Annotated in this window: 51 protein-coding genes, 1 other RNA gene and 1 other annotated feature; of the genes, 45 read left to right on the top strand and 7 right to left on the bottom strand. The window is 29.7% G+C overall.

The genetic code is table 4. The features are described from left to right. Positions 1-172: 172 nt before the first annotated feature. The 6 genes from ald to dnaA all read right to left on the bottom strand — a co-directional run bounded on the left by ald (position 173) and on the right by dnaA (position 7,207). Positions 173-1,282: an alanine dehydrogenase gene (gene ald / locus P695_RS0103170; protein WP_028126819.1), complete on the bottom strand. Its 1,110-nt coding sequence runs from the start codon at positions 1,280-1,282 to the stop codon at positions 173-175. A 173-nt stretch (positions 1,283-1,455) separates the two neighbouring features. Further along, positions 1,456-2,610, bottom strand: a complete 1,155-nt coding sequence (locus P695_RS05515) for a sulfite exporter TauE/SafE family protein (RefSeq protein WP_051437371.1) — start codon at positions 2,608-2,610, stop codon at positions 1,456-1,458. Between the two features lie 43 nt (positions 2,611-2,653). Next, complete coding sequence (locus P695_RS0103160; RefSeq protein ID WP_028126818.1) at positions 2,654-3,031, bottom strand: Rid family detoxifying hydrolase; 378 nt, start codon at positions 3,029-3,031, stop codon at positions 2,654-2,656. 10 nt (positions 3,032-3,041) lie between these two features. Then, positions 3,042-4,253 (bottom strand): threonine ammonia-lyase, encoded by a 1,212-nt coding sequence (ilvA, locus tag P695_RS0103155; RefSeq protein WP_028126817.1) that lies wholly within the window; start codon positions 4,251-4,253, stop codon positions 3,042-3,044. Positions 4,254-4,604: 351 nt separating this feature from the next. Continuing rightward, positions 4,605-5,732 carry a DNA polymerase III subunit beta gene (gene dnaN / locus P695_RS0103150; RefSeq protein ID WP_028126816.1) on the bottom strand — a complete coding sequence of 376 codons (1,128 nt, stop codon included), beginning with the start codon at positions 5,730-5,732 and terminating at the stop codon, positions 4,605-4,607. Between the two features lie 152 nt (positions 5,733-5,884). Next, positions 5,885-7,207 (bottom strand): chromosomal replication initiator protein DnaA, encoded by a 1,323-nt coding sequence (gene dnaA / locus P695_RS0103145; protein WP_028126815.1) that lies wholly within the window; start codon positions 7,205-7,207, stop codon positions 5,885-5,887. Positions 7,208-7,523: 316 nt separating this feature from the next. Between dnaA and rpmH the strand changes: the two genes are divergently transcribed. The 42 genes from rpmH to P695_RS0102945 all read left to right on the top strand — a co-directional run bounded on the left by rpmH (position 7,524) and on the right by P695_RS0102945 (position 49,638). Continuing rightward, positions 7,524-7,658: a 50S ribosomal protein L34 gene (gene rpmH, locus P695_RS0103140; protein WP_028126814.1), complete on the top strand. Its 135-nt coding sequence runs from the start codon at positions 7,524-7,526 to the stop codon at positions 7,656-7,658. Between the two features lie 10 nt (positions 7,659-7,668). After that, a complete protein-coding gene (gene rnpA / locus P695_RS0103135; protein WP_028126813.1) occupies positions 7,669-8,007 on the top strand; it encodes a ribonuclease P protein component in 339 nt (112 codons plus the stop codon). Positions 8,008-8,021: 14 nt separating this feature from the next. Then, positions 8,022-9,209, top strand: a complete 1,188-nt coding sequence (gene yidC / locus P695_RS0103130; RefSeq protein WP_028126812.1) for a membrane protein insertase YidC — start codon at positions 8,022-8,024, stop codon at positions 9,207-9,209. 158 nt (positions 9,210-9,367) lie between these two features. Continuing rightward, positions 9,368-9,464, top strand: an RNA gene (gene ffs, locus P695_RS06010) — signal recognition particle sRNA small type. Between the two features lie 9 nt (positions 9,465-9,473). Then, entirely contained in the window at positions 9,474-9,911 is a 438-nt protein-coding gene (locus P695_RS0103125; protein ID WP_028126811.1) for a nucleoside deaminase, read from the top strand. Positions 9,912-9,975: 64 nt separating this feature from the next. Then, the gene (gene dnaX / locus P695_RS0103120; protein ID WP_028126810.1) at positions 9,976-11,886 is read left to right on the top strand and encodes a DNA polymerase III subunit gamma/tau; all 1,911 of its coding nucleotides are present in this window, start codon (positions 9,976-9,978) and stop codon (positions 11,884-11,886) included. A gap of 1 nt (position 11,887) precedes the next feature. Further along, positions 11,888-12,481, top strand: coding sequence for a recombination mediator RecR (gene recR, locus P695_RS0103115; protein WP_028126809.1), 594 nt, complete (start codon positions 11,888-11,890; stop codon positions 12,479-12,481). Beyond that, positions 12,481-13,110, top strand: coding sequence for a dTMP kinase (tmk, locus tag P695_RS0103110; protein ID WP_028126808.1), 630 nt, complete (start codon positions 12,481-12,483; stop codon positions 13,108-13,110). The genes recR and tmk overlap by 1 nt, the downstream gene beginning before the upstream one ends. Next, positions 13,097-13,840 (top strand): DNA polymerase III subunit delta', encoded by a 744-nt coding sequence (locus P695_RS0103105; protein WP_028126807.1) that lies wholly within the window; start codon positions 13,097-13,099, stop codon positions 13,838-13,840. Before tmk ends, P695_RS0103105 begins: the two co-directional genes overlap by 14 nt. Further along, entirely contained in the window at positions 13,840-14,562 is a 723-nt protein-coding gene (locus P695_RS0103100; protein WP_028126806.1) for a tRNA1(Val) (adenine(37)-N6)-methyltransferase, read from the top strand. The genes P695_RS0103105 and P695_RS0103100 overlap by 1 nt, the downstream gene beginning before the upstream one ends. Next, entirely contained in the window at positions 14,534-15,766 is a 1,233-nt protein-coding gene (gene tilS, locus P695_RS0103095) for a tRNA lysidine(34) synthetase TilS (protein WP_240005802.1), read from the top strand. Before P695_RS0103100 ends, tilS begins: the two co-directional genes overlap by 29 nt. A 43-nt stretch (positions 15,767-15,809) precedes the next feature. After that, a complete protein-coding gene (ftsH, locus tag P695_RS05510; RefSeq protein ID WP_211227793.1) occupies positions 15,810-17,990 on the top strand; it encodes an ATP-dependent zinc metalloprotease FtsH in 2,181 nt (726 codons plus the stop codon). A gap of 48 nt (positions 17,991-18,038) precedes the next feature. Then, positions 18,039-18,896: an Hsp33 family molecular chaperone HslO gene (locus tag P695_RS0103085; RefSeq protein ID WP_028126804.1), complete on the top strand. Its 858-nt coding sequence runs from the start codon at positions 18,039-18,041 to the stop codon at positions 18,894-18,896. A gap of 413 nt (positions 18,897-19,309) precedes the next feature. Further along, on the top strand, positions 19,310-20,173 hold the full coding sequence (locus P695_RS0103080; protein WP_104207577.1) for an ABC transporter ATP-binding protein: 864 nt from the start codon (positions 19,310-19,312) through the stop codon (positions 20,171-20,173). A gap of 68 nt (positions 20,174-20,241) precedes the next feature. After that, positions 20,242-20,547 (top strand): DUF1904 family protein, encoded by a 306-nt coding sequence (locus P695_RS0103075; protein ID WP_028126802.1) that lies wholly within the window; start codon positions 20,242-20,244, stop codon positions 20,545-20,547. A 2-nt stretch (positions 20,548-20,549) separates the two neighbouring features. Beyond that, complete coding sequence (dusB, locus tag P695_RS0103070) at positions 20,550-21,536, top strand: tRNA dihydrouridine synthase DusB (protein WP_028126801.1); 987 nt, start codon at positions 20,550-20,552, stop codon at positions 21,534-21,536. Continuing rightward, positions 21,529-23,040, top strand: a complete 1,512-nt coding sequence (lysS, locus tag P695_RS0103065; protein ID WP_028126800.1) for a lysine--tRNA ligase — start codon at positions 21,529-21,531, stop codon at positions 23,038-23,040. Before dusB ends, lysS begins: the two co-directional genes overlap by 8 nt. A 166-nt stretch (positions 23,041-23,206) precedes the next feature. After that, the gene (gene rpsF, locus P695_RS06005; RefSeq protein ID WP_084331601.1) at positions 23,207-24,136 is read left to right on the top strand and encodes a 30S ribosomal protein S6; all 930 of its coding nucleotides are present in this window, start codon (positions 23,207-23,209) and stop codon (positions 24,134-24,136) included. A gap of 19 nt (positions 24,137-24,155) precedes the next feature. After that, complete coding sequence (locus P695_RS0103055) at positions 24,156-24,575, top strand: single-stranded DNA-binding protein (protein WP_028126799.1); 420 nt, start codon at positions 24,156-24,158, stop codon at positions 24,573-24,575. Between the two features lie 22 nt (positions 24,576-24,597). Then, positions 24,598-24,822: a 30S ribosomal protein S18 gene (gene rpsR, locus P695_RS0103050; RefSeq protein WP_028126798.1), complete on the top strand. Its 225-nt coding sequence runs from the start codon at positions 24,598-24,600 to the stop codon at positions 24,820-24,822. A gap of 61 nt (positions 24,823-24,883) precedes the next feature. Further along, positions 24,884-25,327, top strand: coding sequence for a 50S ribosomal protein L9 (rplI, locus tag P695_RS0103045; RefSeq protein WP_028126797.1), 444 nt, complete (start codon positions 24,884-24,886; stop codon positions 25,325-25,327). Between the two features lie 166 nt (positions 25,328-25,493). Then, the gene (locus tag P695_RS0103040) at positions 25,494-27,137 is read left to right on the top strand and encodes a hypothetical protein (RefSeq protein WP_028126796.1); all 1,644 of its coding nucleotides are present in this window, start codon (positions 25,494-25,496) and stop codon (positions 27,135-27,137) included. A 143-nt stretch (positions 27,138-27,280) separates the two neighbouring features. Continuing rightward, a complete protein-coding gene (gene dnaB / locus P695_RS0103035) occupies positions 27,281-28,636 on the top strand; it encodes a replicative DNA helicase (RefSeq protein ID WP_035026381.1) in 1,356 nt (451 codons plus the stop codon). Positions 28,637-28,694: 58 nt separating this feature from the next. Continuing rightward, positions 28,695-29,999 carry a hypothetical protein gene (locus P695_RS0103030; protein WP_035026378.1) on the top strand — a complete coding sequence of 435 codons (1,305 nt, stop codon included), beginning with the start codon at positions 28,695-28,697 and terminating at the stop codon, positions 29,997-29,999. A gap of 50 nt (positions 30,000-30,049) precedes the next feature. Further along, positions 30,050-30,709: a uracil-DNA glycosylase gene (locus tag P695_RS0103025; RefSeq protein WP_028126793.1), complete on the top strand. Its 660-nt coding sequence runs from the start codon at positions 30,050-30,052 to the stop codon at positions 30,707-30,709. Between the two features lie 13 nt (positions 30,710-30,722). Beyond that, on the top strand, positions 30,723-31,631 hold the full coding sequence (locus P695_RS0103020; RefSeq protein WP_028126792.1) for an ECF transporter S component: 909 nt from the start codon (positions 30,723-30,725) through the stop codon (positions 31,629-31,631). Positions 31,632-31,642: 11 nt separating this feature from the next. Beyond that, positions 31,643-32,968 carry a cysteine--tRNA ligase gene (cysS, locus tag P695_RS0103015; protein WP_028126791.1) on the top strand — a complete coding sequence of 442 codons (1,326 nt, stop codon included), beginning with the start codon at positions 31,643-31,645 and terminating at the stop codon, positions 32,966-32,968. Further along, entirely contained in the window at positions 32,968-33,702 is a 735-nt protein-coding gene (gene rlmB / locus P695_RS0103010; RefSeq protein ID WP_028126790.1) for a 23S rRNA (guanosine(2251)-2'-O)-methyltransferase RlmB, read from the top strand. Before cysS ends, rlmB begins: the two co-directional genes overlap by 1 nt. A 128-nt stretch (positions 33,703-33,830) precedes the next feature. Further along, a complete protein-coding gene (locus tag P695_RS0103005) occupies positions 33,831-34,409 on the top strand; it encodes a sigma-70 family RNA polymerase sigma factor (protein ID WP_028126789.1) in 579 nt (192 codons plus the stop codon). Between the two features lie 30 nt (positions 34,410-34,439). Continuing rightward, positions 34,440-34,598: a 50S ribosomal protein L33 gene (gene rpmG, locus P695_RS06000; RefSeq protein ID WP_084331599.1), complete on the top strand. Its 159-nt coding sequence runs from the start codon at positions 34,440-34,442 to the stop codon at positions 34,596-34,598. Positions 34,599-34,600: 2 nt separating this feature from the next. Beyond that, complete coding sequence (secE, locus tag P695_RS0103000; RefSeq protein ID WP_051437369.1) at positions 34,601-34,978, top strand: preprotein translocase subunit SecE; 378 nt, start codon at positions 34,601-34,603, stop codon at positions 34,976-34,978. Between the two features lie 9 nt (positions 34,979-34,987). Next, positions 34,988-35,581: a transcription termination/antitermination protein NusG gene (nusG, locus tag P695_RS0102995; protein ID WP_035026376.1), complete on the top strand. Its 594-nt coding sequence runs from the start codon at positions 34,988-34,990 to the stop codon at positions 35,579-35,581. 202 nt (positions 35,582-35,783) lie between these two features. Then, positions 35,784-36,212 (top strand): 50S ribosomal protein L11, encoded by a 429-nt coding sequence (gene rplK, locus P695_RS0102990; protein ID WP_028126786.1) that lies wholly within the window; start codon positions 35,784-35,786, stop codon positions 36,210-36,212. Further along, the gene (rplA, locus tag P695_RS05500) at positions 36,212-36,928 is read left to right on the top strand and encodes a 50S ribosomal protein L1 (protein WP_035026373.1); all 717 of its coding nucleotides are present in this window, start codon (positions 36,212-36,214) and stop codon (positions 36,926-36,928) included. Before rplK ends, rplA begins: the two co-directional genes overlap by 1 nt. A gap of 74 nt (positions 36,929-37,002) precedes the next feature. Continuing rightward, positions 37,003-37,530 carry a cob(I)yrinic acid a,c-diamide adenosyltransferase gene (locus P695_RS0102980; RefSeq protein WP_028126785.1) on the top strand — a complete coding sequence of 176 codons (528 nt, stop codon included), beginning with the start codon at positions 37,003-37,005 and terminating at the stop codon, positions 37,528-37,530. A 194-nt stretch (positions 37,531-37,724) separates the two neighbouring features. Beyond that, positions 37,725-37,858: a sequence feature (ribosomal protein L10 leader region), on the top strand. A gap of 8 nt (positions 37,859-37,866) precedes the next feature. Continuing rightward, the gene (gene rplJ, locus P695_RS0102975; protein WP_028126784.1) at positions 37,867-38,361 is read left to right on the top strand and encodes a 50S ribosomal protein L10; all 495 of its coding nucleotides are present in this window, start codon (positions 37,867-37,869) and stop codon (positions 38,359-38,361) included. A 25-nt stretch (positions 38,362-38,386) separates the two neighbouring features. Further along, complete coding sequence (rplL, locus tag P695_RS0102970; RefSeq protein WP_028126783.1) at positions 38,387-38,752, top strand: 50S ribosomal protein L7/L12; 366 nt, start codon at positions 38,387-38,389, stop codon at positions 38,750-38,752. 268 nt (positions 38,753-39,020) lie between these two features. Further along, positions 39,021-40,124 (top strand): hypothetical protein, encoded by a 1,104-nt coding sequence (locus P695_RS0102965; protein WP_146063648.1) that lies wholly within the window; start codon positions 39,021-39,023, stop codon positions 40,122-40,124. Positions 40,125-40,132: 8 nt separating this feature from the next. Continuing rightward, entirely contained in the window at positions 40,133-43,951 is a 3,819-nt protein-coding gene (gene rpoB / locus P695_RS0102960) for a DNA-directed RNA polymerase subunit beta (RefSeq protein ID WP_028126781.1), read from the top strand. Between the two features lie 14 nt (positions 43,952-43,965). Continuing rightward, positions 43,966-47,721, top strand: a complete 3,756-nt coding sequence (gene rpoC, locus P695_RS0102955) for a DNA-directed RNA polymerase subunit beta' (protein ID WP_028126780.1) — start codon at positions 43,966-43,968, stop codon at positions 47,719-47,721. 309 nt (positions 47,722-48,030) lie between these two features. After that, entirely contained in the window at positions 48,031-48,789 is a 759-nt protein-coding gene (locus tag P695_RS0102950) for a hypothetical protein (protein ID WP_028126779.1), read from the top strand. Between the two features lie 639 nt (positions 48,790-49,428). Next, positions 49,429-49,638, top strand: coding sequence for a hypothetical protein (locus tag P695_RS0102945; protein WP_028126778.1), 210 nt, complete (start codon positions 49,429-49,431; stop codon positions 49,636-49,638). Positions 49,639-50,028: 390 nt separating this feature from the next. Here P695_RS0102945 and P695_RS0102940 read toward each other — a convergent pair whose 3' ends face one another. Next, positions 50,029-50,325, bottom strand: a complete 297-nt coding sequence (locus P695_RS0102940) for a rhodanese-like domain-containing protein (RefSeq protein ID WP_028126777.1) — start codon at positions 50,323-50,325, stop codon at positions 50,029-50,031. 75 nt (positions 50,326-50,400) lie between these two features. On the opposite strand from P695_RS0102940, the gene P695_RS0102935 reads away from it, so the two are divergent. The 3 genes from P695_RS0102935 to P695_RS0102925 all read left to right on the top strand — a co-directional run bounded on the left by P695_RS0102935 (position 50,401) and on the right by P695_RS0102925 (position 55,547). Further along, on the top strand, positions 50,401-50,844 hold the full coding sequence (locus tag P695_RS0102935; RefSeq protein ID WP_028126776.1) for an RpiB/LacA/LacB family sugar-phosphate isomerase: 444 nt from the start codon (positions 50,401-50,403) through the stop codon (positions 50,842-50,844). After that, entirely contained in the window at positions 50,834-52,078 is a 1,245-nt protein-coding gene (locus P695_RS0102930) for a serine hydroxymethyltransferase (RefSeq protein WP_035026368.1), read from the top strand. Before P695_RS0102935 ends, P695_RS0102930 begins: the two co-directional genes overlap by 11 nt. A 1,207-nt stretch (positions 52,079-53,285) precedes the next feature. After that, entirely contained in the window at positions 53,286-55,547 is a 2,262-nt protein-coding gene (locus tag P695_RS0102925) for a hypothetical protein (protein ID WP_028126774.1), read from the top strand. The last annotated feature ends 30 nt before the right edge of the window (positions 55,548-55,577 follow it).

Below are 55,577 nucleotides of genomic sequence, written 5' to 3'. Positions count from 1 at the left end.
ATCTGCACTGGCTCACTTTTATATAATGTTTGAAGGGAGGGTCGTAATTGAATAATGAGTAAAAATGAATTTACACAAAAATCCGTAAAGACCCTCTATAAAATGTCGAATTTGTTTTTTGCGTTTGTTTTTACACATTAAATTAGTAACATACTTTTTATTTTCTTAAATTTTATAATTCATCAATATTTGTGTATGGTAATTTGTGAGCATCCGCCACTGCTGAAAATACAAGTTTTCCATCAATGGTTTGCAACCCTAATTTAAATCCTGGATCCTTTTTAATTAATTCTTTTAAATTACCATTGGCAATTTTAACAGCATAGTCAATTGTTGCATTTGTTAATGCATTTGTACTAGTTTTAGGAACTGCTCCCGGCATGTTTGCTACTGAGTAATGAATTACATCATGAACTTTAAAAATTGGGTTGTCATGTGTTGTTGCATGGTCAATAGTTTCAACACTACCACCTTGATCAATTGCCACATCAATAATAATACTGTTTTTTTTCATTTGTTTAACCATTTTTTCAGTAACCAATTTTGGCGCAAGAGCACCTGGTATTAAAACTGTTGAAACAACTAAGTCACTGTTAATTACAGCTTTTTCAATATTCGCTTCATTTGATTTTAATAAATTTACTTTATTTCCGAATAAATCAAATAAGTCTCTAATTTTGTTTTCATCATATTCAATAACTGTTACATTACAATCTAAATTGGCTGCCATATTTGCTGCTGCTTTACCAGCAACTCCACCACCAATGATAGTAACATTTGCTTTTTCTGTCCCTGGTGTTCCATTCATTAATAGACCAGTTCCGTTATTTGTTTTAAACATATATCACATTCCATTGATTATGGCAAGACGGCCAGCAACCTCACTCATTGGTCGTAATAATGGAATTGATCCATCTTTACCCCTAATTGTTTCATATGCAATTGCTATAACTTTTGATTTTAATAATTCTTCTGTTAATTTTTTATTTGAAGCTAAATGAAAGTATGTAAAGATAATTTGATTTGGATAAAAGTATTTATATTCAGATTCTAAAGGTTCTTTCACTTTTATAATCATTTCACTTTTTCAAACATCACTTGCATTAGGTAAAACTTTTGCTCCTGCTTTAATATATTCTGCGTCTTCATAACCACTACCTAATCCGCAATTAGATTCTACATAAACTTCATGTTTAAATTTAACTAATTCTCTTACTCCCGAAGGGGTAATCGCCACACGATTTTCTTGGCTTTTAATTTCTTTTGGTATTCCGATTTTCATTTTATTTACTCCTGACTTTGTATTTTCTTTAATATAGAAAATAAGTACATTTAATAGTTATTTTTGTTCTCTGTATCCTTTTTATAGCAATTTTAACGCGACATGACCACTAATGATTTTTATGTTAGAAGTGTTGTTCTTAAGTTAATATATGCTTCTTATTGTTCGTTTTTTTAATATGTTTGAACTTTTGCTTTTTTATTTTTTTTAATATTTAAGTAGTATTCAACAAGCATTGTAATAGATACGTAGAAAATTACAGCAGTCCCAATCCATTTAAGGACTTTACTAAACACCTCATAATTATCTTTACCTATAGCCGCTTGTAGTCCCACAAAAATAAGTGAGAATGCAAGAGCTGCCCCAAACACCGATGAAATTTGAATCATATTTGATGTTAGTTGCATATATTGTTTTTTTCTAATAAAGTTGATTGCAGCAGGAACCATACTTAATGCAGCTGCAGATGTAATAATTACAAAAATGTATTTCATATCCATTCCTAATAATGATAATCCTGCAATTGCTGGTGCAGATGATCCAACCCCAAATGATTGAACCCCTCCTAAAAATAAGAATAATATAACCCCAACAATAATTCTTCAAATATTATTTTCATCTATTAATGATGTTGGATCCCCAAGAGCCGAAATTTTAATTGCCCCTACATTATTTATAATCATAAAAATACCAACAACAAATAGCACTACACCCATAACGATTTTGACAATTTTTGGGTCCTTAATTTTAGTAACAAGCAGTGAACCAAAATATGTACCAATCAAAACTGCTACTAGTAAAATCCCTAGTGTAGCAAGATCAATTTTAACTGCCCCAACAAATAATGCGGCTTCAATTGTTGCACTTACTGCAAAAGCAACATTTAAAGTTCCTGGCAATTTTGTGTCATCTTTAATATTTTTTGTCCCTTTAAGTGTGGCTGTTGAAAGTGCAAATGAACTCACCCCAATTGTATCCCCAAATCCAGCAACAAACCCTGCGATAGCAGCATTTCTTTTGTTTATACCTTCATCATTATATTTATATTTTAGGGATATGATGAAATAGACAATACTGTATGCAATTGCTGCAATTAAAAGCAGAATCATTATTAAAAATGCAATAATCCCTTGTGTGGTGCCAAAAACATCTTCACCTTTTAGTGTAACTGTGTAATTAAGCACTAAAGCTATTGTTGTTGCAACTAATGAAGATACCAAAAATAGTAATCATTTTTTTAGGTTTTTTCTATAATCATTTTTTGTAACAAGTTGATCTGCTGGCGTTACAGGTTTTTCTTTTTTTTGTAAATTTTTTAAAGATTTCATTTTATATCTTTTTCCTTTCTAAATTTTTTTATTGTTTAAAATTTTAATCAGAAAAAGCAATCACTTCTATTTCAATTAGACCATTTTTTGGTAAATTTGAAACCTCAACAGTGCTGCGAGCTGGTTTGTGTTCTTGAAAATAATTTCCGTAAAGATTATTAACAATTTCAAAATCTTTGATATTTTTTAAAAAGATTGTTGTTTTTACAATATCATTCTTTTTATAACCAGCTTCAGTTAAAATTGCATCAATATTTTTTAAAATATTTTCTGTTTGCTTTTCAATTTCATTGGGCATTTGCATACTTTCATGATCAAGTCCAATTTGACCAGAAATATATATAAAACCGTTTTTTAAAATAACTGCATGTGAATATGGCCCAACAGCGTTGGGAGCTTTATTTGCATTAAATAATTTCATTTTTTCTCCTTTAATTAACAATTTCAAATCCGTGAGTAGTTAAATTTTTTTCTAAATTTTCTAATTCAACAGGTTGGTTGATATCTAAAACAACCTTGATTATTTCACGGTTTATTCTTAATGAATTTTCTAGTTGTGATTCTGATATTTTAAAAATTTGAATTCCATTTTTATAGATTATATTTGTAATTTCTGATAAAGAATCTTTACTTATTGGTGCTTCAATTTTTAAAACTGTTCTTCTTTTTGTTTGGAATAAAACACGGTTTGTAATATTTAAAAATGATGTGACATCAATATTTCCACCTGTCAAAACACAAACTATTTTTTTGTTTTGTACGTTTAATTTATTAAATAAGACTGCTGCAGCAGTTGTTGCTCCTGCACCTTCTGCTACAATTTTACAATTTTCAAATAAGAACAAAATAGTTTCTGCAATTTCTTCTTCTGAAACCAAAATAACATCATCACAATATTTGTTTAAAATTTCAAATGTTATATCTCCTGTTTGTTTTACAGCGATACCATCAGCAATTGATGGTTTAGCACTAACTAAGAATGGTTTACCTGTTTTTCTTGATTCAAAATATGATGGAACATTCTCGCTTTCAACCCCAATTAATTTACATTTTGGATTTACTTGTTTAATATAAGCTGAAATACCAGCCATTATTCCACCACCACCAATTGGAACTAACACATAGTCGGCATCTTTTACATCTTCTAAAATTTCAATTCCAATCGATCCTTGTCCTTTAACAATATCTATATCATTAAAGGCATGAACTAAAACTAAATCTTTTTCTTTAGCAATTTCTTGCGCTTTTTTTTGAGCATCGTCAAAAAACACACCATCTAATACTAAATCAACACCATATTTTTTTGTGGCATTAATTTTAGCAATCGGTGCAGTTTTTGGCATAACTATTGTTGTTGGGATATTTAACATTTTTCCAGCATAACCAACTCCTTGCGAGTGGTTTCCCATACTTGCTGCAATTATTCCTCTTTTTTTCTCTTCTTCAGTTAAAGATAAAATTTTTGATAAAGCTCCTCTAATTTTAAAAGATCCTGCTTTTTGCAAATTTTCTAACTTTACAAAAACATCATTATTTGACAATTCACTTAATTTAATTGCATAAATAAGTGGTGTTCTATTAATATATGGTTTGATTATTTCATATCTATCTAGAAAGTCCTTCGATGTTACGACATTTTTCATTTTATACCTTTCATGAATCGTTTTAAAAATAAAATTATAATTGTTTTTCAAGTATATAAGAGATTAGAGTATGTTAAGGTCACCGCCTTGAAAAAGGAGGTGTCCTTAAGTTAACATATTCTAAGTTTATTAATAAAACAACTTCATTATTGAATTTATTTACTTTTAATAGAGATTTTTCTAATAATTTGTTTTTTTTCGGAAAAATCTCTAACTATATTATATAAGAAAAACCAGCGATAAAAATGATGTAATTTAAGAAAAGTACGGAAAAATCGATATTTTTTTTATTTTTTTACAAAAAAAAGAGATTTTTCAACAAATTTTGATAATTTGTGCTCTTTAGGTTTCTTAATTTGTAATGTAAGTTGGAAGAACAACTTGTTTTAATTCTTCTGATCCTTTTTTATTGATCACAACTGGTTTGACATTATTAATAAAATTTAATTCAATCATTTCATCATCAAAACTTCTAATTGCTTCAATTAAAAATTTTGTATTAAAATTGATGTTTAATTCTTCAAATTTTTCACAAGTAAAATTATTAAATTCTTCTTCAAAAGTCCCAACTTCAGTAATTAATGATTTAAAAAGAATTTTGTTTTGTTGGATTTGCATATTAATAACTGGTGATAAATTATCATCTGTTGGAATGTCAGCTCGGTTAAGTGTTTTAAGAATTGTTTTTGAATTAACTGTGATTGTTGTTGTAAATTCTTGTGGGAAAACTCCTTCTACATTTGGAAATTGCCCATCAATTAAATTACTTTGGAAAATTGTGTTATCTAAAATAAAAGTAACTTGTGCTTCATTGATTAATATTTTAAATTTTTTAGTATGTTCAATAATTTTAGAAAGATCAACAATTGAAACATGAGGAATTGTTAAGTTAATATTTTCAATTCTATTTGTTTCAAGAGGGATTTTCTTTTGACTAATACGAAACATGTCTGTTGTTGAGATTAAAAGGTGGTTGTCTTTTGTTTTAAAATTCATCCCTGTTAAGGTGATTTTTTTATTTCATTCATTAATTGAAATAATTGTTTGACTAATTGCTTTCTTAATTTCTTTTGAATCAAGATCAAGTTCAATTCCTTTTTCCCTAAACCCAATTAAAGGATAATCATCAGCATCTAAAATCCCTAAATTAAACTCTGTTTTTGTTGTTTTGATTTTGATTTCGTTGTTTTCAACAACTGAAATAGTTATTAAATCATCATCTAATCTTTTTAAAATTTCTAGGATGTGCTTAGCTTTAATTAAAATTCTTCCTGTTTGTTTGACTTCTAAATCAGCATTTTCATTGTTTAAAATCGTTTTTAAAGACAAAATTCCATTTGTTGAAATTAAAACAAGTTTGTTTTCAGTCAATTCAATTAAGACGCCTGTCAAAATTGGGTTTATTGTTTTATAATCAATAATTTTTGTTGCTTTAGATAATTCTTCAAAAAAGCTGTTTCTATTTATAATGAATTCCATATTTTCTCCTTAGTTTTGTGTTGGGTGGTTTTGTTTCTTTTATTTATTTTCTTATTATTATGCTGTTAGTTTGTGGATAACAACTTTAAAACTTTATTTTATGTGAAAAATACAACAAAGTTATTAATATTTCACTTAAAAGTTATCAACATTTATTTAGAAATAACAAGATTTTTTAAACCTTCAATTTGATTTTTAAAATTTTTATCAGTCAAAATTGTTTTTTCTACTTTTTGAATCCCGCTCATGACTGTTGTGTGGTCTCTTCCACCAAATTCAGAACCAATTGCAGTTAAACTATGACCTAAAATTTCTCTTGTTAAATACATTGCAATATGTCGAGCATTAACAATCACGCTCGTTCTAACCTTACCATCAAGAGTTTTAAAAGGAATTCCATATTTTTCAGCGACAATTTCTTTAATTTTCTTAACATTCAAGATACCTAAATTAGTAATTGGCATATCTTTAAAAATCTCATTTAATAAATCAAGATCTAAAACAGCATTTTCATTTGTCATAATTCAAAAATTAATTTTGCGAATGCAACCTTTAATTTTTCTAACATCATTAGCATAGAATTTAGCAATATGACTTCTCACTTCTTCAGGGATTTTTTGGGTAATTCCTTGTAATTTAAACTCATTATCAACGATATATAAAGCTGTATGGAAATCTAAAGGTTTAATTGGTGTTGTTAATCCTAAATTAAAACGAGTAATTAATCGAACGTCAAAACCATTTAAATTATCTGGTAATTTATCACTTGAAAAAACAAGTTGTTTTTTATTTTCAAGGAAATTGTTAAAAATAGTAAATAAAATTTCATTTGTTTTTTCTTTTTTTGCTAAAAACTGAATATCGTCAATTAGTAAAAAATCATAAGAAATAAAGTCTTTTTTTAATGTTTCGATTGAATCTAACCCTTTTTGTAAAGCATCAACAACTTGTGAAGCAAACTCTTCACTACTAATATATTTAACTTTTAAATCTGGTTTTTTATTTTCAATTTCATAAACAATAGCTTTTAGTAAGTGAGTTTTTCCTAACCCAGAATCTCCATAAATAAATAATGGTGATCATTCCCCTGGTTTTTCAACAATACTATGGGCAGCTTTAAAAGCTAAAACATTACTTGGACCATGAATAAAGTGTTCAAAACTAAACTCAAAATCATTTGATTTTTTTTCTTCAATCTCTTTAATTATTTTTTCCTTCTTTTTGAATTTATCAATTGTTGTAATATCGATTTGGGGCAATTGATTAGTGATTTTTTTAATAATTTCCCCAATGTTTTGCAGATATTTTTCAACAAGTCTGGCACCTAAAGAACTTTTAACAACTAAAGTATAATCATTTTTTTTATTTTCAATAAAACTAGCTTTTGAAATGTATGAATTATAGACTTCCTGATTAATTTTAGAATCTTGCGAAAGCTTTTCCTTAATTTTTTCTCAAATATCAATATCAATCATAATTTCCTTTCAAGTTGTTTATTAATAGATTATATTTATTTTTTTTTAAAACAAAAGAAATCTGTTGATAAGTTTTTTTTCCTTCTTTTTTCTTAAAGATAAATATTTAAAAAAACCAAACAATACACATCTTTAATCTTTTTCTCCACTTATCCACATTAGCTTTTATAAGTGTGTATATATTGTTGAAAAGACTATTTATAACGACAAATAAGACAATTAAGCATAAAAACTATAGAACAAGAACATAAAAACAATGTATAATATTAATTGTATTTTATAAATCAAAAATCAAGAACGGAAGGAGTGAATCAAAATGAAAAGAACTTGACAACCATCAAAAATCAAACATGCTCGCACTCACGGCTTTAGAGCTAGAATGTCTACTAAAAACGGAAGAAGAGTAATTAATGCTCGTAGAGCAAAAGGAAGAGCTAAACTTTCTGCTTAATTTTACTTAAATGAAAAACAAACGAATTATTAAAAAAAATTTTGAATTTCAAGAAATAATCAAACAAAATAAAGTTTTAAAAAATCCTTCGTTTGTTGTTTATTTTAAAAAAACAAACGAAGCAAAACTAGAATTTGGAATTTCTGTTGGAAAAAAAATTGGCAATGCAGTTGTTAGAAATAAAATTAAAAGACAAATTAGAAACCAAGTATTTGATGCTTTACCAGAATTTGGAAATCTTAATTTTAAAATTATTATTATTGCAAGACCAGTTTATTTAAAAATGGATTACATTCAAACTAATAATGAATTCAAAAAAATACTAGCAAAACTCAAAAACAATAAATAGAAAGGGGTTTAGATATGTATAAACAACATCATAGTGTGATGAGTCATTTGAACCCCAAAAGTGGTCCTAATCAAAAAAAAGATCTTAAAGCAAAACTTAAAATAGCTTTAAAGGTCTTAAAAATATTAGGATTTTTATTAATTATTATTTCAATGTTATGAGGATGTATTCAAATGTATCAAAGTAATTATGTGGTTTCACAAGTTACGGACATGACTGGAACAACTGTTTATGCTCCAGGAACAGCATTTGAGATTGTTATTGCCTCACTTGGTGAAATTGGTGGAAAAACCCATGGTGGTGGTTTCGACTTCGAACCAGGTTATAATGGGATAACTACTTGAGCTGAAGCATTTACCAAAACAAGTGGATCATTATTCTATGGATTATTTGTTTACCCAATGGCATTTATTCTTGTTGGAATTTTAAAAGGATTTAATGGAACATTAAATCCAGATCTATCAAGTGCAGCACAACAAAGTTATGGAATTTCAGCATTCTTTGCCATCTTCTTCACAGTGCTTATCGTGCGTGCTTTAACTTTAATCTTTAGTTGAAAATCCCAAAAAAACCAAGAAAAAATGCAACTCTTGCAGTTAAAACAGGCTGAAATTACGGCCAAATATAAAGGTAAAAAAGACACGCAATCCCGACAGAAACAACAAATGGAAACATCTGCTTTATATAAAAAAGAAGGTCTTTCACCAATGAGTGCTGTGACAAGTTCATTTGCTCCCCTTCCATTCTTATTTGCGATCTATGCAATTATTAGATCAACCCGAGCACTAAAAGTTGCTAACGTTGGAGTTATTTCCTTAATTGAAGCTCCATGGGAAAGAATGACACATGGAGAACCAATTTATATTGTGCTTCTTGTGGTTTATCTACCATTACAAATTATTTCAATGTTGTTACCGACAATTCTGCAATATATTAAACAAAAATCTTCAACACTAACTGAAGCGCAAAGAAAAGCAAGAAAACGTAATTTAATTATGCAATTAGTGATGATGGTTGTATTTATCTTCATTGTGGCGACAGTTTCTTCTGGAGTTGCAATCTACTGAATTCTTTCTTCAACATTCCAAATTACCCAAACTTTAGGTTTCCACTTCTACAATCAAAAACATGTTAAAAGAGGAAATCGTGAACGCCAACGTCGTTTACGTCAAACTAATAAAATAGCTAAAGTAATTGAATAATATTTTAAAAACCAAAATCTTGAAAAAGTTTTGGTTTTTATTATAAAAAACAAAATAACAAACAAACAAAACTATAAAATTAATCACGTTAAAAGAGAATAAAATATTATAATTTAAAAGAAACCAGATATATTCTTAGGGTGTTTAGTGTGGTAAAATAATATAGCCATTATAAAGATAACATCTGAACTTAGTCAGAACCGGAAGGTAGCAGCTATAAGGAAACGTGTCTTGTATAGTGGTTTTATTTTTTTAGGAGAGGTTATGACAGATCAACAATTTTCATTTTTAATGCAAGTTATTGAAAAAACAAAAAAACATAATGATGTTCCCGTATCAGCAATTATTGTTGATCAACAAAACAACATCGTCAGTTTTGGTGTTAATAAATGTGAAAGAAAAAGTGAGATTACTGCTCATGCAGAAATTGTTGCGATTAACAAATTATCTAAAAAAATAAAATCACTAAATTTAAATGAATATAAAATAATTTCAACCTTAGAACCTTGTGTGATGTGTTATGGTGCAATTAAACAAGCCAAAATTCAAAATGTTGAATACATTCTTGATGGTACCAAATATGGAGTGTTAAAAAATTTATGTATTAATGACATTAAATTTACATTAAGAAAAGTTGGAACAAAAGACCAAACTAAAAATTGCCAAGAAAAAATTGAAAGTTTTTTTAAAAAACTTCGTTAATTATTACAAAGAAAAAGTAAGTTAATTTATATTTAAAAGTAAAATATTTATAGAGGAAGAGAAAATGTTTAATAGTAAAAGTTCATTATATAGAAAATATAGACCCTCAACATTTGATGATGTTGCTGGACATTTTAATGTTGTTAATATTATTAAAAAAGAGTTAATTGAAAAATCATTCACACATGCATTTCTCTTTACTGGCCAACGGGGAACTGGTAAAACATCAACTGCTCGTATTTTTGCTAAAGCAATTAATTGCGAAAATTTAATTGATGGAAATCCATGTGAAACATGTGAAAGTTGTCTTGCTTCAAATAGTGGTCAATCACCTGATATTTATGAAATTGATGCTGCATCTAATAATGGTGTTGAAGAAATTAGAAACATCAAAAATAATGTTTCAACTTTACCAATTTTAGGAAATTATAAAATTTATATTATTGATGAAGTGCACATGTTAAGTAAAGCTGCTTTTAATGCTTTACTAAAAACTTTAGAAGAACCCCCACTACATGCTATTTTTGTTTTAGCGACAACTGAATTTGCTAAAATTCCTCAAACTATCATTTCTAGATGTCAAGTTTTAAATTTTAAAAAAATTCAAAAACAAGCAATGAAAGAACGTATTGAGTTTGTGGCCAAAACAGAAGGATTTAGTTTTGAAAATGATGATGTAGTTGAAGAAATTTATTACTTAAGTGATGGTTCGCTTCGTGATGCATTAAATACATTAGAACAACTAATGGTTGTTAATGACGAGGTTATTACAATCAAAAGTTTAAAAAATATTTTTTATATCGCTTCAAAACAAGAAAAAATTAAAGTGATTAAAAACATTGTTCAAAATGATGCTAATAGTTTAATTGAATATTTTGAAAATGCGGAAAATCAAGGAATGGACTTTGATGTTTTTGCATTAAGTTTAATTGAAATTTTAAAAGAATTAATTGAATATAAATTAACTCATAATGAAGCCTTACTAAATGTTTTAGATTTAAAAGATGTTAATCAAGTTAATACTAATTTAGCATCATTATTTTCAATTGCTGATCATTTAAGTGAAGCATATTCAAAAACCAAAGGTAGTCAAATTAGTTTTAATTATATTTTGATCAGTTTATTAAAATCAATCAATAAAAATGATGCCCAAGAAAAATCAAGTTCAGAACCTAATGTTGAAGTCACTAAAATTGCCAACCCAAAAATTGAAATAATTAAACCTACACCAATACCTGAACCAATCATTGAAGAATTAGAAATTGAACCAACAATTAAAGTGAGTGTGGAAATTGAAGAACAAAAACCACATCAAGAAGAATTGGTTCAAGTTGAACCAATTCTTGAAAAGAAAGAAATAAGTAAAGAAATTAAAATTGAACCAACCCCAAAAATTATTTCAGAAGAAAAAATCAAACAAACAATCAATGAATTTATTGCTGATTACACAAATAAATCAATTGAATCACAAGCAATCAAAAACATTCCATCAGTTCCAACTGATGATGTGATTAATTTGCTAGTTGGTGCTAAAAAAGAAAAAAGAAACAGTGTTGAAGAAGTTATTACAAACTGATTTAAAACTGATCAAAATGGTTATTTAGTAAACTTAAAAATAGCTAATCGATTTATGCCATTTTATGGGGCTAAAGTATCTGCTGTTTCTGAAAATGAAGTATTAATTAACTTCCCAACTTCTCTCGAAACAAACTTTCTAGTTAATGAATTAACTAAACCAGATTTTAGAAAAGATGTGACAGCAATTTTTAATGAGGGACTAATTTTTTATGTTTTAGATAAAAATAAATGAGACTTTGTTAAAAAAGATTTTATTCATAAAAAAAATAACAATACCTTACCAACTTATGAAGTTAAAAAACTTGTAGATTTATATTATGAAAGCAACCACGATAAAAATGATTTACAAAAAGCAGCCGAAGATCTTTTTGGTGAAAACATTAAAATAGGTGAATAAGATGGAAAAAGAATTTAATGAAATTATAAGTTTGATTTCCAAATATCAAGGTTTAACTAAAAAAACTTCAGAAAGATTAGTTATTGATTTAATTAATAACAAACCAAAATTAGATGAGATGATTCAACAATTAAAAGAAATTAAAACTGATTTTAAAATTTGTAAAGAATGTTTTTATTTAACTTTAAATAATGATCTTTGCGAAATCTGTGTAGACGAATCAAGAGATCCTAATATTATTTGTGTGGTGGCAACAACAATTGATGCGATGAACATTGAAAAATACAAAAAATACAAAGGTCGTTATGCAATTTTAGGTGGAGAAATTAATTTAAATAAAAATATTAAACCTGAAGATTTAAAGATTAATGAACTGTTTGAAAGGGTGAACTCAAAAACCGAATTAATTCTTGCTTTAAATGCAACATTTGAAGGTGAAGTAACAGCTAATTATTTATCCAAAATTGCAAACACTAAAAAAATCAAAACCACAAGAATTGCTAAAGGAATTCCGAGTGGTGGTATGCTTGATTATATGGATGAATCAACTTTAGAACATGCATTAAATAATAGAAAAGAAATGAAGGTGAAATAATGTTTATTACTTTAGAAGGAATGGATGGTTCTGGTAAAACAACAGCTATTCAAAAGATTGAATCAACACTCAAAACTTTAGGTTATGAAGTTGTTTTTACACGTGAACCCGGGGGAGAAAAGGTTGCTGAAGATATTAGGCAATTAGTTTTAACTGAACAAACTTTAGGAATTGATGGTTGGACAGAAGCATTATTATTTTTGGCGGCTCGTCGTGAACATTTAGTTAAAGTTATTATTCCAGCTTTAGAAGCTGGGAAAATTGTTATTTCTGATCGATTTATGGATTCAACAAGCGCTTATCAAGGGCATGCTCGTGGTATTGGGATTGATAATGTTGATCAAGTGCAAAGAATTGTGATTGGAAAATATATTCCCGATCTAACTTTATTTTTTAGTGTCGACCCACAAGAAGCAGAAAAAAGAATGCAAATGCGCAATGAAGAACAAAATAGATTAGATGTTGAAGGAACTAGTTTTAAAACTAAAGTAAAAGAAGGATATGAAATTTTAATTAAAAAATATCCGGAAAGATTTAAAGTAGTGAATACAAATTTACCAGTTGTTGAAGTTCAAAAAGAAACTGAAAAAATTATTTTAGAAGCAATTAAGAATTATGTTAAAAAATAATTTAATTAATGAACTTAAACAACTTTATAAAAATAATAATCTTTATTCATCAATCATTTTAAATTCAAAAAATATCCAAGATGCTCAAGAAATTAGTGAAGAACTAATCAGGTATATGTTTTGTGAAAACGGTTCCGATTTAGATGATCGTTGTGTGTCTTGTGAAAGAGCGAAAAAGAAATTGTTGTTTGATGTGATTCATCTTGGTGATGGAACTTCAGAAATTTCTAAAGAAGAAGTGAAGCAAATCATGGATAAATTTTCATTAACTTCAATTGAAAAAACAGCAATTAAAGTTTATGTTATTAATGTTGTTGAAAATTTAAAAATTGGTGCAAGTAATGCTTTATTAAAGTTTTTAGAAGAACCACCTTTAAATACATATGCTCTACTTTTAAGTAAGGATCGCACAAATATTATTCCAACAATCAAATCGAGATGTAAACTTTTTGTGATTGAAACAAACGCTGATGATCGTGAATTAAATGCTTTGGAAAAACTTTTAATAACTAATTCCAAAGAAGAATATTTATTATCAGCAAACAATTTTAAAAAAATTGATAAAGCTAGTTTTATTGAAATATTAGAACAAGCATTTAATCGAACAATCATCAAAAAATTTCCACAATTTGCTGAAGATACAATTATTTTGATTGAAGATTTAAAGAAATTACCAAATGATAAATTAGCAATTGATAATTATTTTATTAAAATTGCAGAAAGGCTTTAATGAAAATTCAAAACGACATTTTAGGTTATAAAGATCGCACTTTGTATCAAGATACAAAGATGTTTTCTTTTACTTTAGATAGTGTTTTGGTTTCAAGATTTTTGAATCTTAATTCAAAAATCAAAACCATTGCTGATTTTGGTACAAACAATGCAGTCATTCCCTTGATTATTAGCAAATATACAAAAGCATATATTTGTGGTATTGAGATTCAAAGTAAAGCTGCCAAATTAGCAAGAGGAAATGTTGAGTTAAATCAACTTGGTAATCAAATTGAAATTATCCAGGCCGATATTAAAGAATTCGCCAAAATTAATCGTCATAAATTTGATGCAGTGATTTGTAATCCACCATTTTTTAAAATGGAAGTTGCAACAAAAACTAAAGAATTAAGTGAAGAAGTTGTTAATGCAAGACACGAAACACTAATTACTTTAGAAGAAATTATTTATTCTGCTAGTCAAGTTTTAAGGAATGGTGGAGTTTTTACAATTGTTCATCGCGCAGAACGAGCAGGAGAGATTATCAATTTATTTTATAAAAATAAATTAGCACCAAAAAGAATGCGTTTTGTTCATTCTAAAAGTGATCAAAAAGCTAAAACAGTTTTACTTGATGGAGTTTTAAATGGTAAAGAAGGAATGAATATTTTACCCCCTTTAATTGCTCATAATGCTGATGAAACATACACCAATGAATTGTTGGCGATGTTTAGGGATTAGTGATTTTATGAATAATTTTGATGTTAATAATGAGTATTTAATTGGAGTATCTGGCGGACCAGATAGTATGTTTTTGTTGTCTTGATTACTTAAACAAAAACCAAAAAAAATTGTTGTTTGTCATGTTAATTATAATTTTAGAAAAGATTCCCACCTTGATCAAAAAATAGTTGAAGATTTTTGTCGAGAACATAATCTCGTATTAGAAATCAAGACAATTGATCCAAAGTTTTATCAAAATTTAAAATTAAATTTTGAGGCTTGGGCTCGCGAACAACGATATGATTTTTTTGTTGAAATAGGAAAGAAATATCAAATTAATCATGTCTTGATTGCCCACAACCAAAATGATGTGGTTGAAACTTATTTAATGCAATTACAAAGACAAAACTTAATTCAATATTGGGGGATTAAACCAATTTCATCATACAAAAAGATGTTGGTTGTCAGACCAATTTTAGATTTTAAAAAAAGTGAAATTTTAAAAATTTTAAATGATCAAAAAATTGCTTATGTGTTTGATTTAACAAATTTTGATGAAAAATATCAACGTAATAAAATTAGAAAAAACCTAGCTGAAAAAGATTTTGCAAAATATATCAAACAAATTTTTGAAGCCAATCAAGTATTAGAACAAGAGATTAAACAAGCAAATATTTATCTAGAAAAAAATTTATTTGATCAAGAATTAGCACTTGATCAACAATTAAAAAAAATGACCAGTGAAATGATTCAAAGAATTGTTTATCAGTATTTTGAAAAAATAAACAAAACAGATTTATTACAAGGAAGAAAAAAACAAACTCTTGTTGAAATTAGTAAAAGATTAAAAACAGCAAATAAAGTATTTTGAAAAATAGAACTAAATGAATTTGTTTTAATGAAAGATTTTAATAGACTTTATTTACTACATAAAGATTTAATTAAACCAAAAACAATCATTATTAATAATAAAAATGAGTTTGCATTCGTTCAAGAATTTAATAATGGATTAGAGTTATTAAAAACAATCAAAAGTGATGGTGAATATTATCCATACATCATTACAAATGATTTTGAAAAATATAAAACAATCACAACTTATAAAAACAAAAAAATGAATAGATATTTAATTGATGAAAAAATAAGTTATAAAAAACGGTTTTTAAAAGCAATTGTTTATCAAAAAAAAGATTTGAAAGTATTAAACAATTTTAACCAATAGTTTAAACTATGATAAAATCTAAAAAGAAATTAAGGGGTACATAATGAAGGAAAAACGCAAAACAAGTTGATGGTTTTGGATAATATTACTAATTGTAGTCGCAGCTATAATCACAACAATTGTTTTAACTCTTAAAGGATCATCAGAAGCACATGATGTTGCTTGGTTAAACCAATACCTTAAAGATCATGGTAACTTTTTAAGTAAAGAAGTGATAAAAAATTTAAGTATTCATAGTGGAATTAATGGAATAATTAGCATTACTGGGGCTTATTTAAATCCTTCCGGTCATTGAATTCAATTTACTGTTAACACAACTTATTCATTGATGTCGGGTGGAGTATTTCCAGAATTAACTAAATTCTTACAATCATTTGCATGAGCTAGTGCAAGTACAAACACTTGATTACCACTAGTTACTTCATTGCTACCATTATTATTACTAATTGTAGTTTATGCTATTGTTTATAAAGCAATGACTAAAGGTGGCGGAATGGGTGGAGGCCAAGGTATTTTCGGAATGGGGAAAAACCGTGCTAAACAAACCAAAACTAATGTAAGATTTTCTGATGTTGCTGGAATTGAAGAAGAAAAAACTGAATTAATTGAATTAGTGGATTATTTAAAAAATCCACAAAGATATGCTGATGCAGGAGCTCGTGTTCCTAAAGGTGTGCTTATGGAAGGTCCACCAGGAACTGGTAAAACTTTATTAGCAAAAGCTGTTGCTGGTGAAGCTGGAGTTGCTTTCTTCTCAATTTCTGGATCAGAATTTGAAGAAGTATTTGTTGGGGTTGGAGCTAGTCGTGTTCGTGAAATGTTTGCGGATGCCAAAAAAGCAGCGCCATGTATTATTTTCATCGATGAAATCGATGCTGTTGGACGTAAGCGTTCATCATCAATGGGAACTGGAACTAGTGAACAAACATTAAACCAATTGTTGGTTGAAATGGATGGATTTGGAACTAATAGTGGAGTTATTGTTATGGCTGCAACTAACCGTTCTGATGTTTTAGACCCTGCCTTATTACGACCAGGACGTTTCGACCGTATCATTCAAGTTTCATTACCAGATATTCGTGAACGTGAAGCAATCCTTAAATTACATGCACGCGGTAAAAAAATTGAAACAACAATTGATTGACACCGTGTGGCTGAACGTACTCCTGGATTCTCTGGAGCACAACTTGAAAACGTTTTAAATGAAGCTGCTATTTTAATGGTTCGTGAAAATAAAACAATTATTACAATTACTGAAATCGATGAAGCAATTGATCGTGTGGTTGGGGGTCCTGCTAAGAAAACTCGTGCAATGACCAAACAAGATAAGAAAATTGTTTCATATCATGAATCTGGACATGCCTTGATTGGGTTGAAATTAGAAAGTGCTTCTAAAGTGCAAAAAGTAACCATTATTCCTCGTGGAAATGCTGGTGGTTACACAATTATGACACCAAAAGATGAAACTATCTTTTCATCTAAAAAAGATTTATATGCAATGATTACCGGTTATTTAGGTGGGCGTGCTGCTGAAGAAATTATGTTTGGTAAAGAAAATGTAACAACTGGAGCACATGATGACTTAGATAAAGCAACTAGCATTGCTCGTCGTATGGTTGTTCAATTCGGGATGTCAAGTTTAGGAATGACCAAATTCTTAACAATGGCTGAAGAGTCATATGGTAAGATTGAAGGAACTTATTCTGATGAAACTGCTGCTAAAATTGATAAAGAAATTCAAAAGATTTTAGATGCTTCTTACCAAGATGCTCTACAACTTATCAAAGCTAATATGCAAACTTTAGAGTTGCTTGCTGAATCACTTGATGTTTTAGAAACAATTACTTCTGAACAAATTGACTTCATTGATAAAGAAGGAAAATTACCAAAAGAAGTTGTGGAAGCTAAAGAACGTTGAGCAGAAGAATCTAAGAAAAAAGCAGCTGGTGATATTTTAGATATTGATATTGAAGATGTTAAACAAGAAGAAGAAAAATTAAAAAATAAATCTACTTCTGAAGGCAAAACTGAAGACAAAACAGAAGATAAACCCAAAACACTAAAAGCTAAAAAAGCACCTTCTGAAAAAACTAAAAAACCAAAAGAAACCGAAGATAAAGTAAAAACAGAAGATAAACCCAAAGCTAAATCAACAACTAAAAAAGCACCATCAAAGAAAAAAGATGAAGCTAAAAAAGAAGAAGATTCAGAAAATAAAAAATAGTAAAAATAACGAACTTTAATTCGTTATTTTTATCTTTAAGGAGAAAATATGGATTTAGGAATAAGAGCGATAAGTAAAAAACATAATGTAAAAATTTCAATTGTTAACATCACCGAAGCAATGAAAAAAATTTTAAAGTTACAAAAAACTAACCCAATTGCGGGAGTTATTTTAAGTCGGATAACTGCTGCTAACGCATTAATTTCATTAGATTTAAAAAATGGTGAATCAATGAATACTAACATTGTTGCTAAAAATGGGTATTTAGGAACAATTATTGCTGAATATCAAGAAAACCAAATTAGATCATTTATTAAAAACCCCCAATTTGATGCAAGCAAAGTAATGCATGCAACTAATCCATTCAATCAAGCATTAGGTTGTGATGGGACAATGTTGGTTGGACGTTATTTAAAAAATTATCAACCATACATTTCAACAATCAGTTTAATTGAGGGTGGAGTTGATGCTAATTTTATGGAATATTTAAAAACATCAAACCAAATCCATTCTTTTATTGCTACAAAAGCAACATTAAACGCAAATTTAGAAGTTGATCAAGTTGTTGGGATTTTAGTCCAATTATTACCAGATCACACTGATGAAGATATTGATTTTATTGAGCATAAATTAGGTAATTCTGACTATATTACAGATGTGTTAATTAAGTCATTTAATTACCACAGTTTGCTTAGTGAAATTGTTGATGATGTTGAAATTTTGGATACAAAAGAAATTATTTTTAAGTGTACTTGCAATGAAGAAAAAATTTTAAATACAATTAAGCTTTTGGGTGAAAAAGAAATCGCAAAGATGATTCAAAAAAATGAAACAGTAATTGTTCATTGTGATTTTTGTCAAAGAGAATATCAAATTACGAACCAACAATTAAAAACAATCAATTAATTACAACAACTCAATTAATGATATGAGCGAAGAGAATAAAATTAAAATGCTCTTTAAAATGATAAAATAACATAGACATTGTTTAACTATATAGGAGAATCATGATGGCAGAAAAAAAACAAGCCCCTAAAAAACCAACTAGTGTAAAAACTAAAAAAGAAATTGTTGAACCAAAAACAAAGAGTTTAGATTCAACACCAGTTGAATCTAAACAAAAAACTGTTAAAACAAAACAATCAAAAATTGAAAAAGCTGCTTCAATAGAACAAAATCTTGAATCAAAAGAAGAAATTTTAGAAGTAACTAGTGTTGAGGTTGAACAAAAAAATGTTCAAACTAATAAATCGAAAAAATCAAAAAAAGAAAAATCACTTCTTGCCGAGCTAAAAGCTGAACCAAAAGAAAGAAAATTCATTCAAGTTCCTAATCATATTGAATATGAACCAGGAGTTAAGGGTTTAAAATTACAAATTAAAAACCAAAAACAATTAACTTCAAAATACTCAAAAGGTATTTTAGAAGGTAATATTGTTTCAACAACTGGATATGTTCCTGATGTTGATAAACACGCAATCGAATTAAAAAATGTAAAAAAATCATACATTAGTGGGGATTTAGAAACCCAAGTTTTAAAAGGGATTGATATTGTTTTAGAGAAAGGTGATTTCATTGTTATTTTAGGACCATCTGGTTCTGGGAAAACTACCTTCTTAAATATTATTTCTGGTTTAGATAAAGCAACGAGTGGAGATGTTTTTGTTTTAGGGTCAAACCTTTCTTTATTAAAAGATTCACACTTAACAAAATTTAGAAGAAAAAATGTTGGATTTATTTTTCAACAATACAACTTATTAACTAATTTAACTGCTAAAGAAAATGCTGAAGTTGGAGAAAATTTATCAACTAATAAAAATGAAAACTTTTCAATTGAAAAAATCTTCGAAACAATCGGAATGACTGACCAACTTAATAAGTATCCTCACCAAATGTCGGGGGGGCAACAACAACGTGTTTCAATTGCGCGTGCCTTAACTAAAAACCCAAGTATTCTTTTTGCTGATGAGCCAACTGGGGCGTTGGATGAAGAAATGGGACGTAAAGTGCTAGAGATTCTTGTTAAAATTAACCGAGAATTTAAAACAACAATGATTGTTGTAACCCATAACCCAAATATTGCAAAAATTGGACACACAATAATTCATATTAAAAATGGTTTAATTGATGAACTAACACACAATGCAAATCCGGCTGATCCTTCAACAATTGATTGATCATAATGAGAAACCCTTTATGGGTTTCTCTTTTTTAAAGTAAAATATTAATAAGTCAAAAGGAGATGAGGTATATGCCAACAATTAGTATAAGTGGAATTGATGAAAAAAGAATGCAAGATCTTTACCAAGAAATTGATAAAATCGGAAAAATGGTGCATGCAGATGTGACAAAACTAATCTTTGTTTTACAAAATAGCAAAGTTTTTAGTATTGAAAAAACAATTTACATTCAAGTTGAATGAAAACAAAGATTAGATAAAGAAGAAATATTTGCTAAATATTTAAAAGAATTTTTTAAAGATGATGCCCAAACAGTGAGTGTATTTTTTACAGATGTTAATGATAAATTATATGTCAACGGGAATAAAATGAGGTAATAGTGAAAATCGGAAATATTCAAATTAAAGGCAAATTTATTCAAGGTCCAATGGCTGGTGTTTCTAACCAGGCTTTTCGTTTAATCTCCAAAAAACATGGAGCTGCTTTAGTGTGCTCGGAAATGGTGAGCGTTGAAGGAATGGTTCATGAAAACAAAAAAACTTTTACAATGTTAGGTGTTGATCCTAAAGAACACCCAATGAGCATGCAAATTTTTGGTAATGATGTCGATTCATTTATTAAAGCTACTAAATGAATTGATAAACATGTTGAATGCGACATTATTGACTTAAATCTTGGTTGTCCAGCACCAAAAGTGGCTGTTCGTTCCGAATCTGGTTCAGCCTTATTGAAAACTCCTGACTTAATTCATGACATTGTCAAAGCAGTTGTTGCAAATACTAAAAAACCTGTGACTGCCAAAATTAGATTAGGTTGAGATAAAGATAGTGTGAATGCTGTTGAAGTTGCTCAATTAATCGAAAAGGCAGGAGCGAGCGCAATTGCTGTGCATGGTCGCACCAGAAATGATTTTTATACTGGCCATGCTGATTGAGAAAAAATCAAAGAAGTTAAAGATGCGGTTAAAATTCCTGTGATTGGGAATGGGGATGTTGTTGATGCTAAATCTGCTAAAAAGATGCTAGATGAAACTGGTTGTGATGCTGTCATGATTTCACGAGGGTGCCAAGGAAACCCTTGAATCTTTGCTCAATGTAATTATTTTTGAGAAACTGGTCAAGAATTACCCAAGCCAACTTTTAAAGAATGAAAAGAAACTATTTTAGAACATGCTAAAATGTTAATGGAACTAAAAACAGAAGAATGAGGCATGAGAGAGTTTAGAAAACACCTAACTTGATATTTTGATGTTTTACCAAAAACCAAATCAATTAATCAACTGAAAGAACGTTCAAACAAGATTGAAACTTTACAAGATGTGATCAACTTAATTGATGAATATGAAAGAGAAGAAAAAAATGGATAATCGTAAATTTACAGAACAAGAATTAATTCGTCGTGAAAAATATAAAACACTTGTTGAAAGGGGGCGAGACCCTTTTCTCTTAACCCAATTTGAAAGAAATGCAACTTTAACAGAATTAAAGACAACATTTGCTAAATTTTCAAAAGAAGAATTAGCAAATGTTGAGCCTAAACAATTACTCAAAACAGCTGGAAGAATTAAATTATTCCGTGAAGCTGGTAAAAAAGCGGCTTTTGTGAATATTCAAGATCAAGATGCAGATATTCAATTATATGTGCGCATGGATGAACTTGGTGAAGATAATTTTAATGCATTCAGAGACTTAGATCTTGGGGATATTATTGGGGTTGAAGGTCATATGATGAAAACAGATCATGGTGAATTATCAATTCGTGTTTGTCAATATACTTTACTTTCTAAAGCATTAAAACCATTACCAGATAAACATGCTGGAATTCAAGATATTGAAGAAAAATATCGTCGTCGATATGTTGATTTAATTATGAATCCTGAAGTTAAAAAAACATTCCAAAAACGTTCAAAAATTGTCCGTGCTCTGCAAAAGTTTTTAGACGACCAGGGATATATGGAAGTTGAAACACCAATTTTACAATCTGTTAAAGGGGGAGCTGCTGCTAAACCATTTAAATCATACTTTAATGCTTTAGACCATGAATTTACCTTGAGGATAGCCACTGAATTACCATTAAAACGTTTAATTGTTGGTGGTTTTGAAGGAGTTTATGAAATTGGTCGTTTATTTAGAAACGAAGGAATGAGCGCTCGACATAATCCAGAATTCACAACCTTAGAATTATATGTTGCTTACAAAGGATTAGATTTTCTAATGAATATTAATGAAAAAATCTTAAAAGCATGTAATGATGCAGTGAATGATTCATCAATCATTCACTATGGTGGTTATGAAATTGATTTAGGGAAATCATTTGCTCGTGTACATATGGTTGATGCTATTAAAAATGTGACTGGAGTTGATTTCTGAAAAGAAATGACTTTTGATGAAGCATTAGCAATTGCTAAAAAACATCATGTTAAAGTTGAAAAACATCACTTTGGTGTTGGACATATTATTAATTTGTTTTTTGAAGAATTTGTTGAAAAAACTATCATTCAACCAACTTTCATTTATGGTCATCCTGTCGAAGTTTCACCACTATCAAAAAGTAATAAAGACAACCCAAGATTTACTGACCGTTTCGAATTATTCATTATTGGTAGAGAATATGCTAATGCCTATTGTGAATTAAATAATCCAATTGAACAATACTCAAGATTCGAAGAACAATTACAAGAAATTGAGTTTGGAAATGATGAGGCTGGAGAAATGGATATTGATTTCATTGAAGCACTAGAATATGGACTACCACCAACTGCTGGGTTTGGATTGGGAATTGATCGTATGGTGATGCTTTTAACTAATTCAGAATCAATTAAAGATGTTTTATTATTCCCACAAATGAAACCAAGAGAAGGTAACAATTAGCAAAAAAATGAGAATTTAGGTTCTCATTTTTTTGTGCCTGATTTGCCTTGATGTGAATTATCAAATCACAATAATAGGTTATATGGTATAATATTTAACGAGTTAATTACACGGATTAACCCCTTGGCAGAAATGTCCAAAGACCATAAGGAGGAAATTATACATTATGATAAGAAAATATGAAATTATGTATATCCTTGATCAAGATGTGAAAGATACTAATGAAGTTATTGCTAAATTAAATGGTATCTTAACTTCAGAAGGTAAAATTATCGAAAGCTCAGAATGAGGTTTAATGAATTTTACTTATGAAATTAATCACAAGAAAAAAGGATATTACGTTGTTGTTATCGTTGAAACAACATCATCAGCTGTTGCTGAATTTGAACGTGTGACTGGAATTGATAAAAACGTTGTTCGTACTTTAGTTTTAAATACTGAAAACTTAGGGAACTATGAGCAATCAGTTAAATTATCAAAAACTGACATGACTAAATTTGAAGAAGAACGTCGTGAAAAAAGAGACTTCAAAAAACCTTTTGTTAAAAGAGAATTTAACAAAGATAACAAGGACTTCAAAAAACCATACAATAAAGATTTTAACAAAGACACAAAAACTGACAAACCAGTTGATGCTGTTAAAACTGAAAAACATGTAGCTCCAAAAACTGCTAAACCAGCAGCTCCAAAAGTTACTGAAGAAAAACATGAAGAAGATTCACACGCATTTATTGCTCGTGTTCAAGCTAAATATGCTGCTGAATTAAAACAACATGAAGATAGCAAACAAGCTGATAAAGAAGCACATGAAAAAGCTTTAGCAGCAGCAACTGATGAAGCTGCAAAAGCAAAATTAATTGCTGAGCGCGAAGCTAAAAAAACTGAAAAAGCAAAAATGTCAACTGAAGAAAGAGCTAAGTTAGATGGATCAGATATGATTACTGAAGCAAGAAGTGAATTACAAAAACACGCTAACTCATTAAGATCTTTAGCTCCTGAAAAAGAAGCAAAAATTCATGACGCAAACTTACGCGACATGACTAAAAAAGAATTAATTACTTACATGAAATTAATTGCTACAAAACTTAACAAATAAAATAGAAGGAGATATTAGAATGAATCAAGTATCATTAATCGGAAGAATCACTAATGATTTAGAATTACGCGAATCAACAAATGGAACAAAATTTCTTGGTTTTACATTAGTGGTTTCTGAATATAGAAAAGATGTTGAACATACAAATTTTATTCCATGTATTGCATGAGATAACAATGCTAATTTAATGGTTAACTATCTTAAAAAAGGAAGTTTAATTGGATTAACAGGAAGAATTTCAGTCCGTTCTAAACAAGATGGTGGAAAATATGAAACCATCGTTAATATCAATGTTGATCGCGTTGAATTTTTAGAACCTAAAGGTTCTAAATCAAATGATAACCAATTTAAAAATTCATCTAATACAAGCCAAAAATCAACTGTTGATGAATCACCAAGTGATGACCAAACAATTGAAGATTCTATTTTATGAGATTAATCAGAAAGGATATTAACTAACGATGAAAAAAATTATTAGAAGACGTAAAAAAGTTAATTTCTTTGCTAAAAACAACATTAAATACATCGATTACAAAGATGTAGAATTATTGAAAAAATTCATTTCTGGAAATGGACAAATTCTTCCAAGAAGAATTACTGGAACATCTCCAAAAGACCAAAGAGTTTTAGCATTAGCAATTAAACGTTCACGTCAAATGGGACTATTACCATACATAATTGATTAAAAAATAAATCTCTGTTCCAAACAGAGATTTTATTTTATAGAATATTAACAAAGGGGTATTTATGAAAGTTATATTTTTACAAGATGTCAAAGGACAAGGAAAAAAGGATGAAATTAAAAACGTTTCAGATGGATATGCAATTAATTTCTTAATTCCAAATAAGTTAGTTAAAATTGCCAATCAAGAAGCAATTAAAACACTAAACACCAAATTGCAAATTGCTAAAGAAGAGGATGCATTAGATAAAGGTGAAACTGAATTATTAAAAAAACAAATTGAAGAAATTCATTTAGTTTTTAAAATTGAAGAAAAAAATGGTAAAACATTTGGTCAAATTACTGATGCCCAAATTGTTGGTGATTTAAAAGAAAATCACAAAATTGAAGTTGATAAAAGAAAAATTAAAGATCATGACGCTTTAAAAAAAGTCGGGTCTTATGAATTAGAACTTAAATTACCTCATTCAATTGTTGCTAAACTAAAAGTGAATATTGAAGCAGCTTAATAAAGTCAAAAACAAGTTATTATTCATCCACAAATCGAACGATTTGTGGGTTTTTTAAAAAAAGTACTTTTTTTAACGAGAAAGTACTTTTTTAAAAAGATTTTTCCTTGTTTTTCAAGCAAAAAAATTTAAAATTAAATAAATATTTATTCAAAGGAGTTATCTTATGAAAAAATTATTAAGTCTCTTAAGTACTATCTCATTAGTTGGGGTAATGGCTAACCTTGTGGTTGCTTGTAGTATGAAGGTTTCTATGTCAAAACCAATTTCTAATATCAAAACTGAATTACAAAGCCTTTTGGACAATAGGGATACACCCTGAACTAAACAAGAGTTAGAAAAAGAGATAGTTAATCAAGGTTTTGATGTTGAAGGTGGGATTACTGTTGAGCGACAACTAACTAATCGTTCATTGGGTGAAATACAACACAATTGAATTTTTATTGGTCATGGGAGTGTTAATAATGATTTCAAATATAATGGCCAAATTAATTTACTTCACAAAATTCCAACTGATACAACCCAACCAATTTCTAACATTCAAACCACATTACAAGATATCCTAAACTCTAGAACTGATAAACCCTGAACTAAAGAAGAGTTAGAAAAAGAAATTGTTTATAGACAAATTGATGGCAAGGGTGGGATTACTGTTGAAAAACAATTAACCCCTCGTACATCGAGCTCTAATAATCATACTTGAAGATTTATTGGACACGGAAATGTAGATAACGCATTTAAATATCGTGATGAAATTTCTTTAATTCATAATTTCTCCACCAATATAACTGAACACATTTCAAAAATTAGCACTAAATTACAAGATATTTTAAAATCTAGACCAACAAAACCATGAACCCAATTAGAATTGCAAAAAGCCATCGCTGATGCAAAACTCGACATTAGAGGCGGAATTACTGTTCAACCAAAACTAGCCCCCCGTTCTATAAATCCAGTAAATAACACTTGAACTTTTTTTGGACATGCTGAAGAAAATCCTAAATTCAAATATCATGGCAAAATTGATTTGACCCACACATTTTTGGTTAATGAACCAGAACACATTTCAACAATTAGTAATGATTTGTGAAAAATTTTGGATTCTAGAACTGATAAACCGTGAACCGCATCTGAATTAGAAGATGAAATTGTTCTTAGAGGTATTGAAATACGTGGTGGAATTAAAGTATACCATCAACCAACAATAAGAACGAACACAACAAATAAAGAAAGCTTCAAATTTGTGGGAATGGCTAGTGACAAAAACACATTCAAATATAATAAAGATGTTACATTAGAGCATCATTATGAAACAATTATTGAACCTAAATTTTTTTCAATACCTAAAAATCAGCAATCATCATTATTGAAACCTGTTGGTAATGAAGGTATAAAATACACTATTATTGATACAAATATTGGAAAAATAAAAAATTATTCAAAAATGGAATTTTTAACCGATCAGGCTGTTGTTGTGGTTAAAGCACAAGGTGCCCTTGGCCAAGACAACCTATTGAGCTCAATTTATTGGAAACAACCAATAAGAATTGATTTAAATAAGGAAAATAATCGTAAGATTAAACCTGAAGAAGAATGGCTACTGGATCAGTTTACAACAATTCCATTACTTAATGCAAATTATGTTAATTATAATGGTTCAGCATCTGTTAAATATGGATATACATGATATGAAGAAAAAGGGAATTATCACCTTCAATTTCTTACAAGACAAACAGTTGAGCAAAGGGGTGATCCTGTATGGATGCTAAGTAATGCAATAAACTTTGGTGCTGAATTTAAGTTAAGTTAATTTTTGTTTAAGTATGTGTTGTGCAAATTTTCAAGTTTGAAAATTTTACTTCAATTATCTATGCAAGAGGGGGTTTATACCCCTTTTTATTTACCATTTTGAAAATTAAGATAAAATATTATTATATTGAATGGGAAAACATGATGGATAAAATTTTAATTGAAAAAGAAAATGCAAATTTAAGTGAGGCTGAGCAAGCTATTTTGGCGATTGCCATGCACTCTCCAAATGCTTTACCAGATATTTTTTCAGCTTTAACAACTGATGATTTTTTTGTGTCAACACACAAATTAATTTACAAAGCAATTACTGATTTGCATGCTAATTCTAAAGAAATTTCCCCAATTACAATTACTGATGAATTAGAAACACAAAAAAAATTAGATCAAGCTGGTGGAGTGGAATTAATTTCAGAAATCAGTGATAAATTCGTTACTGATTCAGATTTAGAATCAATGATTGCAATTGTTTATAAAAAATCAATCGGACGTAAATTTGAACAAAAATTAAAAAGTATTGAAAAAGAACGTTTAGCGAATCCGGATTTAGAATATGTGATTAATAAAGCTCAAACAGAATTACTTTCTTTAGATTTATCATCAAATAAAAATAATGTTGAAGCAATTGGAACAACTATGGAAAAAGTGCTTAAAAAAATGCGTGAATTAGAAAAACAAACCGAAACTCTATTGGGTGTACCTTCTGGATTTCAAAATTTAGATGAAATGACATTAGGATTTCAGCCAGGAGATTTAATTATTTTAGCTGCCCGCCCATCAATGGGTAAAACAGCTTTTGCTTTGAACTTAGCTTACAATGCCGGAATTTCTAAGAAGAACAATAAGAAAAACGGGATTGCAATTTTTTCAATTGAGATGCCAAAAGAACAATTAACTAACCGTATTCTTTCGATGTCATCGCAAATTGATTACAAAAAATTGCAAAAAGGAAAAAATATTTCTCAATTTGAATGAGATAACATTCATAAAACAAACGATCGATTACAAACAACCAAAATTTTTATTGATGATACCCCAGGAATTACTATTCAACAAATTCAATCAAGATTACATAAATTAAAACGCGATGAAGATATTAATTTATGTGTCATTGATTATTTACAATTAATCACCACACCTGGTTCTAATGGAAGTGATCGACAAAATGAAATTTCCAACATTTCACGTCAATTAAAAAGAATTGCTCGTGATATTGGGATTCCAATTATTTGTTTATCACAACTTTCACGTTCTGTGGAAAAACGTGAAGATAAAAGACCGATGTTGTCTGATTTACGTGATTCAGGAGCGATTGAGCAAGATGCTGATATGGTAATGTTTTTGTATCGTGAAGAATACTACGATACTCAGAAAGAATTTAATGATAAAAAAATGCAAGATACTGAATTAATCATTGCAAAACACCGTAATGGACCAACAGGTAATGTAAAGTTATCATTTAATTTACAATTTGGTAAATTTATTGATTTAACTAATTAATCATAAAAATTGGTATAATATATAGGTTATTTAAAAACAAAAAGGAGTAATGGAGCAAATGAAAAAATTAATTGCAATATTAATGGGAGTTACTGTATCAAGTTCATCAGTTATGGCAGTTGTTTCATGTGCCACCATTCCCAAACATGAAGTTCCAGTTCTATTTGAAGGAGCACCGACTATTCCAGGAACAGAAGATGCAGGGGCATGAAAAGATTATTCTAAAGATGACAAAATAGCGGCTTTTGATAGTGGTTTTTCAAAAGCCACTAAACAAGCTTATGGTTTCCCTTGAATAATTATGCAATTAAGAAACTTATTAAGTGTAACTGGGGCTGCAATGAACAACCCTAACCAATTTAATAAACACAACAACTTTTTAATCGGGGACGATCAAGGTGTACAAGGTGCTGCTGTTCATGGGATTTGAAAAAATGAAGATTCAGAAATTCAAGGTAAAGACAAACGTGAATTTTTCAATAAATTTGAAAAAACCCAAATTGCCTCAATTGCTGGTTTATGAGATTTATATAATGAAAGTAAACATGGATTTACACCAACTGCCACAGGTGCTCAGGCCTCTTTAGAAATTGCTAAAGAAGCTTTCGGGTCAGAAGACGGACAAGTTTTTGCTAAAAACTTTTTAGGATTAAATGAAGATAAACAAGATTCAAGTTGACTAGAACAAAAAATTACTATTGATGGAAACACTAAATTCCTTAACTCAGATGTATTAACCGTAATAAGTAATGATGGTAAACTTGAAAACGAGGATTCTGGAACTAAAAGTTTCAAGGAAGCTAATGATAAAACAGACCCACCTAAAGAAAGAACTAAAAAAGTTGGACAAGATGTATTGAATCCATTTAGTCAGTTTATTTTTAGTAGTGGAAACTTACCAACCCCTTCAATTGTAGTTAAAGATCCTGAATCAAATAGTAAAGCCGATGAAACTCCACCAAAGAGTGGGGCAATTATTCTTGAAAATTATAAAGAAGGCGAAAAAAATAAATGAGAAATTAAAAAAGACCAATTCTTAATAGGGGAAGCGACACCAATAACAATTAATTATAAATTTACTTTAGATGCCAAAAATGATAATGCTGATAAATATGATGTAAAAACCACATTCGAAGGATTAAGACCTGTTTATCGTGCAATTGCCGCTGAAGCTAATAATAAAGAAAACACAGATAATAAAAAACTAAATTTTGTTAAATGGACTTTTGCTGGTTATCAATTTAATGATTTTAATTTTATTAAAGATGGTAATAAGGATTTTGGTAAAACTTCTAAACCTGGAGAAGGTGCATTTAGTAAAATTAAACTAACTAAATTAGAAATTAAAAAAGAAGTAAAATAATAACATTTAATGTAGACTTTTGTCTACATTTTCCATATTAAAGAGGTAACATGTTAAAAGAATGAGATGAGTTTTTTCAAGCAGAAAAAAAGAAAGCATATTTTCCGAAATTAATTGCAAAAATTAATCAGGAAAGAGCGAATAACACGGTTTATCCAAGGGCGGAAGATGTTTTCCGTTTGTTTGATTTAATCAAACCAGAAGAGATCAAAGTAATTATCATTGGTCAAGATCCATACCATCAAAAAGGACAAGCTAATGGAATTGCTTTCTCGACAACAAATGATGTCAGAACACCACCAAGTTTAAAAAATATTTTCAAAGAATTACAAGATGATTTACAAATTGACCATACAAAAAACAATGATTTATCAGGTTGAGTTAAGCAAGGTGTGTTTTTAATTAACACTACATTAACAGTTAATAAGTCTCAACCTGGATCTCATGCAAATTTTGGATGAGAACAATTTGTGAACAATTGTTTAGAATTTATTAATAAACATAGTAATATTTATGTATATGTTTTATTTGGAAATTGAGCAAAAAAAACATATAATAACTTAAAATTTAATAACAACTCGATTAAGTTAGAGTTTGGGCATCCATCCCCATTTAGTTATTATAAATTTTTTAAAGGAACCAAACCATTTTCAAAAATTAATTTAGAATTAAAAAAACTTAATCAAATTGAAATTGATTGAACACAGTAGAAAGGACAAGCCAATGAATATAGTTAATGATTTCTTGTTAAAAGACACGAATATGGCTTTAGCAACAGCTGGATTTACGTTACTTAGTGCTTTTCTATTTTTTTTAAGTTCCGCACTTTATTATAATTATCGAAAATCTCGACAACTACCATATAATGGATTAAAATTTACAACTAAAAATATTACTTATATTGCCATGATGGTTGCGGTATCTGTGTCTATTACGGTTGTAATTTCAATGACTTTACCAATTACTGTCTTTCCTCCAATCAGAATCGCTTTTAGTGGGATTATGATTAAAATTACGGGTTTATTTTTTGGTCCTGTTGTTGGAATTATTGCTGGTCTTATTACTGAGGGGTTATGTATTATTTTCATCCCTTCTTATATTCATATTGCTTATTTATTTGTTGCTCTTTCTTTTGGGTTTTGAGCAGGAATAGTATCTTATACTAAAGATTGAAAAGGTAAAAATAAATGATGAACATTTTTGATCATTAATCTTTATACAATTGCTTTCACAGCGATTATGTGATTCATCACAATGAATGGTAGTCATGAAGATGCTGTCTTTTTCGGGATTGAAATTCCAGGTAAATTTATCCCTGCTTTATTTTTAATTATGATGGGGTTAACCCTCTTTGTCATTTGATTAATTGCCTTTGTTTTAGTGGCACTAAAAAGAGAGCATTGACTAGAGATTATTTTACCAATTATTTTATTATGTATTGTGACAGAAACGTTAGCAACAATTTTACTAGCTTCATGAGGTGATTCGAAAATTTTAGGAATTCCTGATTACCAAGGTGGTTACTCTTCAATGGTTATTGTTCGTTTATTGCAAGCGCCACTAAAAATTGCATTTAATACAACCGTTTTATCAACAGTCTTTTGAGTAATGAAACCAATTCTAAAAAAATAAGAGAGGTTTAAATGAAAATATATAATTCACTTACAAGAACAAATACACAGTTAGATAAAAAAGAATTAATGATTTATTCTTGTGGTCCAACAGTTTACAACTATATTCATATTGGTAATGCTCGTCCAAATATTTTGATGGATGTTTTTGTGCGTTTTTTAAAGCACAAAAACATCAAAGTTAATTACTTACAAAACGTTACTGATATTGATGACAAAATTATTCATAAAGCGATTGAAGAAAATAAAACTGAAAAAGAAGTTGCCGAATTTTTTACCAAAGCATATCTTGCTGACTTACAAGCTTTAAACATTATCATGCCAGATAAAATAGAACCAATTAGTCAACACATCAAACAAATGATTAGTTTTATTGATGACTTAGTTCAACAAGGATTTGCTTATAATGTTGATGGTGATGTTTATTTCGCTATCGATCAATGAGAAGCACAATATGGGCAACTATCAGGGAGAAAACCCGAAGAACTAATTAGTGGGGAACGTGTAGAAATTGATCCAAAGAAAAAAAACCCATTAGATTTTAGTTTATGAAAAAAAACCAATGTTGGGATTACATGAGATTCACCGTTTGGTCAAGGGCGACCAGGATGACATACTGAATGTGCCTTATTAATTCAAGAATATTTTCATGGTCAAACAATTGATATTCATTCAGGAGGAATTGATTTAAAATTTCCTCATCATGAAAATGAACGCATTCAATATCTCGCTCACAACCAAAAAGAGTTAGCTAACATTTGAATGCACAATGGTCACTTAAATTGAAAAGATGAAAAAATGAGTAAATCTCTTGGGAACATTGTTTTAGTGAAAGATTTTGTTAAAGATTTTGGAAGTGATGTTTTAAGATGAATCTTCTTATCAACAAACTATAAACAACCATTAAATTTAAGTGATGACTTGCTAACTCAAGCGACTAAGTTTTTTCAAAAACTGGATTACTTGAAAAAGAAAATTGTTTTTTCAAAAGTTATTTTTGAAAAAACCCAAGTTATTGAAAACAAGGACTATATCAAAGAATTTGACCAAGCGATGGGAAATGATTTAAACACGAGCTTAGTGTTATCCATTATTGAAGAATTAATTAAAAATATTAACCAATTAATTAGTCAAAAAACAAATTTTTCAACAATTAAACCTTTATTTGATCAGTTACAATTAATTTTAAAAACTTTAGGTTTTATTGAGCAAATTGAAATTAGTCTTTCTGAAGATGATGAAACCAAAATCAAACAATGAAATCAATTAGTTTTAGGTAAAGATTTTGTCAAAGCTGACTTAATTCGAAGTGAGTTAGAAGCGAAGGGGATAATGTAATGAAACCGAATTTAATTTATGGAAAACGGATTGTTGAAGAATTTTTAAACAAACACCCCAAAATGATTAAAGCGATCTATGTGAAAAACATTAATGAATTTAATGACAATAAAGTTATTGATGAATTTAATATTAAAGTGATTAAAAAAAATGAACAAGAATTAAGTAAAATGTTGGGCGATGATTTAAATCACCAAAATGTGATTGCAGAAGTTAAGGAATACAATTACAAACCTTTTGGTGAAATTAAAGATGAATTAACTCACCGTGAACAAGATTTAATTTTAATTTTAGACCAAATTCATGATCCACATAATTTTGGAGCAATTATTCGCAGTGCTACTTTACTTGGTGTGAAAAACATTATTATCATGGATCATAAACAAGTGATGGTCACTCCAACCGTTGTTAAAACAAGTAGTGGAACTGTTTATGATTTAGCAGTTTCAAAAGTTTCTAACTTAAACAATGTAGTTAGTGAATTAAAAAAATGTGGATATTGAATTTATTCTTCTAACCTTAACAAAGATGCTCAAGATGTTCGGAATGTTGATTTTGCCAGCAAAGCTGTTTTGATTGTTGGAAACGAACAACATGGAAGTAGTAACCTATTAACTAAAAACAGTGATTTAAATATTTTTATTCCTTCAACTAAAGTTATTGATTCATACAACGTTAGTGTTGCGGCCGGAATTTTGATGTATGAAATTGGGAAAAAGATAAAATTATTTTAGAAGCAAGAGCTTCTTTTTTAATTTTATTTTCCAAAAAAATTAAAATTAAAAGAAGTTTTTATTTATATGTAGAAAAATAAACTTTTAGTTGATAATTGTGATAAGCAGAAAACTGCTTAGGAGATTATATGAATAATATAGCCAAAATAGGCTTAAATATCAAAAATTTAGACTGAAATGCAATAAATTTTGAAGAAAAATACGAAATTTATAAACAATTTGAACAACCTGTTCATTATGCATTAAATAAGGTTTTCAAGAAATTCCCAGCTATTCCTCTGGAAAAAAGTGATTATACTTCAATTGCATGAATGGCATTTGATGAAGCAATCACAAAATATGCTGCCATGAAAACAACCAAAACATTACTATCATTTGTCATTGATTCAATAGTTTGAAAATGTACTGATTATGCAGCAACCTTTGTGACTAATCACCACAAAATGTTAAACCTAAGCACACTAGGATATGTGTGATGTGAAAATATCGGTGATAAAGATGATGGTATTCACGAAACTACTATGAAAATGGTTTTAGAAGATTATTTTTCTTTACCAGAAAATGATGAACAAGCACAAGTTTTGTTTGAAGAGTATGTCTTAGGAACAACACAAACTGAAATGGTGAAAAAATATGATATCACCAGAACTAAATTAAAAAGAGTTCTCGACAAAACAATTAGTGATTTATCTAAAATACTTGTATAATTATTTAATGAGGTTATAGGTAGGTTTTTTATGGGGTCTAATAGTAGAAAAATTATTTTAGTGTGTGAAGAATGTTTAAACCGTAATTACAGTTTAACTAAAAGTACACTAACACAAAAAGAACGACTAGAAATTAAAAAATTTTGCCCAACTTGCAATCGCCACACATTACATAAGGAGACTCGATAGTTATGTCTGATAATTTGTCTAAAAAAGAACTTAAAAATCAAAAGAAACAAAAAAAGATTGCAGCTAAACTAGATAAAATTGACGCGAAACAAAAAAAATCTGATGAACCAAAAAGTTTAAAAGCGTTAAAAAAAGAAACAAAAAAAACAATCAGAGTTAAAAAAGAAAAAGATCCAAAAGATAAAATTAATATGAAACTAGCAACAAGAGAATTTCCTGTTAAGCTAGTTAAAGAAGTTAATAAAATCAAATGATCATCATCTAAAAATTTGACAAACAAATATATTACGGTTTTAATTTTTATGATTATAACTGCAATCATGTTCTTCCTAATTGATATGGGATTGCAACAACTATTTAGTTTAATAAAAGTATTATAAGGGGTAAAAATGATAGAAAATAATAAATTAATCGAAGAACTATTAAATATGAAAGGACAATGATTTGTGATCAATTCTCAAACTGGTCATGAAGATAAAGTGCTTTCAGACTTAGTTCAAAAAATTAAAACTTCTAATTTACAAAGTGATGTCTTTGATGTAAGAATTTCAAAAGGATTAACAACAACCAAAGCAGGAAAAGAAGTAATTAAAAATAGATTTCCTGGGTACATCTTCATTAATATGATTATGAGTGAACATGCCTGATTTGTTGTTCGTAACACACCGGGGGTAACTGGTTTTATTGGATCATCTGGAAGAGGTGCTAAACCATTCCCATTAACTGATGATGAAGTCATCAATATGTTAACAACACCAAGCAAAGAAGAAATTGCAGAAACACCCGTTGTTGAAGAAATACCAGTTGGATTTGCAGTTGATGAAGTAGTTTTAATTACTCAAGGTGCTTACAAAGGAACTGAAGGTAAAATTATTGAAATTGATTTAGAAAACAATACAGTAATTGTTGCAGTGGAAATTTTTGGTCGTTATACACCAGCCGAAGTTTCAATTTCACACATTCAATCAGTTAAAGAATTTTAATTTAAAAATGAAAACTTCTTCAAGAAAATGATGCATTAGACCCAAAACTTTTGTTGATTTTCTTGGAGAAGTTTTCTTTTATTTTTTTAGAAAAGTGTTAAAATTAATAAGTCGATTTTTATTGTGGGAGAAAAGCAATTTCGAATGAACCACAGCGAGTAAAGATGTGACACAGATTTAATACTTATAGGAGGTATTACCCGTGGCTAAAAAAATCACACGTATAGCAAAACTTGAATTTATGGCAATGCAAGCAAAACCAGGAGCTGAATTGGCTTCATTAGGAATTAACATGCCTGAATTCACAAAACAATTTAACGATGCAACAAAAGATCGTGCTGGAGACGTTGTTCCAGTTATCATTACAGCTTACAATGATAAATCTTTTGATTTTGTATTGAAAACAACACCAGCAGCTGTTTTATTAAAAAGAGCAGCTAACATTCAAAAAGGTGCAAAACTTTCTGGAAAAGAAGTAGTAGCAACAATTTCAGTTGATGAAATTAAAAAAATTGCTGAATATAAATTACCAGACTTAAATGCTAATTCTCTTGAAGCAGCAATGAAAATTATTGCAGGAACTGCAAAAAACATGGGAATTAAAATTACTGGAATGGGAGATGACAAATAATGGCTAAGTTAGGAAAAAAATTAAAAGCAGCTTCAGCTAAAGTTGAACGTCATACTCAATATGATCCAAAAACAGCTTTACAATTAGCTAAAGATACAGCAACAACTAAATTTGATTCAACAGTTGAAATTGCTTTCAACTTAAATATTGACCCAAGAAAAGCTGACCAACAAATCCGTGGAGCAATCGTGCTTCCATCAGGAACTGGAAAAACTCAAAAAGTTTTAGTTTTAACAAATACTAAAACTAAAGAAGCAACTGATGCAAAAGCTGATTTTGTGGGAGGGGAAGAATTAATTACTAAAATTCAAAAAGAAAACTGATTTGATTTTGATGTTATTATTGCGACTCCAGAAATGATGGCAAAATTAGGAGCAATCGGAAAGGTTTTAGGACCAAAAGGTTTAATGCCTAACCCAAAAACTGGAACAGTAACAATGGATGTTGCTAAAGCAATTGATGATGTTAAAAAAGGAAAGGTTGAATACCGTGCTGACAAAGAAGGAAACGTACATTCAATTTTAGGAAAAGCTTCATTTACTGTTGAACAATTACAAGATAACTTTAATGCTATCTTAGATGCAGTTCAAAAAGCAAAACCTCAAACTGTTAAAGGTGAATACATGCTAAATGTAACTATCTCAACAACAATGGGTCCTGGAATTAAAGTTTTAGCTCCAGGAATGAAAGGATCATTCGCTGATTCTAAAAAATAAGACCAATAAAGGAATTATTTGATAAAAACCACCATGGTGGTTTTTTGTTTGTATAATTTAGGTATAGGAGAATCATGGAAAAAGGTTATATACAAATTTATTGTGGTGAAGGTAAGGGTAAAACTTCAGTTTTGAATGGAATGGTTTTAAGAGCACTTGGTGCTGGGAAGACTATTGATTATGTTCGTTTTTTAAAAAATAGACCAACTAGTGAAAATATTATTTTAGAGAAATTAGGAATTCACATTAAATCTTTTTACCATTTCTCAACCAAGTTTGTTTGAGAAATGGATCCAAAAGAAGTTGAAACGTTCAAACATGAAACTTTACAAGGATATGAATATTTTAAAAATCAATTAAAAAATGAAAACTTAGATATTTTACTTGCTGATGAAATTTTGGGAGCTGTGCAAAATGGATTTATTAATAAACACGATTTAGTTGAAGCACTAAAAAACAAATCAACCCATTTAGAAGTTGCAATGTCGGGGAGATATTCATTTCCTGAGTTAAATCAAGTGGCCCACTTAATCTCAGAAATTAAACCAATCAAACATTATCTTGATGAAGGTGTGATTGCGCGTGAAGGAATTGAATTTTAAAAAGTAGTCAATGTTTGATATAACATGAATGATGCTAACCCAAACCGCACTCCAAAGACACAGTGATGCACCCAACAGTGTTTGGACTTCAACATAAAATAATGGCTAAAACAAGCAAAAGTAATTAACATTAAAACCACAAAACTTTAAAAAAACAAAATCGACTTCGTGTTTTATTTAATAACATGTTATTATTATATTGCTATTAGTTACCTAAGACAGTGGCTGAACATTAGTTCTTAATTTGCTACCGAGGAGACAAAACGTTTTAAAATAAAACTTTTTTGTTTTTTCCTCGGGTCTTACCCGAGGTTTTTAATAGATAGAAAGGGTTTTATGAAATTAGAAAGACCAGCTCATAGTAAGAAAAATGAAGTTGTTGTTGAAATCACAAACAAACTAAAATCTAATGGAGTAGCAATTGCGGAATATAAATTTTTAACAGTTGCTCAAATGACTCAATTACGTCGTTTATGTTTAGAACATAACATCGACATTAAAGTTTACAAAGATTCTTTAGTTCGCAGGGCGGCTAAAGAAGCGGGATTAGATGGATTAGAAGCATTCTTAACTCAACAAAATGTTTTCTTATTTTCAGAAGATCCAATTGCACCAGCAAAATTAGTTGCTAACTTCGCAAAAACTAATGAAAAATTAGTTTTAAAAGCCGGAGTTTATGAAGGTGCAGTAATGGATACCAAAGCAATCAATGAAGTGGCATCAATTCCTTCAAAAGATGAATTATACAGTATGTTCGCATCTTCATTGATCTACCCACTACGTCAATTTATGTTAGTAACTAAAGAAGTTGCTAAACTAAAATCAGAATAAAAATAAAGAAAAGGAAAATACAATCATGGCTATTACAAAAGACGATATTATTAAAGCTTTAGAAGAAATGAAATTAACTGAATTAAACGATTTAGTTAAAGCAATCGAAGAACACTTTGGAGTTGTTGCAGCAGCAGCAGTTGCAGCACCAGCTGCAGCCGCAACAAATGCAGCACCATCAGAAGTAAGTGTTGTTATTACAGCAATCGGAGAACAAAAAGTTAACTTAATCAAAGCTGTTAAAGAATTAACAGGATTAGGATTAATGGATGCTAAAAAAATGGTAGATGGAGCAGTTCCAATTACTGTTAAAGAAAACGTTAAAACTGAAGATGCAGAAGCAATGAAAGAAGCTTTAGTTGCTGCTGGAGCAACAGTTACATTAAAATAATTTAAAAGATTCTAAGCTCTTAAAAAACACCAATTTTGGTGTTTTTTTGTACCTTAATAGTGGATTTATCCACAAAATTACCCATAGATTATTGAAATTTATCAATTAAGTATTATACTTAAAAGATTGAGATTAGTTTAGCTAGCTAAGAACTTCTACTATTCTCTGGGTCTATTGTTGGAAGAATTGGAGAATACGAGTGGTTGGTTTAGACTATTTTCTAAATGATAAATGAGTAAAGAGAACAAGCAAAAATTTAGATAATGACATGTACTTTACAAACTTGCCAGTGTCGCATAATAGTAAATTTCATTTTACATTTAAAAGACAAGTAAGTAGTGATCGTTTTTTATATGATTATTTAAAAGCTTACGAAGTTCCCCGGGATTCAAACATTTCAAAAGATGTGAAATTGATGGATTTTTTAAGCTTATTAGCCATTGAAGAAAATCTTGATCAAGGTGACTACACCAAAACGGTGCAAAGCATTATTGAAATTGATAGTGGAAAAAAACCTAAAACCCGTGAGGAGTTTAAAATTTGAAACCTGATTGAAATTTGGGACTTAATTGAAAATGACAGTTTCCAAATTAATGAAGATAACTATGAACTAATTGTACATATTTTATTCAGGAACATGGGTTTTGACTTAGATATTAAAGCTGATTATTATCGCAATCTTAAAACTTCTACACCATTCAAAAATTTGTTAAATCCACAAACCAAAATCATAGACAAAGAAATACAGGGGTTTTTAAATTATATTAAAAACTTAAATCAAAAAGATATTGGCGGAATTACTCAAGCTGGTGTAATCTTAAATGCTTTCTTGTTTATTTATCCATACAAAGAATTCAGTATTACGCTCGCCTTTATTTTTGCGAGATGATACTTAAAAAGAAATTCTTGGAACATTCCAATTGTCAATCCAATGCATAGCTTTGGTATTCATTGGGATAAATTTATCAAGAAAGTGAATGAAAGTTTTGAAAAACTTAATCTTGATTCACTTTTAGAATTTGAAAAAGAAATTATTAAAAGCGGAGTTAATGATACTTATTGTTTATACTTATTTGATAATTTTATTCAATCAGATCAAAGTGGAACAACACCAGTTTTTCCAAAATTCATTGATAAAGTGATTGCAGCAAAAATTATTCTTTTAAATACAAATGTTTTAAAAGAAGAAAAAATCGCCAATAGTTTGCAAATTAGAAATTTCCAATTTGCCAAAGAAAAAGAGATTAAATCTGTCATTCAAAAAATGTTAGATTTAAAATTCTTAGCTAAAAAAGAAGAGAAACAATCAAGTTTTTTTGAACTAAATGACCAGTTTTTACAAAAAATAAGATTGCTATTAAAAGAAAAATAGGAGAAAAAATGAGCTATAAAATTAAAAAAATTAATCGTAGTGTGGAAAGAAGAGACTATACTAAGTTTTCTTCTAACTTACCACTACCTAATTTAGTTGAAGTACAACTTGAAACTTTTGATTGATTCAAACACAAAGGTATTCAAGAAGTTTTTGATGAAGTTTTCCCAGTTCTTTCAAGTGATGGAACTGCGGTTTTAACTATGGAAAATTGAGAATTCCGTGAACCAAGAACAACTATGTCAGTTGCTAGAACTGAATCAAAAATTTATGACGCACCAATTTATGCTAATTTAAAATTAGCAGTTTCTGCCCAAGAAGAAATTGCTAGAGAAATTGATGGTGTGTTTGTTAAAGATGTGAAAAAATTAATCACTGAATGATTAAAAGAAAAAGCAGAAAATAAATCAGTTGCTTTCAAACAAAATGCTGGAAACACTTATTTCTTCGAAATTAAAGTGAGAGGAGTAGCAACTCCCGATTCTGTGCAAATTGATATTCTTGAAGAAAAAGAAACTTCATTAATTGTTAATGCCTCAATTTATAAATCAGGAGAAGTTTTCTTAGGTGAATTTCCAATGATGACTAATTCTGGAACTTTTATTATTAATGGATCACAAAAAGTTATTGTTTCACAATTGGTTCGTTCACCAGGAGCATATTTTGATAAAACTTTAAACCGTAAAAATGGAGAAATTATTTATTCAGCAGATATTATTCCATCAAGAGGAACATGATTAGAATTTGAAACTGAAACTAAAAAAGCTTTAAACAACAAACCAATTTCTTCATTCTATGTCAAAATTGATAAATCACGTAAATCAACTGCAACTTCATTATTGACAACTTTAGGATTGGAAAAATCTCATGTTTTAGATTTATTTGATGATGTTTCATTATTAACAAATACATATGAACAAGACAACTTAACTGGAGATTGAGATTTAGATTGAGATAACCAAGTTCAAGAAATTTATAAAAAAATCCGTCAAGGTGAAACTGCAACTGCTGAAGGAGCATCTAAATTTATTTATGGATTATTATTTGATAAACGTAAATATGACTTAGCAAAAGCTGGTCGTTTTAAATTACAAGAAAAATTATCAGTTGCTAACCGTTTAATTGGTCGTATTTTAGCTGAAGATATTGTTGATAAAAAAGGTAATGTTTTAGTGCCTAAAGATACTGAAATTGTGAAAGCAAATTTCCAAGAAATTAAACACATTCTTCAAGCAGATGTTATGACTCAAGATGTTAAATTCGCCAACGAAATTGCGGGAGCTAGAAAAGTTCAAAAAGTAAGAGTTTATGCTGACAATGATCAACGTAAAGCAACTGTTGCAATTATCGGGGTTCCATTTAACAACAAGGAAGAATTCTTAACAGTACCAGATATTCTTGCTTCTATTTCTTACGCCATTAATTTAGGAAACTTAATTGGTGAAGTTGATGATATTGACCACTTAGGAAACCGTCGTGTGCGTACAGTTGGGGAATTATTACAAAACCAATTTAGAATTGGTATGATGCGTATTGAAAAAAACGTTAAAGAAAAATTAGCGACATCAAATCTATACAAAATCAAACCTTCAACAATTATTAATAACAAACCACTAACTGCGATTATTGGTGAGTTCTTTAACTTGTCACAACTATCACAATTCATGGACCAAATTAACCCACTTTCAGAGTTAACAAACAAACGTCGTTTAACTGCTCTAGGGCCTGGGGGATTAAGTCGTGATCGTGCTGGATTAGAAGTTCGTGACGTTCACCCATCTCACTATGGAAGAATTTGTCCAATTGAAACTCCAGAAGGACCAAACATTGGATTGATTAACAACCTTTCAACTTATGCAAAAGTTAATGAATACGGATTTATTACGACTCCATACCGTAAAGTGGTTGATGGTGTTATTCAAAATGATATTGTTGATTATTTAACAGCCGATGAAGAACATAACTTTGTGATTTCACAATCTGGTGTTAAACAAGATGACAATGGTAAGATTTTAAACAAAACTGTGGTTGCTCGTTTCCGCGGTGGAGATATGATCGCCAACACAGAAGATGTTGATTATATTGATGTGTCACCAAAACAAATTGTTTCTGTGGCAACCAGTGCGATTCCGTTCTTAGAAAATGATGACGCCAACCGTGCTTTAATGGGTGCTAACATGCAACGTCAAGCTGTCCCACTAATTAATCCTGAATCTCCAATTGTGGGAACAGGAATTGAATTTGAAGCAGCGAGAGATTCAGGAGCAGCAATTGTTGCTGCTGATAGCGGAATCGTTAAATATGTTGACTCAAAAATCATCACAGTTGAATCAAAAAATGGGATCAAGACTTATGAATTAGCTGATTTCAACCGTTCAAATAATGGAACTGCCTTATTACATTCACCATTAATTAAAGTTGGTGATAAAGTAGAAAAAGGACAAATTATTGCTGATGGTCCATCAATGGAACAAGGTGAATTAGCAATTGGACAAAACGTTGTTGTTGCCTTTACAACTTATAATGGATACAACTTCGAGGATGCTGTTATTATGAGTGAACGTGTTGTCATGGATGACAAGTTTACTTCAATTCACATTGATGAATATGTTATTGAAAGACGTAATACTAAAATCGGACCTGAAGAAATCACTCGTGAAATTCCGAACATTTCAGAAGCTGCAAAAAAATTCTTAGATAGTGATGGAATTGTTGCTCCTGGAACTGAAGTTAGAGTTGGTGATATTTTGGTTGGTAAAGTAACTCCAAAAGGACAAACTCAATTATCTCCAGAAGATAAATTATTACACGCAATCTTTGGTGAAAAATCAAGAAACGTTAAAGACAACTCATTACGTGTTCCAAATGGTGGAGAAGGTACTGTGCAATCAATCAAACGTTTCTCACGTGAAGATGGATATGATTTACCAGCTGACGTTTTAGAAATCATCAAAGTTTACATTGTGCAAAAACGTAAAATTCAAGAAGGTGACAAAATGTCTGGACGTCACGGAAACAAAGGGGTTATTTCAAAAATCCTTCCCGTTGAAGACATGCCACACTTAGAAGATGGAACACTAGTTGATATTCTATTGAACCCACAAGGGGTGCCATCACGTATGAACATTGGGCAAATTCTTGAGATTCACTTAGGAATGGCTGCTCAAAAACTTGGTGTTAAAATTGCAGCACCAGTTTTCGAAGGATTAACTTCAACAGAATTAGATGACATTATGGCTGAAGCTGGAATGACTAACTTTGGAAAAGTTAAATTAATCGATGGTCAAACTGGTGAAGTTATGGATAAACCAATTGCTGTTGGGGTGATGTACATGTTGAAACTATCTCACATGGTTGATGATAAATTACATGCTCGTAACGTTGGACCATACTCATTAATTACTCAACAACCATTAGGGGGAAAAGCTCAAAATGGAGGACAAAGATTTGGTGAAATGGAAGTTTGAGCGTTGGAAGCTTATGGAGCTGCTCACATTCTAAGAGAAATCTTAACTATTAAATCTGATGATATTAAAGGTCGTGCGAAAACTTATGAAGCTATTGTACGTTCAAAACAAATTCCCGAACCTGGAATTCCTGAATCATTCAACGTTTTAACCAAAGAAATTATGGGATTAGGATTTGATATGTATATGGAAGACCAAACTGGTCGTAAATTAGCAATCAATGCATATGATGATGACGAAGTTGACTCTGAATTAGATGCATATCAATCAGGTGATCAATTAGCAAATAATTTCGGATACAAAGATACTGATGGATTAACCGGTGTTGATACTGAAGAAATAGAAAAATCATTTAAATAGGAATTGGAGAAATTATGGAATTTAACAAAAACAAAAAATGGATCAAAATCGAATTAGCTTCTCCAGACACTATTCGTTCTTGATCTCGTGGTGAAGTAACAAAACCCGAAACAATCAACTACAAAACATTAAAAGCAGAAAAAGATGGACTATTTGATGAAAAAATCTTTGGTCCAACCAAGAACTATGAATGTTATTGTGGAAAATATAAAAAAGCTAACCCAATGAACAAAGGAAAAGTTTGTGAACGTTGTGGTGTTGAATTGACTGAGTCAATTGTTCGCCGTGAAAGAATGGGACATATCGAATTAGAAGAACCAGTCACTCATATTTGAATGTTAAAAGTAGCTCCCTCAAGAATTGCAGCAGTTTTAGATTTAAAATCTAAAGAACTAGAAGAAGTTGTTTATTTCGTTAGTCATGTTGTGCTTGAAGTAGGAACTTTAAAACAATTAAAAGTTGGAGAAGTACTAGATCTTGGTTCTTCAAAAGCAACTAAAACTCGTGAAAAATTAGCAACAATTATTAAATCTTTATTAGCATCAATTACTGATCAAGAATCACGTGATTTTAGAAAAGCAACACGTTTATTAGAAGAACTAGATAACACAAGTGTGCCTTTCTCAATCGATGAAGCAACAACTTTGATTGCAAAACACACTGGAGCCAAATTTGGAATTGGTGCCGAAGCAATTGAATATCTACTAAAAAATGTTGATATTCCAAACACAATTGAAACATTGAAAAATGATTTACGTGAAAAATCTGGAAGTGCTGAACAAACAAAAATCATGCGTCGTTTAGAAGTTTTGGATTCATTAAATAAATCTGGAGCAAAAGCTGAATGAATGATTTTACGTACCCTACCAGTGATCCCACCAGACATTCGTCCAATTATTCAATTGGATGGAGGACGTTTTACAACTAGTGAAATCAATGACCTTTACAGAAGAATTATTATTCGAAATGAACGTTTAAAGAAAATTAAAGAAATGGGTGCACCATCAATTATCATTAACAACGAAAAACGTATGTTACAAGAAGCTGTTGATGCCTTATTAGATAACGAACGTAAGCCTCGTCCAGTAATTGGAAAAGACAAACGTCCTTTAAAATCTTTAACTTCAACTTTAAAAGGAAAACAAGGACGTTTCCGTCAAAACCTTTTAGGAAAACGTGTTGACTATTCTGGTCGTTCAGTTATTGCTGTTGGTCCAAATTTAAAAATGTACCAAGCAGGAATTCCTCGTGATATGGCAATCATTTTATTCAAACCATTTGTTGTGCAATGATTACAAGAACATGAATTTGCAGAAAACGTTAAAATTGCTGAAAAAATGATTCAACATAACGATCCAAAAATTTGAGAAGCTTTAGAACAAGTGATCAAAGATCGTCCAGTCTTATTGAACCGTGCCCCAACTCTTCACCGTTTAGGAATTCAAGCTTTTGAACCAAAAATTGTTAAAGGGAAAGCAATCCGTTTGCACCCATTAGTAACCACTGCATTTAACGCCGACTTTGACGGGGACCAAATGGCTGTTCACGTTCCGATTACGAAAGAAGCAATCGGAGAAGCTCGTGCTTTAATGTTAGGATCAAATGCAATTCTTGGGCCAAAAGATGGAAAAGCGATTGTAACCCCAACCCAAGATATGATTCTGGGAAACTACTACTTAACACAAGAAGAAAAAGGTGTTTTAGGAGAAGGAACAATCTTTGCAACAATTGATGAATTAAAAACAGCTTATGCTACTGAAAGTGTTAATTTAAATGCTTTAATTGGAATTGCAACAAGTGCCTTACCAGCAACTAAACTACCAGTTGATGCTAAAGATAAATACTTATTCACCACTGTTGGTAAAGTTTTATTCAACGAAATCTTTACTAAAGATTTCGCTTGAATCAACTCTTCAGCAATCTTTAATGCTGAAACTGAAATTCAAAAATATTTATTACCATACTCAACAAATATTAATGATTTCATTGCGACATATGAAATCAATCAACCAATTAAGAAAAAAGAACTTTCATTAATTATTGAAAAATACTTTGGAATTTATGGAGCACGTAAAACTGCTGAAATGTTAGATAACATGAAAGACTTGGGATACTGATTCTCAACTAAATCTGGAACAACTATTTCAGCTGGAGACGTTGTGGCTTATACAGCTAAATATGATGAGTTTGATGAAGCTGATGAAAAAGTTGCTAAAATTACTGAATACTACAACCAAGGAATGCTAACTGCTGCTGAGAAAAAAATTCGTATTATTGAAGTTTGATCTAATTTAAAAGACCAAATTCAAAAAGAATTAGAAGTAATTCTGCGTCAAGATACTAAAAACCCAGTCTTTGTGATGGCTGATTCTGGTGCTCGTGGAAACGTTTCTAACTTTACTCAACTTGTAGGGATGCGTGGATTGATGAATGATACTAAGGGAGATATTAAAGAAATCCCAATTAAATCATCATTCCGTGAAGGACTATCAGTTTCTGAATACTTTATTTCAACGCATGGTGCTCGTAAAGGGATGGCTGATATTGCCTTAAAAACTGCCGATTCAGGATACTTGACTCGTCGTTTAGTTGACGTTTCACAAGAAATTGTGGTTTCTCGTGAAGACTGTGAATCAATTTCTGGATTTAAAATTTCTTCAATTGTGGATACCAAACACAACAACGTGATTGTGCCATTAAAAGACCGTTTAATTGGACGTTACTCATTTGAAGATATTGAAGATGAAGAAGGTAATATTATTATTGCTAAAGATACTTTGATTACTAAAGAGTTGGCACAATTAGTGGTGAAACATGATATTGATTCAGTTTACATTCGTTCAGTGTTAACTTGTGATAACACCCAAGGTGTTTGTCAAAAATGTTATGGTGTGAACTTAGCAACTGGTGATGTTGTTAAACTTGGAGAACCAGTTGGAGTAATTGCCGCGCAATCAATTGGAGAACCTGGAACACAGCTAACTATGCGTAACTTCCATACTGGAGGGGTTGCTGGGGATGCTGATATTACCCAAGGTCTTCCACGTATTAAAGAACTACTTGACGTCACAACACCAAAAGGATCAGTTGCGATTATTTCACAACTAGATGGGATTGTTAAAGAAGTTATTGATGATGATGGAATTTATGTCATTGTTGTTGAAAACGAACAAGAAGTTAAAAAATACCGTACTCAATTCCAAGCTGTGGTACGTGTTGCTAAAGGTGATACAGTTTATAAAGGCCAAAAACTGACAGAAGGAGCAATTGATTTACGTGAATTGTTAGAAGTTGCTGCTGTTGTTGATGTGCAAAACTACATTCTAAAAGAAGTTCAAAAAGTTTACCGTTTACAAGGGATTGAAATTTCAGATAAATACATCGAAATTATCATTAAACAAATGTTAAACAAAGTACGTGTTCTTGATGGTATGGATTCAGACTTATTACCTGGAGAAATCATCACTAGTCAAGCGTATAAAGATAGTGTTGCCAAATCTCTAATGCAAGGTAAACGTCCAGCGATTGTTAAAACAACAATCTTTGGAATTAAAAAAGCTCCATTAGAATCAGGTTCATGATTATCTTCTGCTTCATTCCAAGATACTGCTCGTGTGTTATCAAAAGCCATTATTGGTGGTAAAGTTGATAAACTACAAGGATTAAAAGAAAACATTATGTTAGGAAACTTAATCCCTGCTGGAACTGGACTAACTGGTGCTGAAGAAGTAATGCGTATTGGTGAAGAATACCATAAAAACGAATATTAAAATTAGATAACTTAATCAGTTAAACATTTTAAAATTCTAAAATACCACTTTTGAGAAACCCTCAAAAGTGGTATTTTTTGTATTTTCTCAACAAATAATTATTAAAATTCTAAAAAAACAGCTTGATTAACTTTAGCACTCACTTATATGATTTTCTCAACAAATATCTAACAACACAAATAAAATTTCTATTTTTCAATTTTTTCGTCGATTTATCTCTATTTTTTTAAAAATATTTTTTATTTTTTTCAATTTTTCATTTTTAAAAGTGTATAAAAAATGATAATAAAACCCAAAAGGAGAATGAAAATGGCTGAATCAATTATATTTGTAGTTGTTGCATTAGAATTTGCATTGTTTGCAATTTTCATTACTTGAGGATATGGCAATTGAAAAAAAACATTAATTTATGATGTGTATAAAAATTTAATAGATTTTTCCAAATTTCCATTATTTTTTAAAAAAGCAAAATGTAAATTATTAATTCATAATTTCGTTTGTTTTTTTCTAACACTAATAGCTTACATCATGTCTGGTTATTATTTTTTCATTATAAATAAAGCACATGCATTTAAAAATGAAGTGATTTGATTCTTTGTCATTAGTTCAATTGGATGAATGCTTTATATTGCACTTACCTCTTATTTTTATTTAAAAACAAGCAAAATCATTGCTTCTGCTAGTCATGTTTATGATATTTGTGATCCTGAATTAGAACACAAATGAAATCAAGAAAATTTTAAAATGGATATAAGCCATTACCAATTAAATGAAATTACTTTAATTCCAAATGCAGGTTTAAGATATCGCAGCTGAAAAAAACAGTTGAATATTGAAACCAAAATATATAATAAAAAGATTCTCAAAGCAAAAACACCAAATAAAAAAATCAAACTTTTTCTTAGTTATTTAAGGATTCATGGTTTATTTATTTGAAGAATCGAAAAATATGGTTCAGGTTGAATTGTGATAAATGGTAAGACAGTTTATATCGATGAATTAAAAAAAGCAGTAATTCAAAACTTCTTTTATTATAAAAATTTAAATAAAGAAACCGAAGCAAGATAATTTATAAAAATGTAGAAAGGAAAAAACAATATGATTGCCACCTTAATCACTTATTCTGTTTTATTAATACTTTGTATTTTTTACACTATTTTGTATGCCATGGGTAATAGGTTAAAAAACAAAATAGTTTATAACATGTTTGAAAAAGAAATAAATTTTAAGCAATTACCTCTCTATTTTAAAACAATGCAATGAAAAAACCTAAGTTACTATTTGGTGTTTATGTTTTCATCTTCGTTAATTTTCATCCTCTTTACTTGTTGGACAATTTTTTTAAGCAAAACAAAAAATGAAGAATTGATAGTTTACCTATCAATAAGTATTGGTTTTTGAATTATTCACCTATTAGTTATCCTATGATTTTGATGAAGAAACAACAAATTAATGTGGTCTCAAAATAAACTATATTTCAATTATGAATGCGAATTAAAAAACAAATTATCCTTAGATAATTTTAAGTTCAATATTAATTATCACAAACCTCATCTCATTACTTTAAAAAACACTAATTGATGAATGATGTATTTGTTCTTAATTCCGACATATGCTTGATTTTTTCCACACTCTTGTCCAAAAAATAAAATTAAAATGTTTGAAGCAAAACTTAATTTTGATTTCAAAAAATGCCAGAAGAAGCTTATGAAGTTACCACATAAAAATAGAGAAACTCAAGAACTTAAGATTTTTATTACTTATTTAAAAAATGTTAGTCTTTTCATTTTTTGAATGGAAAAATTGCATCTTGATAGTATGATTGTCGATCAAAAATTAGTGTACTTCTCTGAGTTTAAAAAAGTTATCATTGAAAATTTCTTTTATTATAAAAATTTAGCAGAAACACAAAAATAGTTTAATTTTAACTCATCAAAGTTAACCCATAACTTTGATGAGTTTTTATCTTCAATATCTTTTGGTTTAGGGACAAATAATTGATAATCTCCATGATTGATAGACTTTAAAATTTAAAGAATTAAAATAAGAGTAGAAACCATTAATGAATGGATAACAGTGCCATTTTTAACATTAGCAGGTGGAAGTGATTATGTTAGAAAATGTGATACATATCATGCTGGTATTTTCATTGGTACATGAGCATTCATGACTTGAGATAGACCATGAGCTGATTCTATTAGCTAAAAAACCAACCAATTCATAAAATTTAGAGAAATTTTATTAACCCTTAAAAAAACAAACTTTTGAGATTAATTAGTAACTAATTTTTCAACAAAAGTTTGTTTTTTATAAATCTAAAGCTTCCATTCCACCATTTAAGACATAAACATTTAAATATCCATGTTTACGAAATGCTCGGGCAGTCATGCCTGAACGATTACCAGCATTACATAAAGTAATCAATTTTTCATTTTTGTTTGGAAAATAATGAGCCATGCGATCCACACATTCGGGATATGGAATATTAATTGAATTTGGAAAAGTATTTAAATACTTTAATTCTTGAGGACTTCTCACATCAAGAACTTTTCAACCTTGATCTAATTTTTCATAAAATTCTTTGACAGTAACATAATCTTTCATATAAACCTCATAATTATTTTAAACCTTATTCTTTTTATTTTCGTTTATTGTTAAAATAATTCTAATGGAGGTATCATGAAAGAAAAAATTTATATCACAAATGATCACACCGGTGTTGACATGAAAAATGCTTTAATCAATCATTTACAAAAAGCAGGCTACGAAGTCGTAGATTTTGGGAATAATGATGGAATTGCTAGCAATTATGCTGAATTAGGCATTCAATTAGCTAAGACTGTTGTTAATGAACCAACTAGTTTAGGGATTGTGATTTGTGGCACTGGAGTTGGAATTTCGGTCGCTGCAAATAAAGTTAAAGGTGCAATTGCTGGTTTGAGTTATGAAACTCAAACAGCGGAATTAATTAAAAAACACAATAACGCGAATATAATAGCATTGGGAGCAAGGTTAATTGCTAATGACAAAGCTATTAAAATTGTTGATACATTTTTAAACACACCGTTTGAAGGTGGAAGACACAAAGAAAGAGTAGAGGTACTTAAAAATTATGCAAAGTAACAAATTAAACCCACTGATCCAAGAATCAATAAACAAAGAATTAAAAAGACAACAAACACATATCGAATTAATCGCTTCAGAAAACTATGTTTCTGAAGCAGTCCTAATTGCCAACGGTTCAATTCTGACTAACAAATATGCTGAAGGACTGCCTGGGAAAAGATATTATGGAGGTTGTGAATTTATTGATGAAATCGAAACATTAGGCATCGAAACAGCCAAAAAATTATTTAATGCTGATCATGCAAATATCCAACCACACTCAGGATCACAAGCCAACGAAGCCGCTTACAAAGCAATCATTAAGCCTGGAGATAAAGTTGTGGCAATGTCATTAGATGCCGGAGGACACTTAACTCATGGTTTTGCTTTAAACTTTTCAGGAAGTTTATACGATTTTAAACATTATGGTGTCAATCGTGAAACTGAATTAATTGATTTTGATGAAGTTGAAAAAATTGTTTTAGAACATAAACCAAAATTAATTGTTGCTGGAGCTAGTGCTTATTCACGAATTATTGATTTCAAAAAATTTAGAGAAATTGCTGATAAAGTTGGAGCAATGTTAATGGTTGATATGGCACACATTGCTGGACTAGTTGCTACTGGTCAACACCCAAACCCAGTTGATTATGCCGACATTGTCACAACAACCACGCATAAAACTTTACGTGGTGCACGTGGAGGGATTATTTTCTGTAAAGCTCAATACGCTAAACAAGTTGATTCAGCAGTTTTCCCAGGATCACAAGGTGGACCTTTAGAAAACCAAATTGCTGGGAAAACCCAAGCTTTATTAGAAGCATCAACTCCGGAATTTGTTGAATACGGAAAACAAATTATTAAAAATAGTAAAGCTGTTGAAGCACGTTTTAAAGAACGTGGCATTAGAATGTTGACTGGTGGAACTGATAACCACTTAATCAACTTTGAAGTGAAAACTGCTTTTAATATCACTGGAAGAAAAGCTGAAAAGATTTTAGAATCAATTGGAATTATTACTAATAAAGAATTACTACCATTTGACACTGAATCACCATACAACACATCAGGTGTGAGAATTGGGACCGCTGCTATGACAACACGTGGTTTTAAAGAAAAAGAATTTATTAAAGTAGCTGATTTAATCGTTAGTGCTTTAGAAGATCATTCAGAAGAAAACATCAACAAATTATCAAAAGAAGTAATTGCTCTTTGTGAACAATTCCCGATTTATCAAAATTTAAAATACTAATTATGAAAACATTTTAAGGTTGTATCTTAAAATGTTTTTTCTTTAATCTTTAACAAAAAACAGCATTTTCAAATGCTGTTTTCAATATTTGCTATGTCAAACTATATTGTTGGTAATCAGATTTAAACCATAAAAAAGAACTCATATGAATCTTAGCTATGGCTAAGATTGAATACAGAGTTCATTTTTATATTTGGTCTTTATCAATAGTTTTGATTTCTAGATTTAAAACACATATTAATAATTATTTTACTAATGGAAAACACACGAGACAGAATAAACCATTTTGAAAGAAACAAGAATTTAATAAATAATTATAATTCACAAGGTAGTTTAGACACTTATAATAATTAAGTTTTTAAGAACAGAAAGGAAATTTATTTAATAAACATTATTACTAAGCTAACAGCCGAATATAATAACTTTCGCTAACGAAAGCACAAGAACAACTATTAATTTAATGATGTTAATAATTGAAAAAATATTAAATCATATAATATACAAAGGGTAAGAAAGAGTAAAAACTAACAACCAACTTGGAAAGCCAAGAAGAAACGAATTTTTGAAAATTTTTATAATCTGAAATCTACTATTTTTTAAAAGAACAAATAATAGCAACTAAAAATCAATTAATTCAAAACTTGTCTTTTGACACTGTTTTTTTAATTGCTAACCCTATTATACACTTCTAAGATAATAGTTAAGTGAAAAACGCTATTTTAGAAAAAGTTTTCTTTTATGCTAAATAGTTTGATAAAAAGAAAAACCAGTTATTTTCTTAAAAGATCATTGGTTAAGTTTGTTTAGATCTTAGTAATCATGCCAAATAAAAACAATTAGAGGCTTTATAATAATTTTGCTCTTGTAACACTTGGCTCTTTAATCATGTCCAATTTCGCTTTGTTAGCGATTCTTTTTAACGAAATATTATTTTCAGATGGTAATAAATTTTCTTTTTTTAATACTATATTATTGCAAATAAAAAAAAATCAATAATAGTAATTGTTATGGAGTGACATAAAGACTAGAGTATGTTAAGGACACCACCTTGAAAAAGGCGGTGTCCTTAAGTTAATATATTCTGAAAAATAATAGGCAAAAAACAAATTTTTTGCCTCAGGTTTTGGGAATCGAATTGATTTTATAGATGATTAATAACTTATAAAATATTATGATTCATTTTATGCTCACATCAAATAGGAGAAGAATGAAAAAATTATTAATGATGTTGGGATCTGTGCTTGTAGCAGCAGCATCAACTTCGACGATTGTGGCTTGCTCTTGCAGTCCACACTCAAAAAACAACACCCGCAATGGTAATCAAATGCAAAGATTTAATGTGGATTTAGGTATCTTAGGTGATATCACGCCAGACACTATTATTGCAAAATTTAAAACCTTAAATGCAAGCATGAGTGAAGCAACAATAGCTATAAAAACCGGGACTACTCCCACAAATGAACAAGCAACCTTAAAAATTAATGGTTCTTATCAAGGTGAAGTCGTGGTTAGTTATATCTTCAGAAAAGACATTGGGTTAATGGAAAGCTTAAGGTTTGCACCTGGAGAACCATCTTGAAAAGCAAAACAAATGATTAGAACCGCAATTAACTCGATGTCAGGTTTTGGTTCGGTTAAAGATGCTGACCTTACATTTCAAGGGGCCGGAATTGAAACTGGAAGATTATATGAAGGAGAAATAACTGTCCAAGCTAAAGGTTCATCAAATAAAATTAAAGGTTTAAAAGTGCTTGAAGTAGGAAAAACAGACCTTGCAAATATACAATTAAGTCTTGCTCCAGATATACCCCTGAGTATGGCGAAAGTACATGTTATAAATGCAATCAATAGATTACCAGGTGTTAGCTCTATTAGTGAGGCAGATGATTTTGACATTAGTGGAACTGGGATTAATGGTGCAAATTTAGCTGAACAAGGAAGTTTTACAATAAGAGCTAAAGCTTCATCAAATAAAATTAAAGGTTCAATTACTATTGAATTAACAAAAGCAAACATCACAAATATTCAACCCAAATTGCATGTTGGAGCGACTTTATTAGAGGCTAATACAATTATTAGAGCTGCGATAAATAATTTACCGGGTGTTGGTTTTGTTACTGATAATGATTTTGTTCTAAGTGGAGACGGAATCGTGGATGAGAAATTGGCTGAAGGAAGTGTAACAATAACGGCTTCTAATTCAACGAAAAAAATTATCGGTACAGTTACTATCTTGCTAGCAAAAGTAAATATTGCAAATCTCCAAGTTTCATTGGGACCTGAATCATCATTAATAGATGTAAGAACCGCAATTAGAAATGCGATGAATAATTTACCAGGTGTAAGTTTTATCCAAGATACAGATTTTGTTTTGAGTGAAGAAAGATTTACAAATGGAAAACTAACTGAAGGAGACTTGAGAATAACGGCGTCTACTTCATCAAATAAAATTAAGGGTTCAGTGACAATACAAGTGACAAAACACAACATTGCAAATCTTCAAGTGCCTTTGGCAATTGGGATGACATTAACAAATGCAAAAAGTGCAATTAGAACTGCGATGAATAATTTACCAGGTGTAAGTTTTATCGAAGATACAGATTTTGTTTTGAGTGAAGAGGGAATTGCGAATGAAAAATTATCTGAAGGAAATTTAGTGATTACAGCTGCAGAATCATCAAAAAAAATTACAGGTGCAACAACTATCTCAATAGTGAAACACAACATTGCAAATCTGAAATTAAAACTTATTCCAAATCTATCACTTGCAGAAGCTAAGCATCTTGTTAATGAAAAAATTAAGACTTTACTAGATGTTGCTGATATAACTGATGCGGATTATAAATTGAGTGGGCCAGCATTCGTGAATGGGAACTTAATTGAGGGAGAGCTAACCATAACAGCTGCATCTACATCAAACTTAATCAAGGGTGTATTGACTATTCAATTAGTAAAAGCAGATATTACAAACATGGAAGTTTCTATAATGTTTGGAACATCTTTAGAAAATGTGAAAAATTTGGTTAGAGCGGAATTAAATAAATTAGAAGGTTTTGGTTTTGCTCGTGAAGAAGATTATGAACTAACTGGATCAGCAATTAATGGTGAAAACATCATTGAGGGAGAGTTGATAATTTCAGCTTCAGTTGGAACAGGTAAAATAACAGGTGCAGTTACTATTAAACACGGAAAAATAAATTCTACATTTTATGAATTAATAGCGCTAGCGGAAGCTGGCGTTTTTCAATTCAATACTTTTTGTTTTCTTTTAAAATTATATCACTCTATATATTCTGATATATACTTATGAATTTCATTAAATTTCATTTTGGCAGTAGCTAAATGATTTAAATATTCTCCTTTTAAGCAACCAAAGAAATATTCAACTTCTCGGTTATCTAATGAATTCCCAACCCTTCCCATTGAAGTTTTGGCATTAATAGTTTTTAATTTATCAAGAACTTTATAACTAGAATATTGAAAACAATAATCAGAATGA

Source organism: Williamsoniiplasma lucivorax ATCC 49196 (assembly GCF_000518285.1).
In the GTDB taxonomy this organism is placed as follows: Bacteria; Bacillota_I; Bacilli_A; order Mycoplasmatales; family Mycoplasmataceae; genus Williamsoniiplasma; species Williamsoniiplasma lucivorax.
Note: the sequence above shows the minus strand (reverse complement) of the source record. Positions and strands in the feature narration are given on the sequence as shown.